The following is a 56,103-nucleotide window of genomic DNA, read 5'->3' on the forward strand; positions in this document are numbered from 1 at the left end:
CGCCCATGGGAATGTTCCGCTTTGGCGAGGCCTATCGCACCGGCGGCACCTGGCAGGACGAAACGCTGACCACTCCGGCCTGGATCGACACCTGCTGGCAACCGCGCACCATGGCTGATGTGCCCAACCATCAATACGGGCTTACCTGGTTTCTATGGGATGCCGATGGGGTGCGCGTGAACTATGCCCGCGGCTATGGCGGGCAGATGATCTATGTTGTGCCCGAACGCAGGCTGACGGTCTGCATCACCTCGAACCCCGGCAAACCGGCTACTGTCAATGGCCACCTGAAAACCCTTCACGCGCTTCTGTCGGGCGTCATCCTGCCGGTCACGCGCACCGCCTTATAGAAAAAGGGCCGGGGAAGACCTCCCCGGCTCTTTCTTGCCCAAAATATTCATTCCACGCCCGCATCGGGCGGAAACGGCAATGGTTCTTACGAAATTCCGACAATCGACACGGCGAAGGTCAGGTCCTTGCCGGCCAGCGGGTGGTTGGCGTCGATCGTCACGGCCTCTTCGCTCACATCGGCGATGACCACCGGCAGGGTCTGGCCTTCGGGGGTCTGGACCTGAAGCTGGGTGCCCACCTCGGCGGGAATGTGATCGGGGAACTGCTCGCGCGGCACGGCCTGCACCCGCTCGGGGTGGTGGGCGCCATAGGCGTCGTCGGCGGCGATCGTCACCGTCTTTTCCTCGCCCTCGGCCATGCCGGTCACGGCGGCGTCAAGGCCGGGGATGATCTGGCCCGAGCCCAGCTCGAACTGAAGCGGGTCGCGCCCTTCGGAACTGTCGAACACGGTACCGTCTTCCAGGGTACCGGTATAATGCATCTGGATCGTGTTTCCTGCCGTTGCAGTGGCCATCGGATTTCCTCTCCTATATAAAACAGAAGGCGCGCCGAGGGTCGGCGCGCCAATTTCCCGCACAACCTGCCAAACCATGCCCCGGGTGTAAACCCCGCCGTCCCGCTCTTTTCCTTGACACGCAGCTGTGCCACTTTCACGCCAACCGAAACGAAAGGCGAAGGCATGGCCATCACCACTGCGATCTTCGATGCTTATGGCACGCTGTTCGATGTCTCGGCCGCGGCCCGTGCGGCGGCCGGCGAGCCGGGCAGCGGCGCCCTGCGCGACCATTGGCAGGGGCTGGCATCTGACTGGCGCATGAAACAGTTGCAATATACCTGGCTGCGCGCCGTCACCGGTGATCACTGCGATTTCTGGCAGGTCACCGAAGATGCGCTCGACTGGGCGCTGGAGGCCGCGAAGATCGACGATCCGGCCCTGCGCGAACGCCTGCTGGCCCTCTACTGGGAACTTGAGAGCTTTCCCGAGGTCGCACCGATGCTGGGCGATCTGAAGGCGGCGGGGCTGACCACCGCGATCCTGTCCAACGGCTCGCCGGACATGCTGGCCGGGGCCGTGCGCTCGGCCGATATCGGGGCCCTGCTGGACGATGTGCTTTCGGTGGAAAGCGTTGGCGTCTTCAAACCGGATTCGCGGGTGTACGACCTTGTGGGCCAACGCTTTGGCTGTGCCCGCGACGAGGTGCTGTTCGTCTCCTCCAACGGCTGGGATGTTGCCGCGGCCGCCGCCTATGGGTTTCGCACCGTCTGGGTCAACCGCGCGGGCGATCCGGTCGACCGCCTGCCCGCCACGCCGCATCACGTTCTGGGCGATCTGACCGGCATCGCGGGGGTGCTCTGATGGGCCGTTTCACCACATCCGACGGCGTCGCGCTGCATTATGACGATCACGGCAGCGGCACGCCGATCCTCTGCCTTGCCGGGCTGACCCGCAATGCCACCGATTTCGATTACGTGCTGCCGCATCTTCCCGACAACCGCCTGATCCGGCTGGATTATCGCGGGCGGGGGCGGTCGGCCCGCGCCCCCTGGGAAAGCTATACCATCCCGGTCGAGGCGCGCGATGCCCTCGAACTGCTCGATCACCTGGAGCTGGAGAAAGCCGCCATCCTTGGCACCTCGCGCGGCGGGCTGATTGCCATGTTCCTGGCCGCGACGGCCCGTCACCGGCTGATCGGTGCAGCCCTGAACGACATCGGCCCCGAAATCGCGCCCGAGGGGCTTGAGGCGATCAAGGGTTACATCGGCCGCAATCCGGCGGCGCAGACCCACGCCGAGGCTGCCGCCCTGATGGAAAGCCGGATGGCGGGGTTTGCCAATGTTCCCCCCACCCGCTGGGCCGAGGAGGCGGCGAAACACTATATCGCCACTGCCGAAGGGCTGACCATCAACTACGATCCCGCCCTGGCCCGCGCGGTCGAGGCGGCAGGCGCCCAGCCCGCCCCCGACCTCTGGCCGCTGTTCGATGCCATGGCGGGCCTGCCCCTGGCCCTGATCCGCGGCGCCAATTCCGATCTTCTGACGCCGCAAACCGCGGCCGAAATGCGCCGCCGCCGCCCCGACATGATCTTTGCCGAGGTGCCCGACCGCGGCCATATCCCCTTTCTCGACGAAGCGCCGGCCCTGGCCGCCCTGCACGAATGGACCACCCGCCTATGAACATCGACATGATCACCGCCGCTGCCGAACGCGCCCGGGGCCACATCCGGCGCACGCCGCTGCTGTCCTCGCCCTTTCTCGACGATATCGCCGGGCGGCGGGTGCTGGTGAAACCCGAATGTCTGCAACACACCGGCAGCTTCAAGGCGCGCGGTGCCTGGTCGGCGGTGTCGGCGCTTGAACCAACCCAGCTTCAGGCCGGAGTCATCGCCTTTTCGTCGGGCAACCATGCCCAGGGCGTGGCCCATGCGGCGCGCGAACATGGCGCCTCGGCCGTGATCATCATGCCTTCAGACGCCCCCCGCGCCAAGATCGACAACACCCGTGGCCTCGGCGCCGAGGTGGTGCTCTACGATCGCGCGACCGAAGACCGCGACGAGATCGGCGAGCGGATGGCCGCCGAACGCGGGCTGACCCTGATCAAGCCCTTCGACGATCCGCAGGTGATCGCCGGACAGGGCACGACCGGCCTCGAAATCGCCGAACAGGCCGACGAGGCGGGTGTCGATACCGCCGATGTCCTGGTCTGCTGCGGCGGTGGCGGGCTGACCTCGGGCATTGCCCTTGCGCTTGAGGCGAAGGCGCCCGGCCTGCGCCCCCGCCCGGCCGAGCCCGAAGGTTTCGACGACGTGGCACGCTCGCTTGCTGTCGGGTCGATCCAGCGCAACCCCCGGCTGACCGGTTCGATCTGCGATGCGATCATCACGCCCCAGCCGGGCAACCTGACCTTCCCGATCATGGCGCGGCTCTGCGGCCCCGGCGTGACCGTGACCGAGGATCAGGCCCTGCACGCCATGGCTCTGGCCTTCCACCGCCTGAAACTGGTGCTGGAACCGGGCGGCGCCGTGGCCCTTGCCGCGGCCCTCTTCCGCCCCGAGGCGGTTCAGGGCGACGCGGTGATCGCCGTCGCCTCGGGCGGCAATGTCGATGCCGATCTCTTCGCCTCGGCCCTTGCCCGTTTCGCCCCCTGAAGGCCCCACATGCCCATCGCCCCCCTGCCCGACCTGAACCTGCACTATCGGCTCGACGGCCCGGCCGATGGGCCGGTGGTGGTCTTCGCCCATGCGCTCGGCACCGATCTGCGGATCTGGGATCAGGTCTTGCCGCACCTGCCGTCCTCCCTGCGGCTCTTGCGGTACGACATGCGCGGGCACGGGCTCAGCGATGCGCCCGCCGCGCCCTATGCCATGGGGGCGCTGGTCACGGATGCGGAACGCCTGCTCGATCACCTGAAGATCCGCGATTGCGTCTTCGTGGGCCTGTCGATCGGCGGGATGATCGCACAGGGGCTGGCGGTGAAACGGCTGGATCTGGTGCGCGGCATGGTCCTGTCGAATACCGCCGCGCGGATCGGCAACGCCGCCCTCTGGGATGACAGGATCGCGACCGTGCAACGCGACGGGATCGAGGCGCTGGCCGATGCCACCATGGAGCGGTGGTTCTCGCCCGCCTTCCGCGCCACGCCCGAGCTGCACCAGTGGCGCACCATGCTCACCCGCACGCCGGTGCAGGGCTATGCCGGTTGCGCCGCCGCCATTTCGGGCACCGATTTCCTGTCCACCACCGCCACGCTCACCCTGCCCACCCTCGCCATCGCGGGCAGCGAGGATGGATCGACGCCCCCCGACATGGTGCGCGAAACCGCCGATCTGATCCGCGGCAGCCGGTTTCACCTGATGCGCGGCGCGGGCCACCTGCCCTGCGTGGAGAACCCCGCAGCCTTCGCCGCCACGCTGCGTGATTTCCTCACCTCCATCGGCCATGCCTGAGGGGTCGGGCACACCGGTCTCTTTCTTGCTGAAAATACTCGCCCGCCGCAGGCGTCCCGTGGCCGCAACCCGCGCTGCGGCTCAGAGGAAGAGGTAGGAGACCACCAGCACCAGCCCCAGTCCGGCCACCGCAATGCGCATCGGCGTGTCGGGCAGGTATTTCACGATATAGCCCCCCGCATAGCCACCGATGAGCCCGCCCACCAGAACCGTGCCCGCCGCGCCCCAATCCACAAGGCCCGACACCGACAGCGGCACCACGGCAACGGAATAGATGAAGAAGGCCGTCAGGTTCTTCAGGGTATTGGCTTTCTGCATGCTGAGGCCCCCTGCCACCGACAGCACCGCGATCAGCATGAAGCCCAGACCGGCGCCGAAATAGCCCCCATAGAACCCCACGGCGAACATCAGGACATGCGACACCTTCTGCAACCGCCCCCCCGGAAAGGCGCGCTGCATCAGAACGGTCAGCCGCTTGCCCAGCAGGATCGCCCCCACCGCCAGCAAAAGAAGCGCCGGGATCACGGCTAGAAAGGCCTTTTCCGATGAGAAGATCAGCGCGACCGCGCCGCAGAACCCGCCCACAAGGGCCGGCAGCATCTGGGCAAACATCTTGCCCGGCGTATCGAACAGCCCCTTGCGGTTCACCCAGACGGCGGCAATCTGTGCCGGCCACATGCCGACCGCACCCGTGGCATTGGCCATCAGAGGCGGCATGCCGCTGGCCAGAAGCATCGGAAAGACGAACAGCTTCGCCCCCCCGGCCGCGGCATTCACGATGCCGCCGACGATGCCGGCGACGAAAAACAGAACCAGTTCGGACATGGGCACTCCTGCGCGGTGGTCTGACCTGCTTAGCCCGCAATCCGGGGCAAAGGAAGGCCCGCTAGGCCATGGGTTCGCCGCGGCGCACCGCTTCGGCCACCTCGGCGATGGCCTCGGCGCTCAGCCCGTAAACCTCTTGCGCCACCTGCGCCGAGATATAGCCGCGCGCCAGGTCACGCTTTACCGCCGCCACGTCGCGCGCTTTGGGATCGCCGTACCCGGCCCCCCCCGGCAAGGCCAGCATCACCCGCCGCCCATGGGGGACGAACTGCTTGCCCTTGCCGCGCATCTTCGCGCCGTCGTCGCGGGCGATGGTGGTTGCGCCGCCGGGGTGCCCGCCCTGGCGGCCCCGCGCCGGGTGATCCACCCGGTCGAACATCGCCTGGAAGTCGAACTCGTGCCCCTCGCGGGCGCCGACCTCCATGTATTGCCCAAGGCCCCCGCGCCGCTGGCCGGCGCCGCCGCTGTCGGGGCGCAGCTCCTTGCGCCAGATGATGACGGGACCGGCGTGTTCCGTCGCCTCGATGGGCATGGTCATGACGCCCGAGGGAAAGGCGGTGGCGTTCAGCCCGTCGAATTCCGGCCGCGCCCCCGCCCCGCCTGAGTTGAAGGCCAGAACCTCGGAGCGGATGGCATCGCGCGGTGCGGGCTCATCGGTGCGCGGGCGCAGCGAGACCTGGAAGTTGCACAGGCACCCCGCCCCTTCGGCGGGAACGACTCCCGGCAATATCTGGTCCAGCGCGGCATAGACCGTGTCGGGCACGAAATGGCCGATGATATGGCGCAGGGCCACGGGTGCGGGATGCACAGCGTTCACGATGGTACCTTCGGGCGCAACCATTTCAAAGGGCGCCAGGGATGCGGCATTGTTGGGAATTTCCGGCGCGATGGCACATTTCAGCGCATAGCAGGCATAGGCCTTGGCATAGACCTTGGGGCAGTTGATGCCCTTGCGGTCCACCGGCGAGGTACCCTCGAAATCCGAAACGATGCGGTCTTCCCCGATGGTCAGGGTGACGCGCAGGGTGATCGGGGTGTCAAAGCCGTCGATCACCATCTCGCCCGTGGCAGTTTCACGGGGCAGCGCCGCGATCCGTTCCAACGTGGCGCGGCGGGAGTTGTCGAAGATGAAATCGGCCAGGCCCGCAAGATCGTCCAGCGCGAATTCGCCCATCATGTCGATCAGGCGGCGATGGCCGATCTCGTTGCAACTGGCCAGGGCGTAGAGATCGCCGATCAGCTGATCGGGTTCGCGCACGTTGCCCCGCACGATGCGCAGCAGGGTGGCATCGACCTTCCCACGCTCGGCGAACTTCATGATCGGAACATACAGCCCCTCTTCATAGACGCTGGCCCCGTCGGCACCGAAACCCCGGCCGCCCACATCCACCACATGGGCCGTACAGGCGAAAAAGCCCACCAGCGCGCCCTTGTGAAACGACGGGCTGACCACGGTGAAATCGTGCAGGTGGCCGGTGCCCTCCCAGGGGTCGTTGGTCAGATAGACATCGCCCTCGTGGATATTGTCGCGCCCGATGCGGCGGATGAAATGGGCCACGGCATCGGCCATGGCGTTGACGTGGCCGGGCGTGCCGGTCACCGCCTGGGCCAGCATCCGGCCCTCCACGTCATAGACGCCGGCGGAAAGATCGCCCGCTTCGCGCACGCTGGTGGAAAAGGCGGTGCGCACCAGCGCCTGCGCCTGTTCCTCGACGACCGAGATCAGGCGGTTCCACATGACCTGGTAGGCAACGGTTGAATGGCTCATGCCCGGGCTCCTTTCGGTGCGATCTCCAGCGTTCCGTCACCCAGGGCCAGCGCGCGGCGGCTGGCGGGAACGACGACGGTTGTTTCATCCTCGACGATCAGGGCCGGGCCGTCGACCGTGCTGCCGGGGGCCATTGCGCTGCGGGCGACGACGCGGGCGTCGTTGCGGCGCGCCTCGGCCGGGTCGAACAGGGCGCGGCGGCCCTGTTCGGGGGCCGCCTGCCCCGGCGCGGTATCGGCCAGCCGTTCGACCGGCGCGGGCGGCGTCGTGGCGTTCACCGACCAGACGGTGATTTCAACATCCATGCCCGCCACGGTGCGCCCGAACAGCTTTTCATAGTCCGCCTCAAACAGCCGCAGGAAGGTGTCGGGGTCGGGGGTTTCGGCCTCGGCCGCGCTCAGGATCACCGGAATCTCCCAGCCCTGCCCGGAATAGCGCATGTAGACCTTGTATTCGCAAAGGATGTCGCTCTGCGCATCGCAGCCGCGCACGAAACCCGTCGCCTCGTCCCGCAGTTCGGCCAGAAGCGCGGCAATGCGGGAAGGGTCGAATTCGGACAGGCGCATATAGACCGAGCGGTTGGATTCGAAACTGAAGGGCGCCCGCAGGAACCCGATGGCCGAGCCCACGCCGGCCCCCTGGGGCACAAGAAGGCGCGCGACCCCCAGCTTTTCGCACAACCGCCCGGCATGCAGGGGCGCGGCACCGCCAAAGGCGATCATCGTGTAATGCGACAGGTCTTCGCCGTTCTCCACCGCGTGGACGCGGGCGGCGTTGGCCATGTTCTCGTCCACCACCTCGGCCAGGCCGAAGGCGGCCTCGTCCTCGTCCATGCCCAGCGGTTCGCCCAGGTGTTCGGCCAGCGCCCCGAGCGACAGGTCTGGGTGCAGGCGGATCGACCCGGCGGCGAAATTCTCGGGGTCCAGCTTGCCCAGCACCAGGTCGGCATCCGTTACCGCCGGACGGGCTCCGCCGCGGCCATAGCAGGCGGGCCCGGGTTCGGACCCGGCGCTTTCCGGGCCGACGCGGATCTGGCGCATGGCGTCCACATGGGCCAGCGATCCGCCCCCGGCACCGATTTCCACCATGTCGATCACGGGAATCGAGATCGGCATCCCCGACCCCTTCTTGAAGCGATAGGTGCGCGCCACCTCGAACACCCGGCTGGTTTTGGGCGTCTGGTTCTTGATCAGACAGATCTTGGCCGTGGTGCCGCCCATGTCAAACGACAGCACCTTGTCGATCCCGTGCCGCGCGGCGATGTCGGCGGCAAAGACGGCGCCCCCCGCCGGCCCCGATTCCACCAGCCGCACCGGGAATTCGGCCGCGTTCTCGATGGAAATGATCCCGCCGCCCGAGTGCATCAGGAAGATGTCGCAGCCCACACCTTCCTCCTTCAGCCGCCCCTTCAGCCGGCCGAGATAGGATTTCATCAGCGGCTTGATATAGGCATTGGCCACCACGGTGTTGAACCGTTCGTATTCGCGCATCTGCGGGCTGACCTCGCAGGACAGCGACACCATGACATTCGGCAGACGCTGGGCCAGGATGTCGCCCACCATGCGTTCGTGGGCATCGTTCAGGTAGGAATGGATCAGCCCCACCGCGACACTTTCATAACCGCCCTCGGCAATCCGGTCGGCCAGGCCCTCGATGGCCGCGCGGTCAGGCGCAATCAGGACGTCACCGCGAGCATCCACCCGCTCGGACAGGGTGAAACGCATGTGGCGCGGCAACAGGGGCTGGGGCAGCTCAAGGTTCAGGTCGTATTGTTCGAACCGCGATTCCGTTCGCATTTCAATGACATCGCGGAAACCCTCGGTCGTGATTAGCGCGGTCTTCGCGCCGCGCCGTTCGATCAGGGCATTGGTGGCCAGGGTGGTGCCATGGATGATCTGCCCGATGTCCCCGGGCGCGATTCCCGCCTTGGCACAGACCTGCCCCATGCCATCGACGATCGCATCCTCGGGCGCGCCATAGGTGGTCAGAACCTTGGTCGAAAAGCTGCCCCTGTCCGTTTCAAGCACCACGTCGGTAAAGGTACCGCCGATGTCCACGCCCAACCGGTTGATCGTCTGCGCCATGTCGCCCCCATTTCGTTGCACCGCAAGTTGTACGCCGCGACATGAGGGTTTCCAATGGCCTGTTCGCATGGCCCGAAAGGCAATTGCCCAACGAACGACAGCCTGCTAGATCGTGCGACGGCAGGCTCCCTTAGCTCAACTGGATAGAGCAGTCGACTTCTAATCGACAGGTTGAGGGTTCGAGTCCTTCAGGGAGCGCCACTTTCCACGACCGACCGCTGCCCGGATGGTCCGGGGTATCTGGGCCCGAGACCAGGCATCGCCAAAGGGAAACTGCCGCGCCGATGGTGCCATCGCGCGGGGGATGCGTTTGCAAAACGGCTGGCCTCGGGGGCCTGCCGACAGGTTGTCAGTGGGTCCAGGCGCCGCGGCGGGCGGTGGCGAAGTTCTCGCCGTAGCCGCCGGCGCGGATGTTGGCGCCGCGTTCGCGCGGTTCGGCCACCACGGCGTCGATGCCGTTGTCGCGGGCATATTCAAGCGCGGCCTCGCGGGATTCGAAGCGCAGCCGCACCTGGGCCTGGGTATCGTCGCTGCTGGTCCAGCCCATCAGCGGATCGACCTCGCGCGCGGTGCTTGGCACAAACTCCAGCACCCAGGCATGGGTGCGTGCCATGCCCGAGGACATGGCCGTCTTTGCTGGTTTGAAAATGCGCGCGTTCATATCCCGGCTCCCAGTGTTGTGCGCCTTGGATTATTGGACAAGGATCGGTGAAAAGCAAGGCCCCTGAGGGGAGGAAAGCGCTGACTGCCGAAGATCTCACAGGGTGAGCGAGGGGGTGGGAAAAGCGAAGACTTCGGCAGTCAGGCCTTGCTGCTTGCCCCATCAGTTAGACATGTCATGCGGCAGGGTGCAAGCATAAATACAACCTAAAGTTGTATTGAGGCCGGGATCGCCCGCAATGGCGCAAAATCGGCGGCATCATGCAAAGGCCATCGACAGTTTCGGCAAATTTCCGCGCCGCGCCCGGTTTCATCCGCCCCCGACGCCGGACACCGGGCCTTCGGGGAAAGGTTGAAGTCGGCGGCAAACACATCACTTATGGGGCATTGCCAAAGGAATCGCCCATGTCCGAGAAGATGCCGCTTTTGCAGGACGTCACGCCGCACCGCCGCCCGAAGCTGGAGGGCGGGCGTCGCCTGCGCATGAACACCGAATTCAAGCCCGCCGGCGACCAGCCCACGGCGATCAGGGAACTTTCCGCCGGCGTGCTGGGGGGCGAGCGTGACCAGGTGCTTCTGGGCGCCACCGGCACCGGCAAGACCTATACCATGGCCAAGGTGATCGAAGAGACCCAGCGCCCCGCCATCATCCTGGCCCCCAACAAGACGCTGGCGGCCCAGCTTTACGGCGAATTCAAGGGCTTCTTCCCCGACAACGCGGTGGAATATTTCGTCAGCTTCTACGACTATTACCAGCCCGAAGCCTATGTCGCGCGGTCGGACACCTATATCGAGAAGGAATCGCAGATCAACGAACAGATCGACCGGATGCGCCACTCGGCCACCCGCGCGCTTCTGGAACGCGACGACGTGATCATCGTCGCCTCGGTGTCCTGCATCTATGGTATCGGTTCGGTCGAAACCTACAGCGCGATGACGCTCGACCTGGTGTCGGGCAACGAATACGACCAGCGGCAGGTGATGGCCGACCTCGTGGCGCTTCAGTTCAAGCGCAACGATCAGGCGTTTTCGCGCGGATCGTTCCGGGTGCGGGGCGACAGCCTGGAGATTTTCCCCGCTCACCTTGACGATCGTGCCTGGCGGCTGTCGTTCTTCGGCAACGAGCTTGAGGCGATCACCGAATTCGACCCCCTGACCGGACAGAAGACCGACACCTTCGAGAAAATCCGCGTCTACGCCAATTCGCATTACGTCACGCCGAAACCGACGATGAAGCAGGCCATCGTTTCGATCCGGCAGGAATTGCGCCAGCGGCTTGACCAACTGGTGAACGAGGGCAAGCTTCTCGAGGCGCAGCGGCTGGAACAGCGCACCAACTTCGATCTGGAGATGCTGGAGGCAACCGGTGTCTGCAACGGGATCGAGAACTATTCCCGCTATCTGACCGGTCGCGCGCCGGGCGAACCGCCCCCCACCCTATTCGAATTCATTCCCGACAACGCCATTGTCTTTGCCGATGAATCCCACGTCTCGGTGCCCCAGATCGGCGGCATGTACAAAGGCGACTACCGGCGCAAGTTCACCCTGGCCGAACACGGGTTCCGCCTGCCCAGTTGCATGGACAACCGCCCCCTGAAGTTCGAGGAATGGGATGCCATGCGTCCGCAGTCCGTCTTTGTCAGCGCCACCCCCGCCGCGTGGGAGATGGAGCAGACCGGCGGCATCTTCACCGAACAGGTGATCCGCCCCACCGGCCTGCTTGATCCGATGGTCGAAATCCGCCCGGTCGAAATGCAGGTCGATGATCTGCTGGATGAGATCCGAAAGGTCACCGCCGACGGCTTCCGCACGCTGGTGACGACCCTGACCAAGCGCATGGCCGAGGATCTGACCGAATACCTGCACGAACAGGGCATCAAGGTGCGCTATATGCACAGCGACATCGACACGCTGGAACGGATCGAGATCCTGCGCGATCTGCGCCTTGGCGCCTTCGACGTGCTGATCGGCATCAACCTGCTGCGCGAGGGGCTGGATATTCCCGAATGCGGGCTGGTGGCGATTCTCGACGCCGACAAGGAGGGTTTCCTGCGCTCGGAAACCAGCCTTGTGCAGACCATCGGGCGGGCCGCGCGCAACGCCGAAGGCCGGGTCATCATGTACGCCGACCGCATCACCGGCAGCATGGAGCGCGCCCTGGCCGAAACCGACCGGCGCCGGGAAAAGCAGATCGCCTACAACGAAGCCCATGGTATCACGCCGACGACAGTAAAGAAGAACGTCGAGGATGTTCTGGCCGGTCTCTACCAGGGCGACGTGGACATGAACCGCGTGACCGCCAAGGTCGACCGGGGGGGCGGCTCGAACCTCAAGGCGGTGCTCGAAGGGCTGCGCACCGACATGCGCAAGGCTGCCGAGAACCTGGAATTCGAGGAAGCCGCCCGCCTGCGCGACGAGGTGAAGCGGCTGGAGGCGGTCGATCTTGCGGTTTCGGACGATCCGCTGGCCCGCCAGTCGGCCATCGAGGCGGCCAGCGCCGAGGCGACGAAGAAAAGCGGCCGGTCGACGGCGGGCCGCCCCGGTCAGCGCGGCGGCAACGTGCAGCGGCGCAAGAAGCGTTAACCGTCGCCGGTGGACTGCGCCAGCCGCAGCGCCGGGGTGATGCTGATGGTTTGCGGGCCGTCTGGCGCGGTGCCGGCCCTCAGCGCCAGCAGCAGTTCGGCGGTGCGCGCCCCGATCCGCCCGGGCAGCGGGTCGATGGTGGTCAGGGTCGGCACGCAGATCGCGGCAACCTCGAAAGCACCGAAACCGGCGATAGCCAGATCCTCGGGCACGCGGATGCCGCGCCGCATGCATTCGGTCAGCGCCCCGAAGGCCGATTGGTCGGCCACGCAGACCACCGCCTGGGTGTCGGGATGTTCCGCCATGATCCGCGTCAGCGCCCTGGCCCCGCTTTGCATCGAGGCGGGCGACCGCCCCACCCCGGCGGCGCGCCCGGCGTCAAGTCCGTGGCGCCGCATCGCCCGCAGGAAGCCGCGCTTGCGGTCGGCGCCGCGGGTGTCCTGCTCGGGGTCGCCGCCGATGAAGGCGATCCGCCGATACCCCTTTGCCACAAGGTGATCGACCATGTCCTCGATGCAACCCGCGTTGGAAAACCCCACGACATGGCCGATGGGATCGGCCGGCAGGTCCCAGATCTCGACCACCGGGATTCCGGCGTTGCCCAGAAGGCGGCGGGTGCGCGGCGTATGGGTGCCGCCGGTCACCACGATGGCTTCGGGGCGGCGGCGCAGAAGCTGCTCGATCAGGCGCTCTTCCTCGTCCACGTCGTAATTGTCATAGCCCAGAAGCACCTGCAGCCCCTCACCCGCCAGACCGCGCGACAGGGCATCGACCGTATCGGCAAAGTTGGCATTGCTGAGGGTCGGGATCGTCACCGCGACGAAATCGGATTTCTGCGCCCGCAGGTTCGCCGCCATGACATCGAAGACATATCCCATCTCCTCGGCCACCGCGTGAATCCGGGCGCGGGTTTCGCTGTTCACCGATGTATCGGCCTTGAAGGCGCGGCTGACCGTCATCACCGACACGCCCGCGGCGCGGGCCACGTCCTTCATGGTGACGGGTTTCGGGTTCGGGGGGCGGGCCATGCTGTTGCCTGCGCCTCAGGCGCGCCGCGCGGCCAGTTGCGCCGCCAGATCGGCGACGATCCGTTCCGCCGAAGGTCCGATGTCGACATGGATGAACGCCTCGTCAGGCTGGGGCGGTTCCAGCGCCGCGAACTGGCTGTCCAGCAGCGAGGGCGGCATGAAGTGATCCTTGCGCGCCGCCATGCGTTCGGCAATCAGGGCGCGGCTCCCGGCGAGATGCAGAAACATGACGGGCCGCCCGGTGGCAGCGCGAATGCGGTCGCGGTAGATGCGTTTGAGGGCCGAACAGCCGATGATCGTGGTGCCCGCCCCGGCCCCCAGCGCCACGCCCACCCGGTCAAGCCAGGGCCAGCGGTCTTCGTCCTCAAGCGGGGTGCCCGATGCCATCTTCGCCACGTTTTCGGCCGGGTGCAGATCATCGCCGTCGATGAAGGTGGCCCCCATCGCCGCGCCCAGCCCCTGCCCGATCGAGGTCTTGCCGCAGCCCGACACCCCCATGACGACAAATCTGTCCATCGCTGATCCTCCTGCACCCGAGGTTTATGTTATCGGTAACAAGCGGCTGTCAAGGCCGGCTTAACCGTCCTCGCGCCGGCGCAGCCCGCCCAGCCCGGCGCTGAGCGCGAAACAGAAGGCCGCCGCGCAGACGATGGTCGGCCCCGTGGGTGTGTCAAAGGCAAAGGCCGCCCACAACCCGCCGATGGCCGAAATCGCACCGATCAGCGCCGCCATGGCGGCCATGCCCTCGGGGGTGCGGGCCAGCGGGCGGGCGGCAGCGGCGGGCACCACCAGCAAGGCCCCGATCAGCAGGGCGCCCACCACCTTGATCGCCACGGCAACGACAACGGCAAGGGCCAGGGTCAGGATCACCTGTTCGCGCCGCGGGTCGATCCCGGCAGCATGGGCCAGGTCGCCGTTCAGCGTTGCCGTCAAAAGCGCCGACCACCGCCAGCCCAGCAGCGCCAGCACCAGCCCCGCGCCACCCCAGATCACCGCCACGTCGCCCCAGGACACCGCAAGGATATCACCGAAAAGATAGGCCATGAGATCCAGCCGCACGCCCGTCAGGAACGACGCCGCCACCAGCCCGACCGCCAGCGCGGAATGGGCCAGCACGCCCAGTAGGGTATCCATGGCCAGCCCCCGGTCGGCCAGCACCGAAACAAGCCCCGCCATCAAAAGCGCCACGACCAGCGCCCCGACAAAGACCGAAAGCGAAAACGCCAGGCTGAGCGCGACGCCCAGGATCGCGGCATGGGCCGTGGCGTCGCCGAAATAGGCCATCCGCCGCCAGACCACGAAACACCCGAGGGGGGCCGCCGCAAGGGCCACGCCAACCCCGGCCAGCGCGGCGCGGATCAGGAAGGGATCGAAGATCATTCTGCGGCCTCGTGGGTGTGATCGTGACCACAGTCGTGATCGTGGGAATGGTTGTGATCGTGGCGGTACAGCGCCAGTGCGCCGCCCGTGCCGGTGCCGAACAGGGCGCGATATTCCGGCGCATCGGCCACCACCTCGGGCTTGCCCTCGCAGCAGATATGGCCGTTCAGGCAGATCACCCTGTCCGAGGCGCTCATCACCACGTGCAACTCGTGGCTGACCATGACGACGCCGCAGCCCAGGCGCTGGCGCACCTCTTCCACCTGGCGATAGAATGCGGCCGAGCCGGGCTGATCCAGCCCGCGCGTCGCTTCGTCCAGCAACAGAAGGTCGGGCGTTTCCAGAAGGGCGCGCGCCAGCAGAACGCGCTGGAACTGCCCGCCCGAAAGCCGCGCCATCTGCCGCGCGCCAAGGTCGGGCACGCCCGCCTGATCCAGCGCCTCGGCAATCTCGCCCCGGTTGCGGCGCACCGGCAACGACAGGAACCGCGCGACGGTGATTGGCAGGGTCGCGTCGATATGCAGGGTCTGGGGCACATAGCCGATGCGCAGCCCCGAAGCCCGCACCACCTGCCCCGACGATGGCCGGACCGCGCCGATCATCGCCCGCAAGAGCGTGGACTTGCCCGACCCGTTCGGCCCGACGATGGTTACGATTTCCCCCCGCGCGAAGGACAGGTCCACATCGCGCAGCACCTCGGCCCCGCCAAGGCGCACCCCCACCCCTTGCAGCGAAAGAAGGCTCATGCGTCGTCCCTTTCGGCGGTGTCGGCGCAGTTCGGACACAGCCCTTCGGCCTCGACCACGGTCTGTTCGATGGTGAACCCCTGGGCCGCCGCCGCCTGCCCCAGCGCCCGGCCCGGGCCCGCCTCGGCCTCGGCCACGGAACTGCAGGCCCGGCAGATCAGGAAGGCGGGCGAATGGTCCTGCCCCGGCTGCACGCAGGCGGTGAAGGCGTTCAACCGCTCGATCCGGTGGGCAAAGCCGTGTTTGACAAGAAAATCAAGGGCCCGGTAGGCGACGGGCGGCTGTGCACCCCGCCCCTCGGCCCGCAGCTTGTCAAGGATGTCATAGGCGCCCATGGCGCGATGCTCGGCCAGCAAAAGCTCCAGCACCCGGCGCCGCACCTCGGTGAACTGCAACCCCTGCTGGGCGCATCGCGCAGCGGCGGCGGCAACGGCGCTGTCGATGCAGGCGGCGTGATCGTGCGACTGAAAGGCGGGCGCGGACATGGCTGTTCTTCCCGATGGGGGCTTGATATGTTATCTTGTATCACCTAAGAGGCGATATGTTATAAGATCACACAGGTTGCAAGAATGTTCAAGCCCCTCACCCTCGCGCTTTGCGCCATCGCCTCTCCGTCTCTGGCCGAAGCCCCCCGCGTCGTGACCGACATCGCCCCCGTTCACGCCCTGGCCGCCCGGGTCATGCAAGGCGTCGGCACGCCGGGGATGATCGTCGCGCCCGGCGCGTCGCCCCATGACTATGCCCTGCGCCCTTCGGATGCCCGGGCGCTGTCGGGCGCTGACCTGGTGTTCTGGATCGGGGCCGAACTGACCCCCGGCCTGGAAAAGCCCCTTGCCACGCTGGCGGGCGATGCCGAAAGCATCGCGCTGTTGCACGCCGATGCCACCCTGGCCCGCACCTGGCGCGAGACGTTCCACAGCGATGAGGAAGACGGGCACGAAGGGCACGCGACCGAAGAGCGCCACGATGACCATGACCATGATCATGAGGGCCATGACGATCACGACCACGAGGAACACGCGCTGGATGACCACGGCCACGGCGATCACGACCATGACGACGAGGGCCACGCGCATGACGACCACAAGGACCACGCGCACGAGGGCCACGCCCATGACCACGACGGCGAAGACCCCCACGCCTGGCTCGACCCCGAGAACGGCAAGGCCTGGCTGGGCCTGATGGCCGAAACACTGGCCTCCCGCGATCCGGCGAATGCCGCGCTTTACCGCGCCAATGCCGCCGCCGGCCAGGACGAGATCGACGCCGCCGTGGCACAGATCGAAACGCTGCTCCAACCGGTCGCCGATCACCCCTATATCGTCTTCCATGACGCCTATCAGTATTTCGAACATCGTTTCGGGCTGCGGCCGGTCGGGGCGATCTCGCTGGCCGATGCGTCAGACCCCAGCCCGGCGCGGATCGCGGCGCTGCGCGATACCCTGCGCGACACCGGGGCGACCTGCGTCTTTTCCGAACCGCAATTCACCTCGGGCCTCACCGACGCGGTGTTCGACGGCACCACCGCGCGCACCGCGCTGATCGACCCGCTGGGCAGCGATCTGGAACCCGGCCCCGATTTCTACCCGGCGCTTCTGCTGTCGCTGGCACGGGCCATCGCCGGTTGCCTGTGAACCGCCATCCCGCCTCAGCCCGATGGATGATCGGCGCGCTGACCCTGGCACTGCTGGCGCTGCTGGCGCTTGGCTGGGCCACGGGCGCGCCCGACACCCTCGCCCGTTGGGCGGCCGAGGGGCAACGGAGCTTCCAGAACGCCATGGCCGCCTCGCTGCGGGCGCTGCGCGCCGGATCGCCCGGCGCCTTTGCCGGGCTGATGGGGGTCTGCTTTGCCTATGGGTTCTTCCATGCCGCAGGGCCGGGCCATGGCAAGGTTCTGATCGGGGGCTACGGCGTGGGGCGCCGGGTGGCCATGGGTCGCCTGACGCTGATCGCGCTGCTGTCGTCGCTGGCACAGGCGGGCACGGCGATTGTCGTGGTCTATGCCGGGATCTTCACCCTTGGCCTTGGCCACACGGCGCTGCGGGGTCTGGCGGAAGATGTCATGGCCCCGGTCAGCCAGGCCGCAATCGGGTTGATCGGGCTATGGCTGTTGATCCGGGGCGCGCGGCGGCTGTGGAAGGCACGCCCCGGGGCCCGCCATCGGCATGACCACGGCCATGACCACGGGCACGGCGATGCTCCCTGCCCCGACTGCGGCCATCGCCACGGCCCCACCCTTGACGAGGTGCACGCCATCGGATCGGTCCGGGATGCCGCGTTGCTGATCGGGGCCATCGCCATCCGGCCCTGCACCGGGGCGTTGTTCCTGCTGATCCTGACATGGCAGATGGACATTGCGGCGGCGGGTCTGGCCGGGGCCTTTGCCATGGGGCTTGGCACCGCCAGCATCACCATCGCCGTCGCCATCGCCGCCACCGGGCTGCGCCGGGGGGCGGTTGTCTCGCTCGCGACCGGAAACCTGGCCCGCATCGCGATACCGGCCATCGAAATCGCGGCGGGCCTGCTGATCGTCGTCGTGGTCGCGCGGATGTTCTGATGCATCCGCGCGGCGGGCGCTCAGCCGAGGCTGCCGCCCAATTCGTCGTCGATATGCACCTGGATGATCTCGTCGAAGCTGCTTTCCGCTTTGAACCCCAGATCGATGGCGCGCTGGGGGTCGAAATCCTCGGCCCAGCCGGAAACGATTTTCGCAATGGTTTCATCGTGTTCGCGCCGGATCAGCGCCACGGCGTCATTGCCCGCCACGCGGCGCAGCGCCTCGATCTGCTCGGCCACGGTGGCGCTCAGCCCCGGCATCGACAGGTTGCGCCGCTGATTCAGCGGTGCGGTATCGAGCGTGGCGGCGTGCAACAGGAACCCGACGGCGGCACGCGGGCTGGCGTGCCAGTGGCGCACGGTGTCAGCCACCGGCAGAACAGCCGGCTGCCCCACCAGTGGTTCGCGCAGGATGTTGGAAAAGAACCCCGACGCCGCCTTGTTCGGCGCCCCGGGGCGCACGCAGATGGTGGGCAGGCGGATGCCGATGCCATCGAAGATGCCCCGGCGCGAATAATCGGCCAGCAGCAGTTCGCAGATGGCCTTCTGGGTGCCATAGCTGGTTTGCGGCGTATGATGAAAGGTATCGCCGATCCTGTCGGGAAAGGGCGCGCCGAAAACCGCAATCGACGAGGTGAAGACCAGCCGCGGCACATAGCTTTCCCGCTGCCCCTCGGCGCGGATCGCTTCGAACAGGAGGCGCGTGCCGTCCAGGTTGATGCGATAGCCCTTGTCGAAATCGGCCTCGGCCTCGCCCGAAACAATGGCGGCGAGGTGGAAGATCACATCGGGCCGCGTCGTCACCAGCGACCCGGCCACGCCGGGCGCCGACAGATCGGCGGCGGTGCGGGTGACGGTGCCATCAAAGCCCTCGGGCGCCGAGGGTTCGACCACATCCACCAGCGACAGCCGGTCGATCCCGTCCGCCCCGGGCAGGCCATCACTGGCCAGCCGCGCCGTCAGCTTGCGCCCGACCATCCCCGCCGCGCCGATTATCATCACATGCATGTCACGCTCCATCCCTTCAGGCCATGCCGCAGCATGGCGGCCGAGCGATCTCTAGCACCCCGCCCCCAGCTTCGAAAGCCTCGCCTCTGACGCCAGGGCAATCCAAAGGCGCGGGCCCTGCCCGCACGACATTTTTTGCGGGCGCCCGCCGCAGCCTCTTGTCCGGCTTGTGGCGGGCGGACCAGGCCGCGCCGACAGGGTGCCTCCGGCGGGATATTTGCGGACCAAAGATGGAAGGGCGGTTCTAGAGATCGCTGCGGACGTGCCAGAGTTCGGGGAAGAGTTCGACCTCGAGCATCCGGCGCAGGTAGGCCACGCCGGAGGTGCCCCCGGTCCCGCGCTTGAAGCCGATGATCCGTTCGACTGTCGTGACGTGGTTGAAGCGCCAGCGGCGGAAATAGTCTTCGAGATCCACCAGCTTTTCCGCCAGTTCGTAAAGCTGCCAGTGTGCCGTCGTGTCGCCATAGACCTCGGCCCAGAGGGCGCGCACCCGGTCATCGGCACTGTGCGGTCTGTCCTGTTGCAGAAGGCCCTCGGGCACCGAAGCGCCGCGCAGTCGATCGAAAAGCATGGTCAGCGCCACGTGGTAGAGGCTGGGGCGGTTCAGCTCTTCGGTCAGGACGCCGTGCCATTCGGGGCGATGTTCATGCACCTTCAGCATTGCGGGTTGCCGGTTGCCGAGGATGAATTCGATCTGCCGGTACTGGTGGCTTTGGAAACCGCTGGAGGCGGCAAGATCACCGCGAAAGGCGGTGTATTCACTGGGCGTCATGGTGCGCAGCACGTCCCAGGCGCTGTTGAGTTGTTCGAATATCCGCGCGACGCGGGTCAGAACCTTGAAGGCCTGGCCCATCCGCCCCGCCTGAAGCGCGCTGCGGGCGGCCTCGAGTTCGAAGACCGCGAGGCGCATCCAAAGTTCGCTGGTCTGGTGCTGGATGATGAACAGCATCTCGTCGTGGGCCTGAGACACCGGGTGCTGGGCGGTCAGGACCTGGGAAAGGGACAGGTAATCGCCATAGGACATCTCACCGTCGAACGACATGCGCGCGCCTTCGGCCGCTGGATCGTGGGGGCAATCGCTCATCTTCGTCTCGCTGTTGTTGGCTGCGAAAGGGTTCGCCAAGTGATCGCACGGCGAAGGGCGGCAAAGCCAGCCCCAAGGCGCGATGCCGGGGCGGCATTAACCAGCCGTTAACCGAAATCACGGAAGGCTGGTGCGATGGAGGTGCCCCTTGCGCAAAGCCCTGTTCCTGGCCTTCGTCCTGCTGCTGCCCGGCGGTATCGCCTGGGGCGGCGCTTGGCCGAGGGAGAAAGGGGGCGTCTTCCTGTCGCTGAGCCAGAACGTCAGCCATGAGGGCAACGGGCGGCCGGACGGGTATCGCGCAATCTATCTTGAATATGGCGTCACGCCCAGACTGACCTTCGGCGCGAAGCTGTGGCAGAGGGCGGATCGGGCCTTTGGCGATGCCCTGGTCTTTGCGCGCTATCCTGTAGGCGACCCCGATGGCGCCCACAGGTTCGCCCTGGGGCTGGCGCTGGGGGTGCGCCACTATGACGGTGGGGAAACACGGCCTGCCGTCCAGTCGGAGGCGTCTTGGGGAAAAGGGTTCCAGTCGCGGTTCGGCGATGGCTGGATGGCGCTGGACGGCGCCTTTGGCCAGACCATCGGTGGGGGCGACAGGTGGCTGAAGCTGGATTTCACCCTTGGGCTGAAGCCGGACGAGAAGACCCACCTGATCCTGCAACTGCGCGGCCACGATGAAACCCGGTCCGGGCGTGTCGCCGTGCTGGCGCCCAGCTATGTGCGCGCAATCAGTGAACGGCTGAAGGTCGAGGTGGGGATGACCTATCGGTTGCGGGGCGCCAACCGCGTCGGCGCCACGCTGGGAACATGGATCGAATTCTGAGGGGGCAGGCAACCGGGGCAGGCCACAGCCCGCCCCGCAGCACAACTCAGAACGGTTTGTCGCAGCGGGCGGTCACCTGAACCCGGCCACGGGTGGGCACCGCCCAGCCCAGACGCACCCGGTTCTGGTTCGGCCCGTCCAGCGGCGTGACCGACGGCATGTCGTGGACGGTGGCCGCGCCCTGGGTCTTCAACTCGCCCTCGGGCACCACGGCGCTGACCGTGCGGGTGACTCCTTCGAAGGGCATGAAGCCGCCGACCGACAGGGTCCAGGTGCTGGCGTTGTCGTTCTGGTTGAACTCCAGCGTGACGGGATTGATGGTGGCCTGGTTAACCCCGTTGAAGGTATTGCCGGCAAAGTTGATCATCCGCGCCAGCCCGTGGTCCAGCCCGGCAATGGAATCGTCCACGCGATCCACCCTTTCGACCTGGCCGTTGATGGATTTGAAGGTGTTGCCCACCACGTTCAGCCCCTGCATGAAATGCCCGGCGCCGAAGGGTTTCACCACGATCCAGCTGAACCAGGGCGCCACGTCGTTGGCGGTGAAGATGCAGCCGGTGATCGACAGCCCCCCGAAGGAGAATTCGTTCGAGAAGGACGGTTCGGCGTCGTGTTCGTTCGTCCACTCGATGAAGGAATTGTCGAGGTAACACCCCGTGATGACCGTTTTCACGTTGGTTTCGGTGAAGACCACGCCCGCCGTGCGCGGCCCGTTGTTGACGTTGTCACCCTGGAACCAATGGTTGCCCACCAGAAGATGGCCATTGCCGAACAAAACCATGGTCGTGCCCAGCCTCTGGAACCGGCTGTCGCGGATCTTGCCGTCGTTGGCGTTGATGTTGAAGCCCACCGACTGGCGCTGCGTGGCGGGCAGCGATTGTTCATCCGAGATGAAGCTGCACCGGTCGATCTGAAGATCCTGGCAACCCTTGCCGATACTGGTGATGCCGCGGTGTTTGGGCTTGGTGATGAAGCAGTCCTTCAGGTGAAAGGTCTCGCCCTCGGGGGCCAGCATGATGCCGCTGGCCAGACCGTCAAGCTGGAACTCGATATCCGTCAGGTTGAACTTGCTCAGCTTGGTGAAGCCGCTGAAATCCAGCGCATAGCGGAAGCGCCGGAAGGTGTAGGTCTGGCTGCCCACGGCATCGTAAAGCGGCTGGCTGAGCGTGACGGTGCGTTGCCCGACATTCTTGTCGCGCACGTAAACCTCGCGCCCCACGCCGTTGCCCGTCACCAGCGACCCGATCTCGATGTTGGCCACGTTCACCACGTCGGTCAGGGTCTTGGGGTTGTTGGTGTTGTAGCGGGCGGTAGAGTTGACGTTGGGCGTGTTCCAGGCCGGGCCCGGCACGCAGTTGAACTGCCCGTTGCGGATGACGCGGCGGATTTCATAGGTGGTCAGGTTGTCCACGGCCTCGGCCATGTCGATCGGGCCGTTCAGTTCGATCCGCCGACCGCCCATGTCCAGGCTTTCGTGATCGGTGTTGTTCAGCAGCGCCTGGAACGCCTTTCGGAAACCCAGCACCTCGTCTCCGAAGGCGTCGATATAGGTAGGCAGGTCATAGTTCTTGCGCAGGATCAGGCGGCGGTTGGCAGGCATCGACAGCGTGCCGACAAAGCGCGTGGTATTGGCCATGGTCACATCGCCGTTCAGCCGGTAGACCCCTTCGGGCACCAGAACGCTGCGCCCGGCCGCGGCGGCATCGGCGGCGGCGAAGGCAGCGGTGTCATCGGTGGTGCCATCGCCCAAGGCGCCGTAATCGCGCACATCGACCCAATCCATCAGGGTGCGGATGAAGGCGCCGGTGATGTCCTCGATCTCGATATCGTCGATCCGCACCACGCCGCCGTTCGGCCCGGTCAGGTCAAGCCCGAAATGACCGTAGAGCGCATCGCGTCCCCAGGCCATGTCGACCCCGTTGCGCGCGCCGATCCCGACGATCGCGCTTACCTCGACCACCGCGCCATAGGCGATCAGCGGCACGGTGGGCCCGAAGGTGGTGACACCGCCCACCGGGTTGCCCCCCGCCCCGCCCGGATAGCCGGCGATGCGCACACCGGGCAGATTGCCCGACACCGCCTTCACCCGCGCGGTGATGCGCAGATAGCATCCCGGCAAAAGCGGTGTCTCGCCGCTATAGCGCAGCCGTTGCGTGCCCTGCACCTTGATCAGTTCCAGCGCCGTGCCGAAATCCTGATCGGCGGGCACCACCGCCGCATTGGGCGCGCCGGCATAGGTGGCCGATCCCGGCGTGCCGTCCTCGCTTGACCAGACGTTCAGGCCGTTCCCGAAGGACGGCGGCATCAATACCAATCCGTCTGTGATCGCTTTGTTCATCGCTGTCCCTTTCGCTGCGCCAGAACCGCCACCTTCCCGAAAACGAAAACCCCGCACGCCGTGGCGGCATCCGGGGTCTCATCATGGGAAGTCGTGGTTTCTGGGCGAAAGGGGTACCAACGGGCCGTTAACCCGGCGCTAACCCACCGTGCGCGCCCCTGTCCTCAGGCGCCCAGCTGCGGCGCCTTGAGAAGTTGCACGCCGTTGATCTGCCAGCCCGATTCCGTCGGGATCATCTGGTAATCCAGCGCGTGAAAGGCCCCCGAGGCATCGCGCACCAGCACCTTCTGCCAGACCTGGCCATTGATGCTGCGCAGCTCGAGAAACTTCAGGTCGCGGGGCCGGTGCACCATGGGATACCCCTGCTGCACCATCGCGCCAAACCTGTCGGCACTGCCGAAGATGCCCCGGATCATGGGCGAGGCATAGGTGAAGGCCGTTTCGAAATCATCGGCCTGAAAGGCCTCGATCTGGTTCCGGATCACGCCTTCGATGGCGGGGTCGGGCATCACTTCGCTGGTCTGGGCGCGAACCATTCCGGCAAGGCCCAGCACAATGGCCAAGGTCAAGATCAGTCGTTTCATCGCATCGCCTTTCCTTTTGCCTCTTTGCAAAATATACGGCGCGAAAGCACGATCAGTTTCACGATTTCGACAGCGAAACCGCGATCACCGCGCAAGGCACGGAAAAGCAATGAAAAGCCAAAGGCACTTTTTCAGGCGCCACCGCATCTGCGATAGCCCATCGAAGGGGAAAGGCCCCCGGCCCCATCGGGGGCCAGGGGCATCGTGCAGCCCCTATTTCGCCAGATCGCCGCGCAGGCCGGATTCGATCAGGGCGATGGATTCGTCGATGCCGTAAAGGGCGATGAACCCGCCAAAGCGCGGCCCCTGCGATGCCCCCAGAAGAACCTCGTAGAGCGCCTTGAACCAGTCGCGCAGCGGTTCAAAACCATGGTCCTTGCCCACCGCGAAGACCATGCTTTGCAGCGCATCCCCATCAAGCCCGCCATCCCAGACCCGCAGCCGCGCCGCCAGATCCTCAAGCGCCGCGCGCTCGCGGTCGTCAGGCAGGCGGAACACCTTCTCGGGCTTCACGAAGTCGTTGTAATACCGCACCGCAAAACCGGCAGCGGCGTCAAGGTCGGTGTGGGTTTCCGGCGTCGCCTCGGGGGCATAGCGCCGGATGAAGCCCCAAAGCGCGTCCTTGTCCTCGGCCGCCGAAACACTGGCCAGGTTCAGCAGCATGGCGAAGGGCACCACCATGTTCGACTCGGGCACATCCGCGCCGTGGATGTGGAACACCGGATTGTTCGCCCGCCCCGCCGCGTCCTGATCGGCATAGGCGCGCAACTGCTGGTGGTATTCATCCACCGCCTTGGGGATCACATCGAAATACATGCGCTTGGCCGTCTTCGGCTTCTGGTACATGAAATACGACAGGGATTCCGTGCTGGCATAGGTCAGCCATTCATCGATGCTCAGTCCGTTGCCCGACGACTTGGAAATCTTGCCGCCCTTGTCGTCGAGGAACAGCTCATAGGTGAAATGGTTTGGCTTGCGCCCGCCCAAAATCTCGCAAATGCGGTCATAGATCGGGGTGTTGGTGCTGTGATCCTTGCCGTACATCTCGAAATCGACGTCCAGAGCGGCCCAGCGGGCGCCGAAATCGGGCTTCCACTGAAGTTTCACGTTGCCACCCGTCACCGGCAACGTCCATTCGCGCCCGTCCTCGTCGTCGAAGGTGATCTCGCCCTTCGCGCCGTCCACATGCTTCATCGGGACGTAAAGAACCCGGCCCGTTTCGGGATGGATCGGCAGGAAGCAGGAATAGCTTTGCTGGCGCTCTTCGCGCAGGGATTTCAGCATCACCGCCATGATGTCATCATAGCGTTGCGCGGCGCGCAGAAGCACATCGTCAAACTGCCCCGAGCGATAGAACTCGGTGGCGGAATAGAACTCGTACTCGAACCCGAAGGTGTCGAGGAACCGGCGCAGCATCGCGTTGTTGTGATCGCCGAAACTGTCGTGGGTGCCGAAGGGATCGGGCACCGAGGTCAGCGGCTTTTGCAGATGCTCCTTCAACGCTTCCGGGTTGGGCACATTGCCCGGCACCTTCCGCATCCCGTCCAGATCGTCGGAAAAACAGATCAGGCGCGTTGGAATGTCCGAAATCACCTCGAAGGCGCGGCGGATCATCGTCGTGCGCGCCACTTCGCCGAAGGTACCGATATGGGGCAACCCCGAAGGCCCATAGCCGGTTTCGAACAGGACATATCCCTTTTCCGGCGGCGCCTTCTCATAGCGTTTGAGCAGTGCGCGTGCCTCTTCGAAAGGCCAGGCCTTTGATTTCATCGCCGCATCGCGCAGATTGGACATCTCGAACACTCCTTGCACCGCCCCCGTGGCAGGCCATCCCGCCGTCCGGCCAGTGTTGGCCGACAACCGCCACTCCCTATTGCCCCAGAGCGGTGGCGTCAATATTCTGCACCGCAACATGAAGGACAGGACACCCCGTGACAGACATCCCCCACTCCCTCACGCCGCCCGATTGCCTTGTGGCGGTCATGATCGCGGTCAGCGCCTCGGACGAGACGATTCACACCGCCGAACTTCTCACGATCGAGAGGATCGTGAACCACCTCCCCGTCTTTGCCGATTATGACCAGGACAGGATCGCCAAGGTGTCGGAAGTGGTCTTCGACCTCTTCAGCGAGGAAGACGGGCTGGACGCCCTGTTCGGCCTCGTGCGCGACAACCTGCCCGAAAAACTCTACGAAACGGCCTATGCCATGGCCTGCGACGTGGCCGCCGCCGAGGGCCATATCGCCGATGGCGAACTGCGCCTGCTTGAGGAAATCCGGTATGAGCTGGACCTTGACCGCCTGCATGCCGCCGCCATCGAACGCGGGGCGCGGGCGCGTCACCTGACGCTCTGACGCCGCTGCCGGGCCTGCGCCCTCAGGCCGCGTAGACCGTCGACCAGCGGTCGATCAGCGCCCATTGCAACCGGCGTGCGCGGACCGTCCAAGCGGCGCCGCCGTCCGGGCGTTCCATCTGCGCCTCGCTCAGGGCTTCGCGGCGCGGCGCATCGGCGCAGAAGATCGCGAAGGCCAGATCGGGATGCCCGGGTGCCGCGATATAGCCGGTCAGCGCCGAGACGAAGTTCAGCGTTCCGGTCTTGGCCTGCACCTGCACCTCGGGGCGCTCTTCCATCGGATAGGTCTTCATCAGCCCGCGCAGGGCCGGCTCCGCGCCTTGCGAAATCAGCGCCCGCACCATGGCGCTGGCGCTGATCCGCGATCCGCCGCCAAGGCCCGAATGGTCAAGCATCTGCGCGCCCCCCGCCTGCACCGCCAGCCATTCGTCCATGCGCGCAGCGCTTTCCGCCAGGGTCTTCACCGGCGCGCCCTTCCGCGCGCTGGCGCTCAGCCCCACGACCTCGGCCGTCAGGTTGGTGGAATATTTCAGCATGTCGCGCAGGATATCCGCAAGCGGCGCGCTGTCGTGGGATACAAGCGTGGTGCCGCCATCCCCTTCGGCACGGGCAATCGTGCGCCCCAGCTGGATGCCATGGGCGCGCGCCAGCGTCTGGAACACCTCGCCCGCATAAAGCGCGGGCCGACGCACCGGAAGCCACCGCGCCCCGCCCGTTCCCAGGGCACCGCGCGCCACGGTCCAGTCGTCACGTTCCTCTGCATCGGCATAGGTATAGACAGGGACCGAGCGGTCGATCACCTTCATTCGCGCGATGGCCACGTCCGGGCGATACCTGGCAGACCGGGCATCCATGCTGACACGGTAATCGCCCCCCTCGCGCCGCCATTCGAAATGAACGCGGTTGAAGTTCAGGTTCAGCCCACCCAGCGCCGGGTTGTACCCCACATGATCGGGCTGTTCGGCATCGATGTGGCGCAGCCGCGGCAAGGCGCCATCCCAGACGCGGAAGGCCCCGGAAATCTCGCGCACGCCCAGTTGCTTCAACTCGGCCGCCATGTCGGCCAGGGCATCGGTGTCCAGCGTCGGATCGCCGCCGCCCACCAGCACCAGGTCGCCCTCGATCCGCCCGTCGCTGACCGGGCCGGTCGCCACGAGGCGGGTCGTGAACCGGTGATCCGCCCCCAGCGCATCCAGGGCATAAAGCGTGGTCAGGGCCTTGGCGGTGCTGGCGGGGGGCTGGGGCAGAACCGGAGAACGGGATTCCAGGATGCGCCCGGTGCGCGCGTCGCTGACCACAAAGCTGACCTTGCCGCCAAGGCGCGCTTCCCGCACCAGTTCCGCGGCATCCTTGACCGCGACCTTGAAGAAATCCGGGGACCGTGGCGCCGGGCGGATCGACGTGGCCGGGGCCTCGGCCAGAAGGGGGCTGGCCGCGCCCGCAAGCAGGCCGCCAAGTAGCGTTCTTCGTGTCAGGCGCACTTTGCTTCCCCCCGCGCGGCTTTCGTCCAGCGGCCCTGGCAGGGGCCACCGTAAAGGCGATTTAACGGGTTTGGCGCGCCACCTGCAACCCCCGCCGCTAGGCCTGCCAGCGCCCGCTGGCCCGGATCGCGCTTGAGGACGCCGGATTCATCGGGATGTTCACGAAACACCAGACCGGCGTGGGGTGGCGCGCCAGAAGTGGCGCCTCGCGCCCGCGCAGGCGATACCTCTCGAACCGCGCGGCGGCCACCGACATGCGCGCCGAAATCCGCTGACCGGGGCGGGCCAGAACCCCCACCGGCACGTTCGACAGTATCCATTGCCAGCGGTCCCAACGGTGGAAATCCGCCAGGCTGTCGGCCCCCATCAGCCAGACAAACCTCACCCCCGGATACATCGCCATCAGCCGTTCCAGCGTCTGCGCCGTATAGCGCGTGCCGATCCGCTGTTCGAGGTCGGTGGTCTGCACGCGCGGATGGCGCATCACCTGCCGCGCCACCGCCAACCGGCGCTCCATGGTGGCCGGCCCGCGCGATTTCAGCGGGTTGCCGGGGCTGACGAGCCACCACACCTGGTCAAGGCCGAACCGCTTCAGCGCCTCGCGGGTGATGTGGGCGTGGCCTTCATGGGCCGGATCGAAAGACCCGCCCAGAAGGCCCACCACCTGCCCTGCTTCGGCCCGGGGAAACCCGGGGCCCGCGATCATGCCAAGGCGCCCGGGGTGCCGAAAGGCGCACGTCGGAAGCCCCCGGCCAAACCCTGGCAAGACCGAACAATCGGCCGGTCGCAGTTATTCCCCATTGCTGGACCTTGCCCAGAGGTTGATGTCCTCTTCCTGCGACACGGCGTCGATCTGCGCCAGTTCCTCGGCGCTGAACTCCAGGTTGCCCACGGCACCCGCGCAATCGACAACCTGCGAAGGTTTGCTGGCCCCGATCAGCGCGGTGGTGATCCCGCCGCCGCGCAGCACCCAGGCAATCGCCATCTGCGCCAGGGTCTGGCCCCGCGCCTCGGCGATGTCGTTCAGCTTGCGGATGCTCTTGATCGCGCTGTCGGTGATCTTTTCGCGGGCCAGGGATTTGCCCTGGGTGGCGCGGCTGCCCTCGGGGATGCCGCCAAGGTACTTCTTCGTCAGCATGCCCTGCGCCAGCGGGGTAAAAGCAATCGACCCGATCCCCAGGTCCTGCAGCGTGTCCTTCAACCCGTCGTGTTCGACCCAGCGGTTCAGGATGTTGTAGCTGGGCTGGTGGATCACGCAGGGCGTGCCAAGCTCTTTCAGGATCGCCGCCGCCTTGCGGGTAGACTCCGAATTATACGAGGAAATCCCGACGTAAAGCGCCTTGCCGCTGCGCACGATGCTGTCAAGCGCGCCCATGGTTTCCTCAAGCGGCGTATCTGGATCGAAGCGGTGGGAATAGAAGATATCGACGTAATCCAGCCCCATGCGCCTGAGCGACTGGTCACACGAGGCGATCAGGTTCTTGCGCGATCCCCATTCGCCATAGGGGCCAGACCACATGTGATAGCCCGCCTTCGACGAAATGACGAGTTCATCGCGGTAGCCGGCGAAATCGGTGCGCAGGATCTCTCCGAACGCGGTTTCGGCGCTGCCCGGGGGCGGGCCATAGTTGTTGGCCAGGTCGAAGTGGGTGATGCCATGGTCAAAGGCCGTCTGGCAGATGGCGCGCTTGGTTTCGTGGGGCGTATCCTCACCGAAATTGTGCCACAACCCAAGGGACACGGCAGGCAGTTTCAGGCCGGACACGCCGCAGCGACGATAGGTCATGCGATCGTAACGGTCGGGATCGGGGCGATAGGTCATCTGGTTGCCTCTTTCAGGTTCAAGCACCCTTTTCAGGCCAAGTCGGCGGCGTGTCAAACGGCGGGCAGCGCAGAAAAGGGCTTGGCAAATCCCCCGCCAACGCTTCAAGGTGGGCGTCCCTGTGGCCCTCTTGCGGCCATGCGGGGTGGTAAACAGTTCTGATGAGATTGGAGAGACCCATGAAAATTGCCATGATGGCCCAGAATGCAAACCTCTATTCTCATCAACGGCTGAAAGATGTGGCCGAGGCCCGGGGGCACGAGTTCGACATCATCAAGACGCTGGGATGCTACATGAACATCGCCGCGCGCCGCCCCGATGTCTATTACAACGGCAAGCAGCTGCCGAAATACGACGCGGTGATCCCGCGCATCGGTGCCTCGGTCACCTTCTATGGCCTTGCGGTGCTGCGCCAGTTCGAGATGCAGGGCGTCTTTCCGCTGAACGAATCCGTGGCGATCGGGCGGTCGCGCGACAAGCTGCGCAGCATGCAGCTCATGGCGCGCGACGGGATCGGGATGCCGGTAACCACCTTTGCCCACGACCCCAAGCAGACCGAAGAGGTGCTGAAACTGGCCGGCGGCGCGCCGCTGGTGATCAAGCTGCTGGAAGGCACGCAGGGCCTTGGCGTGGTGCTGGCCGATACCGACCGCAGCGCGAAATCGGTGATCGAGGCTTTCCGCGCCACCAACACCAACATCCTGATCCAGGAGTTCATCAAGGAGGCCGGCGGAACCGACATCCGCGCCCTCGTGATCGGCGGCAAGGTTGTCGCGGCCATGAAGCGGACGGGCGCCGAGGGCGAATTCCGCTCGAACCTGCACCGGGGCGGCTCGGCGCAGGTGATCAAGCTGTCGCCCGAGGAACGCGCCACCGCCGTGCGGGCCGCCAAATCCATGGGGCTGAACGTCTGCGGCGTCGACATGCTGCGCGCCAACCACGGCCCGGTGGTGATGGAGGTCAACTCCTCCCCCGGCCTGGAAGGCGTTGAAAAGGCAACCGGAATCGACATCGCGGGCAAGATCATCGATTTCATCGAAAAGAACGCCAAGCCCGGCAAGACAAAGACGGTCGGGAAGGGCTGATGCCACGACCGGGGTTTGAGATCGGCGGCACAGTGGTTGCCGCCGGCGAACGGCGGACGGTCGAACTGCCCGTTTCGGTGCTGTCGGATCATACGCCCGTCACCATGTCGGTGCAGGTGATCCACGGCAAAAGGCCCGGCCCGGTGCTGTTCGTGTCGGCAGCCGTGCACGGGGACGAGGTGATCGGCGTTGAGATCGCCCGCCGCCTTCTGCGCGCGCCCCAGCTTGACCGGATGGCGGGCACGCTGCTGGTGGTGCCCATCGTCAACACCTTCGGATTCCTCAACAACTCCCGCTACATGCCTGACCGGCGCGATCTGAACCGGGTTTTTCCCGGCTCGCCCACGGGATCGCTGGCCGGGCGGCTGGCCCATCTCTTCATGACCGAGATCGTGGCCCGCGCCGATTTCGGGATCGACCTGCATTCGGCCGCGATTCACCGCACCAACATGCCGCAGATCCGCGTTTCGGCCAGCAACGACGAAACCCTGGAACGCGCCGAGGCCTTCGGCGCCCCGGTCATCGTGCGCGCCAAGCTGCGCGAGGGCAGCCTGCGCGCCGCCGCCCGCGCCCACGGCTGCGATATCCTGCTATACGAGGCGGGCGAGGCGCTGCGGTTCGATGAAATGTCGGCCCGGGTCGGCAGTTCGGGCATACTGCGGGTGATGCATCACATGGGGATGATCGGCGCCAAGGGGCTGCCCAAGCGCCGCGCCGCCCCGATTCAGGCGGCCTCCTCAAGCTGGACGCGCGCGCCCGCCGGCGGGCTGTTGCGCTGTTTCAAGGAGGTGGGCGAAGGCGTCGATCCCGGCACCCTTCTGGCCATCGTCAGCGACCCCTTCGGCGAAACCGAGCATGAAATTGCGGCAACCGCCTCGGGGATCATCCTGGGCCGGGCCATGATGCCCGTCATCAACGAAGGCGACGCCTGTTATCACATCGCGGCCACCCCCATCGACCCGCTCAAGCGGATGGAGCGCCTGGCCGCCGACCTGGAGGCCGACCCGATGTTCGACGAGGACGAGATCCTATAGGGCAACAACCCTCAGGTCAGCGTGGTCATCGCCACCCATACGAAACGCAGCGCAAAGACCTTGCTCTCTTCCGTCATCTCGTCCAGCGACATGTCCCCGTTGTCGGCGCGCCTCAGCGATTGGGTACTGGTGCGCCGGACCAGCGCAACCGTACCGCCGCGAATTTCGTAGTACATGGAAAAAGACAGGTTCTCGATGGTCTGCTCAAAGCCGTTCAGCTTCTGGATCGGAAAGGTGACGTGAAAATCCTTCCAGACGGTGTGCGACGGGGAAAGATCGATGCTGACATGGGGGAAAAGAACATCGTCCTCGGTATTGAACCAGCAATTCAGGTACGGGGCCCTCATCTGCCGCTTCTCGTAGACACCTGTGAACGGGGCGCTCTTCACGTTCAGGCGGTCGGAAATTTCATTCGGGTTCATGTTGATGCCCTGTGCGCTCGGCTCCAAAATCGGAGCGATGCATGACGCTAGGTCAATACGCCGAACCGGGCAAGCGTCGCGATGCCGGCCGAGGGGGTATGAACCGCCACCGCCTGGGGCCCGGGCCTGCACCGCCCCCTCTCAGGGTGCGCCCACCACGTCGCCCACTTCAACCCAGCCCGGCGTGACCACGCTGGCGTAGTAGCCGCCATGGCCCCGGACGGCGGAATAGCCGCCGAAGCCCAGGATCTCCTCCATGCGCGAACAGGGCGGGCATGGCCCCTCGACCAGGACCACCGCCGATCCGATGCGCATTTCCCCCTTGCGAAAGGCGGCCAGGTTCACCCCCGACACCACGATGTTGCGGCGCAGCTCCTCGGGCGTGACCGAGCGGCCCAAAAGGTCGGCGATCACCGGCAGGTGTTCGGCCTGGATCAGCGTGACCGCCCGTTTGCCCGGACGCCCGTGATCGCCCACCAAGCCATCCTCGCGCAACTCGGCCCGATCCGTCACCTGCACCGGGGCGCGGCGTTCGGCGCGCAGCCCGATCCATTCCACCCGCCCTGCCCGCGCATGGCGCGCCATCATCTCACCCAAACCAACCATCTGATTGCCCCTGCTCTCCGGACCAAGTAAACCACGCCGAAACCCCATCAGCGGAGCACCCCCATGGCAGCCTACCAATACGTCTATCACATGGACGGCGTGAGCAAATCCTATCCCGGCGGAAAGAAGCTTTTCGAGAACATCCGCCTGTCCTTCCTGCCCGGCGTCAAGATCGGCGTCGTCGGCCCGAACGGCGCGGGTAAATCCACCCTGATGAAGATCATGGCCGGAATGGACAAGGAATTCACCGGCGAGGCCTGGGCCGCCGAGGGCGCCAAGGTCGGCTATCTTCCGCAGGAACCCAAGCTGGACGAGTCGCTGACCGTGCGCGAGAACGTCATGCTGGGCGTTGCCGAGAAGAAGGCGATCCTCGAACGCTACAACGAACTGGCGATGAACTACTCGGACGAGACGGCCGACGAGATGGCCAAGCTGCAGGACGAGATCGACGCCCAGAACCTCTGGGATCTCGACGCCCAGATCGACGTCAGCATGGAGGCCCTGCGCTGCCCGCCCGATGACGCCTCGGTCGCCAGCCTTTCGGGCGGTGAGGCGCGGCGCGTGGCGCTGTGCAAGCTGCTGCTGGAAGCGCCAGACATGCTGCTTCTCGACGAACCGACCAACCACCTTGACGCCGAAACCATCGCCTGGCTTCAGAACCACCTGATCGACTACAAGGGCACGATCCTGATCGTGACCCACGACCGGTATTTCCTCGACGACATCACCGGCTGGATCCTCGAACTCGACCGGGGCCGCGGCATCCCCTACGAGGGCAACTATTCCTCGTGGCTGGAGCAAAAGGCCAAGCGGCTGGAGCAGGAGGCGAAAGAGGACAAATCGCGCCAGAAGACCCTGGAGCGCGAGTTGGAATGGATGCGCCAGGGCGCCAAGGCGCGTCAGGCGAAATCCAAGGCCCGTATCAGCGCCTACAACGAACTCGCCTCCCAGTCCGAGCGTGACAAGCTGAGCCGCGCCCAGATCATCATTCCCAACGGCCAGCGCCTGGGCAACAAGGTGATCGAGGTCGAGGGCCTGAGCAAGGCCATGGGCGACAAGCTCTTGGTCGAGGATCTGTCCTTCGCGCTGCCCCCGGGTGGCATCGTGGGCGTGATCGGGCCGAACGGAGCCGGTAAGTCGACCCTGTTCAAGGTGCTGACAGGGCAGGAAAAACCCGACGCCGGCACAGTTGAATACGGCGATACCGTCGATCTGTCCTATGTCGACCAGTCGCGCGATGCGCTGGACCCGAACGTGACAGTCTGGGAGGAAATCACCGGCGGCGCCGAGATCATCCAACTGGGCGATGCGCAGATGAACAGCCGCGCCTATTGCAGTGCCTTCAACTTCAAGGGCGGCGATCAACAAAAGAAGGTCGGGATGCTGTCGGGCGGTGAACGCAACCGGGTGCACATGGCCAAGCTGCTGAAATCGGGCGGCAACGTCCTGCTGCTTGACGAACCGACCAACGATCTTGACGTGGAAACCCTGCGCGCGCTGGAAGACGCCCTTGTCGATTTCGCCGGTTGCGCCGTGGTCATCTCGCACGACCGCTTCTTCCTTGACCGGATCTGCACCCACATCCTGGCCTTCGAGGGCGACGCCCACGTCGAGTGGTTCGAAGGCAACTTCGAAGATTACGAGGAAGACAAGAAGCGCCGCCTGGGCGCCGACGCCCTGGAGCCCAAGCGCGTGAAGTTCAAGAAGTTCGTCCGCTGAGGCATCGCCTTTCCCGGGTCGGGTCACAATCCCGTTCCCGACTCGGGAAAAATGTGCTATGGATAGATCAAGGCCAGTCCGCAGCACCTCAACACCAGGTATATCCTCAACACTTGTGCATGTGAGAGAGCCTTCCAAACCGCCGCAATTTCGCGGCGGTTTTGGCTTGTTGCCCCCTCTCCACGCCGGCAGACAGGAAAACGGGAACCTTTTTCGTTCTCGCCGCGTTGCAGCACCGCCCACAAAAGGAGTTCTTCATGCGCTTTGCCCTTCTGCCTGCCCTGTTTTTCGCCCTGCCCCTTCACGCCGAGGTTGTCGGCAATGTCGATGTCGACTGGCTGGGCAATGACATTACAATCGAAGCCTTCGCCGACCCCAAGGTGAAGGGTGTCACCTGCCACGTCGCCTATTTCGACCGTGGGCTGATCGACCGGCTGCAAAAGGGCAACTGGTTCGAGGATCCCTCGAACTCCTCCATCTCGTGCCGCCAGACCGGCCCGATCGAGATTGGCGACATCAACCGCGACGACGAAGGCGAATCGGTTTTCTCCGAGCGTCGTTCGGTCGTGTGGAAGTCGCTTCAGGTGAAACGCATCTTCGACGAAGAGAATCAGACGCTGATCTACATCTCACACGCCCGCGAAGTGCAGGACGGTTCGGCCAAGATGGCCATTTCCACCGTTCCGCTGTACCAGTCGGGGCAATAACCCAGCAAAAACGGGCCTTGTGGGCGGCATTTGCGGATAAGGATTGCAATTGAGTCCGCAAGGCCCCATATGCGAGGTGCGAACGTTCTTTCTCTTTCGGCCACTGTTCTCCGCACTAACGGCTACAGTCTTCGATTTTGCACTGACTAAGCCGGGCCACCGCATGTTGCGGGTGGCAAAGACAGGAGTACACACGATGGCCAATGGCACCGTGAAATGGTTCAACGCAACCAAGGGTTTCGGCTTTATCGAGCCCGAAGGCGGCAGCAAGGACGTTTTCGTCCATATTTCGGCAGTTGAGCGCTCGGGCCTGACCGGCCTGGCCGACAACCAGAAGGTCACCTTCGACATCGAAGCCGGCCGTGACGGACGCGAAAGCGCCGTGAACCTGGCGCTGGCCTGATCGCCCGCCCGGCAGGGCCCGCCCCTGCCACCAAAGATACATCAAACCGGCCCCAGGGCCGGTTTTTTGCTGTCCGGGGCGCCCCGATCTGGCCAGGGACGATAGGCCGCATCCGGTCGCCTGCGAAAACATCTTTACCCCAAGACCGAAAAATGCCATAAAATGGGGTTGCGACGTCACCTATATCGACCCCTGCCTGCTTTCCACCACGGCTACAGCGCATTCGATCCAGCACTGACTTAGCCAGGCTGTTGCACTTACGCGAACAGCACCTGAAAGCTAAAGGAGAACACGGTATGGCAAGTGGCACCGTGAAATGGTTCAACACCACCAAGGGCTATGGCTTCATCGCCCCCGATACCGGCGGCAAGGACATCTTCGTCCACATTTCCGCTGTCGAGCGTTCGGGCCTGACCGGGCTGCGTGACGACCAGAAAGTCACCTTCGACATCGAAGCCGGCCGCGATGGTCGTGAAAGCGCCGTGAACCTGGCACTGGCCTGAGTTCGACCGGAGATAGAGATTTCGAAGGGCGCGCAACATCCTGCGCGCCCTTTTTCGTTGCCGCCGCTCAGCCCAGCTTGCGGCGGATCTCGGCCACGAGACGATCGACCTCGTCCTGGGCGGCGCCGCGCCCGCGCTCCTGCACGCCGCGCCCAAGGCCCAGCGTTTCGGCATAGACCACCCGGTTGCCCAGCGTCGTTTCGGCCAGCGTGACGTCCAGCGCCGCGATGGCCGCTGCCACGTCCTGACCCACGCGGGTGCCCGCCTTGAACCGGTTCAAAACCACCAGCGCGTCGCGGTTCTCGCGCTCGACCAGGTCCAGCACCGATTCCACCGCCCAGACATCCACCTGGCTTGTCGCCACCGGCACGATCACCAGATCACTGATCCGCAGGGCGGGGCGCAGATCGGCATCCACCTTCGGCGGGGTGTCGAGGATGACGAAGTCATTGGCCTTCTTCAGCTTGTCGCATTCGTACCCCACGCCCCAGGCGCTGGCCGTGGAAAACTCCATGTCTTCGATGCCGTCATCACGCCGCGCCATGAACCACCGCCCCAGCGATCCCTGCGGGTCGGTGTCCAGCAGCGCGACCGAGGCCCCCGCCCGCGTCAGCCCGACAGCAAGGTTCGCCGCGATGGTCGTCTTGCCCGCGCCGCCCTTTTGCTGGGCGACTGTAATGACTTTTCCGGCCATGCTCTGGCACTCCTTGCGTTGCTGCGTCGCAGCGTAGCCTGCAAGGCGCCTTGCGGCAAGCGTTCCGAATCGGGGCTAGTTCACCACCTGGCTGACAAGGAAGGCCGGGATGCTGGCCGCGACCGCCCCCACCCCCACGGCCACGATCAGGTAGACACCATCGCGCACCAGCAGCCCGACCGCCACCAGCGCCACCAGCAGCCCCAGGATCGACGATGAAAAGGGCACCAGTTCGAGGAAGGGAATGACCAGCCCCGCCACCGCACACATGAAATAGGCCAGCAGGCTGAGCGGCGGCGTCACCAGAACCCGCAGCCGGGGGCGCGAGTTGCGGTCAAGCCAATCGGCCACCCAGCGCAACCGCCCCGCCGCCCTGTGCAATGCCGCCCCGCTGACCTCGCGCCGGGTGATCAGGCCCGGCAACCACAGCCGTTCCCGCCGCGCCAGGCGTTGCAGCGCCACGGCAACGATCCAGAGTCCGCAGAAGGTGGAGAACAGGGGAATCCCGCTAAGCGGCGACACCAGCATCAGTGCAGGCACCAGCAACATGGGGAGAAACGACGTGCGGCCGAAGTTCTGGATGATCTCGCGCACCGAGATCTTTTCACTGTCGCTGAGCGCGTCAAGCTGCTCGACGATGTGGCGCACGGGCCGCAGCGGGGCCGCACCCTCCGATGCCGCAGGGCCGCCTTCTTTCTTGCTTTCGGCCGCATCGTCGCCCGCGGCTGATGCGGGTATCGTCATGGAATCATCCCTTCATCATGGTAGTCGAATACCCGACATTGCGGGAAGTTCCCGTTCAAGGTGTATTTGGAGGGGATCGGCGGTCACTGCAACCGGCTGTGGCTGTCCTTTTCTGCCGCTTCAGTTCGGCCTGACAGGGCGACGGCGATCTGGGCGCGCGCGGGTCGCAGGGTCGCGGCCTTCTGCCCCGTCCGGCGCCTAGCCGCCCGAAACGATCTGCCCGGTGGCGCATTCGTCACAGCCGATCAGCGTGATGGCCGACAGCCCCACGGCCAACCGAAGATCGCCGCCCACGCGGCGCGGATCGGGGTGGGCGGGCCAGCCGATCAGTTCGATCCGGTCCTGCGGGCCGAAATCGTGGATGCGCACCACGCCGCCGTAGGCCACGCGATAGGTGGTGGCGCCCGGCCCGCCGGTCAGGTCGTTTTCACCGCTGCCCACGTGGATCGTGTCGTTCCCCCCGCGCGAGGTGACGCGGTTGCGCCCCGGCCCGGTGTGGATCTGGCAATCGCCCTCGCCCGCCGTGATGTCGTCATTGCCATGCCCGCCGATCAGCGTGGCCTTGCCATCGCCGCCGACGATGGTGTCGTCGCCCGAGCCGCCATCCAGAACGTCCTTGCCCTGCCCGCCCTGAAGGTAATCGTCGCCCGCGCCACCATGGAACAGATGCACCGACTTGCCCCGCCCCGACCGCGCGATCAGCCGGTCGTTGCCCGCGCCGCCATGGAAGGTCGCGCCATCGTATTTCGGGCCGATCATCACGTCGTCGCCGTCGCTGCCCACCAGTTCCACCGTCACCCGTTCGGAGGTTTCAAAATGGATCGGGCTTTCGGGGTGGGCGACGATGCGCACGGTCTTTTGCGTGGTGGTGTCGGATTCCAGCCGCGATTGCACGGTGGCGATGCGCACCGCCTCGACATGGGGCGGCAGGCGCAGCACATAATCGTCCGGCCCGCCCATGTACCACAGGGTATCGTGGCCGCCGTCGGCCGCCTCAGAGATCTTCTCGGCATCCGCCCCGTAAGCCCAGTAATCGTTGTCGCGCACCCCGCCCTGCATCACGACGGTGCCATCCACCGCCATCATGGCGTTGACGCCCTGCGCCGGGTCGGCAAGCCCGCGCAGGTCCAGCCCAAGGTCCAGCGCGCCGCGGATCAGTTCGTCTCGCAGGCGATCCAAGGGGGAGCTTTGCGCGATGTTCGCCGTTTCACCGGGGTCGTTCACCACGTCGTAAACGTGTTCCTCGCCGTTGGGATAGCGGAAGTACCGCAAATGGCTGAGATCCGGCACCGAGGGACGCACCGACAGCGTGCCGAAGACGCAGGTGATCGGCGACTTGCTCTCGTCGAAACTGCCGAAGCTGACGTCGATCAGCGGCAACAGGCTCTGCCCCGAGGTCCAGTGCCCGCGCGCAGGCAGGCCCGCCAGATCAAGGATGGTTTTCGGCAGGTTGTGCAGCGACACCGGCAGGTCGATCACCCGGCCCCCCGCCATGCGCGGCGACCAGAGGCCGAGGGGGACGTGCGCGGCGCTGTCCCACTGGCTCATCTTGTGGAAACTGTCGTGGGTGCCGAGGTTGAAACCGTTGTCGGACAGAAGAACAACCGTGGTGTTGTCGGCAATGGACGAGGTGCGCAGCGCGTCGAGGAACCGGCCCAATTCATGGTCCATATGCGAACAGGCCGCGAAATAGCCGCGCACCACCTCTTTCCACGCCTCCGGCCCGGCCTTTTCCGGGGTGAATTGACCGGTGACGATATAGGCGTTCTCATAGGTGGCCATGCCCTCCTGCGGACCGGTGAAATCCTCGGGGGCGGCGATGCGGGGCCAGTGGATCTTGTCGACATCGTACATCTGGTAAAACCGGTCGGGGCAGACCAGATCGTAATGGGGATGCTTGAACCCAAGCTGGATCAGGTGCCGCTGGTCCGGGTCCAGCGTGCCTAGATGGTCGATGGCGTTCTGCGCCACCCAGTAATCGTAAAGCTTGTGATCGAGGCTGCCGTCGTCGTCGGGCGCGTTGAAGCTGCGCACGCCCGGCCCCTTTTCCAGATACACCCGATGCCCCGTCCGCTTCCCATAGGCCTGCGCCTTGGCGTCGTGGTGGAACAGCACCCGGCGGTAGTCTTCGGGCATCGGGTTGTAATTGCCGTCGGTCTTGCCGGTGGTGAACGTGCGCCATCCGGCGCGGCGGAGATCATATTGCCAGGCCTCGGTCGGGGGCAGCACGTCGCGCCACAGCCGGTTCAGATCGACCAGCCCGGTGCGGAAGGGCGACAGCCCGGTGGTCAGCTCGGCCCGGCAGGGGGCGCAAAGCGGCACGGTGGCATAGGCGTTGGAAAACCGCACCCCCTGCCCCAGCAGCGCGTCAAGGTTGGGTGTCTTGATTTCCACCCCATAGGCCGTGCGCCAGGTAAAGACGTCGATCAGATCGTCGATCCAGATCACGACGATGTTGTCGTTTGCCACCGAAGCGCGGTCAAACCCCATGAAACACCTCATCGACATAGGCGCGCAGCCGGTCGCGCAGCCCCCGCGCGTCGGGCGCACAGATATCGCGGTCGGGGAACAGCAGCACATCCGCCAGGCGCAGATCGCCCAGAGTGTTCAGCAGGCCCTGCCGGCCGCGCCGACAAGCCAGGTAAACGTCACAGGGGCCGGGCGCAAAGCTGCCCTCGAAGCGGCCTGTGGCGGGCGGCTGTTCCTCGACCATCAGCGACAGGGTATCCGGCGTGACGGTGGCAAAGGCCAGTTGCATCCCGCCGCCCGGGCGCAGGGGGCGGGTCAGCACATCTTCGCCCCGCCGGTCGCCCAAGCGCAACGCGCCGCCCTCTTCCGTCAGAACCACACCGCTGTCGCCCTTGCGGGCATCGACGCACCACAGGGTTTCACCCTTGCCGCCGGGGGCGTCGAACACGCAGGCCACCCCGATCGTCGCGCATTCCACCCTCTCGCTCAGCACGAAACCGCAATTGACACGCGGCTGGGTCGACAGCACCTCGGCCCCGCGATGGCGCAGCAGGCGGCCGTTGCCGGTGTTGGCCTCGGTCGGGCGGGCATGGGCCGTGCCGGTACGGCTGTGCAGCCCGGTGATCACATCGCCCTCAAGATCCGCCAGCGCGGAATCGAAACTGAACCAGAGCGCGCCCATATCCGCCATGGCCGCCGTCAGGGGCCGGGCTTGCGCATCAAGAAGGGCGCCCGGCGGCAGATGGCCCTCGACGCTCAGCATTGGCCCACCGGCAGGATCGCGGGCAAGGCCCAGCGGCCCGGCATGTCGCACAGCCCCCCGGCCCGCCCCACGGCATAGTGCAACTTCTGCACCCGCGCAGCGCCATCGTGGGCAAGGATCAGCGCGCGGTCGTCATCGTCTGCCAGGGAAACGCCGGTGATTTTGGCCCGGCCTTCGCCGGTTTCCAGCGAAAAACCATGGTCCCCGCCCGCGCCCAGGGTCAGCGGATCAAGCACCAGGGGATTGAGCGCATCACTCACGACGCGCACCCGCCCCGGCGCCTCGGTTTCGGCCAGCAACAGGCGCGGGCAATGCCAGGCCTCGCGCGACAGCGCCGCGTCGATGGCCTGGGCCTCGGCGCGGGCCATGGCCTGCATCGCCTCGGCCGTGGGGCGATGGGTGTCGTCGAAGGCAAAGGCATAGCCCGGCGCCGAGAAGATCAGCCGGTGATCGCCGGGAAAGACCGAAAGTTCCCAGTGTTCGCGCACCCTTGTGCCGGTTTCATCGGCCCGCATGACAAAGACCGGTTCGTGCAGGCCCAGCGAAGCAACCTTGGCCGATATCCGCGCCATGACCGCGCGGATGCCCGCGATATGGGAGGCAACATCGCTGATCACGTCCTCGGCCCCGTAATCGATGGCCACGGTGGCGATGCGCGGCGCCACGCCCAGGGCCGCAGCGGCGGCCACGGTGTTGTCGATGGTCTGTTCCAGGTTCGCCATGGCCGCGCCTTCGGCAAGGGCGGCCGCGCTGGTGCTGGCATCGGTCTCCGCACGGGCCAGGATCAGCGGCAGCGCGCGCCCCTGCGCCCGGCGCACCGCCAGAAGGGCATCGGCAACCAGGGTATCCAGCGTGACCTCGCGCGCCTGTTCCAGCCCCGCCGTGGGCTGCGCCAGTTCCACCCCGGCCAGGCCCACCGCCCCCAGATCATCGGCCGGGCAGAGAACATGGGCCGCCATGGCCGCACGCCCCGGCAGCGCCCGCGCCCGCCGCGCGCCGCCGATCGACAGCACCGCCAGAAGCGGCCCCGCCACATCGGCCACCACATGCCCCCCTGCCACGGGGCGGCGAAAGCGGCGCGGATGGGGGTATCCGGGCAATTGCGCATCGAAATGATACCAAGATCCGTTTCGGGTGACGTTCCAGGCGTCGATATCGCCCACCACCGCCGGGTCGATCCAGCCCGCACCGGCACCATTTCCGGGGGCCAGCGACAGGCGGTCGCGCAGGTCATCCACCACCTTGTCCGAAAGGCGCAGGATCAGGCCGGTGTCATCGTAACCGATGGCCGTGCCATTGCCGACCCGCAGCAAAACGCCGCTGTCGCCCCGCAATACCCTGTGATCCCGATCGCTCATGTCTCTGTGTCGCGCAGGGCCGCGGCAAATTCAATGGCGTTGCCGCTCACAGGGCCCCATCCGGACTGGCCGCAACATTTCTGCGATGGCCACCTTCAGCAGATCCATACCTGTCCGCCTCGCCCGTGGCTTTCCTTTCGCCGGCAAGGCGTGCGCCTTTCACCGCGCTGCGCCCCGAAACTATGGTACCGGGGCCGTCCCCCCCGGCACCGAAGGCTGCTCTGTTGCCACGAAGCGGCCAGAGATCCGCAAGGCAAATACTTTGCTGTTTGGATAAATATAGTTGTCGATCAGGATCGCGCCGCCCATCTCCTCACCGCCGGGGCCGTATTGCATCATGGACATCTTGACATCCGCATAGGGGCTCAACTCTCCCGCAGTGAAGATCACGTCACTGTCCATCCGCGCCTTCAGATCCCCGGGTTCGTGTGACCCGTGATAGTACCCGTCGATCGAGAGTGTTCCGACATCGGTGACGTATTCTTCCGTGCCGTCCGATTTGAAATGTTGTCCCTCAAGGTTGATGAGATCGGTATCAAATGTCAGGGAATCCAGATCGGCTATTACCCGCACATCACCCTTCAGATCGAAGATGACCTCTTTTTCGGCATGCACCCTGACCTCCGAGCTGCCTGTCCACGTCGAAAGATGTCGGGGCGGACTGCCACTCGGGGTCGGGAAGCCGATGACCCCGCGGACCAACTCTCCATCGACGCTTTCGGCATCAAAGAAGCGGACGTAGTCGGTCGATCCCTCGTGGATCGACACCCTCAGACCGTCCGGGCCAGAGACGGTCGTAAGTGGCGCATCAATTGACCCCTTGAGAACGCCAGCCGCAATCCTATTGCCATCTCCATCGAGCGTGCCGTTCGTGGTGGTGACGGTGCCGTCCGTGGCGTTCAGCTCCAATATCGAAACACTCGACGGGCCCGAGGTTACCGAAGGATCGGAAAAGCCGCCATGGGAAGCCGTGTCGCCACAGCCCGCAATGAACCCCATGGCGCCGGTCAGCAGGATGCACCGGCCATGTTTGCAAAAGGTCACGTTCTTTCTCCTGATCAATGAAAATCTGTGGCCGCGAAAAGCGGCAATGGCAGGGCATCATGAAAACTGCGGCCCGATGGACGGCACGCCGCACCAGAACGTCACTTTACATTGTCTATTGAATGACTTGCCGGATGAATGCCAAGGGGATTTGCGATCTGGCATCATTGGATGCCACGATGAATTGCGCAAAGACCGGTTTCTAGAATCCTCACCCCTTGGGCTGCCGAATTGTTTTGCTCGGCGTCTGCATTGTGTCGCATGACAAGGGAAATCAGGGCAAAGTGCAATCCAAAGTTTATCTTTGAATGCCAATTTCTACCTTTGGGCGATAAGCCCGACAACCTCCTCCATTCAATGACGCGATTTCGCGGAGATGCCCCGACCACGCGGCCCGGTGAAGCGGGTCATTTGATACGCAATCCACGCAGCTTTCCCCAAATGCGGCAATGCCGGCGCACGACCTAGCAACCCGCAAAAACGCGATCCAAGGCAAAACCGGCAGCTGGCTGAACTGGTGAGAAAAGTGGTGGAGTCGATCGGGATCGAACCGACGACCTCGTCATTGCGAACGACGCGCTCTCCCAACTGAGCTACGACCCCACTGATCTGCATGTGGACGATCCCGTCGAAACTGTCAAGATGGACGGCGCGCAAAGGGCGGGTCCGAGTCGCCCTCGCAAGGACCGGGAATGGAGTTTTCATGGCGTTCACACCAAAGATCATTTCGCAAACCTTCTGGCGATTGCGCCGCTGGTCCCGCAAGGTCTGGGTCAGGTCGGCGCTGATCGGCAGCCTCAGCCTTGTCGCGGTGGCCAGTTCATCGTTCCTGTCGGCGCTGGTGCCCGACGCGCTGGAAGACAGCGTGACCGTCGAAGCCTTGGGCGACATCCTGAAGATCGTCGCGACGGGCATGCTTTCGGTGGTCATCTTCTCGCTCTCGGTCATGGTTTCGGCGCGTCAGTCGGCCTCGTCCCAGGTGACGCCCCGATCCCACCAGATCCTGCTTGAGGACACGACGACGCAGAACGTCCTGGCCACCTTCCTTGGCGCCTTCCTGTTCTCGCTCGTGGGGCTGATCACCCTGGGCACCCATGTCTATTCCGGCAAGTCGGTGACGGTGATGCTGATCTTCACCATCATCGTGATCGCGCTTGTCGTGGTGTCGATCCTGCGCTGGATCGCGCATCTGACCAACCTGGGCAGCATGATCGAAACCACCCGCAAGGTGGAACATGCCGCCGAAGCCGCCCTGGAAACCTGGATGGAGATGCCCAGCCTGGGCGCGACGGGCCTGGTGGGCGATCCGGTGGGCCGCGAAGTGAAAAGCAAGCGGGCGGGCTATGTGCAGCATATCGCGATGCAGAAGCTTTCAGACCTGGCCGAAGAGGCCGACGGCAAGATCGCCATCATCGTGCGCCCCGGTGGCCTGGTGTCCGAAGGCGATACGGTGATGCATGTCACCGGCGACATCGACGACGACGCCCTGTGCGATGCCCTGTCCCTGGGCGACAGCCGCGTCTTCGACCAGGACCCGCGCTTTGGCATCATCGTGCTGAGCGAGATCGGGCAACGCGCCCTGTCGCCGGGAATCAACGATCCGGGCACCGCCATCGACGTTCTGACCCGCCAGCAGCGCATCCTGACCCGCTGGGGCAACTCGCCCATGGCGCTGGACAAGGACCGCGAGCCTGCATACCCGCGCCTCTACATGGAGCCGCTTTCGGCCGAGGGCCTGATGCGCGATGCCTTCGACCCCATCGCGCGCGACGGTGCCGCGCAGCTTGAGGTGCACATCCGCCTGCAAAAGGTGTTGGCGGCCCTGGCAAAAACCCACAACTCCGATCTGACACGGGCCGCGCGGGACGCGTCCCGGCGTTCGATGGAACGGGCGTTCGAGGCGCTCACGCTTGAAGCTGACCGAGAGCGCCTGCGCCGGGTGATGGCGCGGCTACCCGCGCTTCACTCGGCCGCGTCCTGATAGGCTTCGAGCGGGGGGCAGGTGCAGACCAGGTGCCTGTCCCCATAGACGTTGTCGACCCGGTTCACCGGCGGCCAGTACTTGTCGACGCGGAAGGCGCCCTTGGGATAGCACCCCTGTTCGCGGCTGTAGGGACGATCCCAGTCGCCCACCAGATCCTCGACCGTGTGGGGGGCGTTCTTGAGGGGGTTGTTCTCGGCCTCGCCGCCCTCTTCGATCCTTCGGATCTCATCGCGGATGTCCAGCATGGCATCGCAAAAGCGGTCAAGCTCGGCCTTGGTTTCGCTTTCGGTGGGTTCCACCATCAGCGTGCCGGCCACCGGCCATGACATGGTGGGCGCGTGGAAACCGTTGTCGATCAGGCGCTTGGCAATATCATCCACGGTGACCTGGGCCGATTTCTCGAAGGGGCGCGTGTCAAGGATGCACTCGTGCGCGACGCGCCCCTCGCTGCCCTTGTAAAGCACGTCATAGGCCCCTTCGAGCCGCTTGGCGATGTAGTTGGCGTTCAGGATCGCCACCTTCGTCGCCTGGGTCAGACCCGCCCCACCCATGAGCAGGCAATAGGCCCATGAGATCGGCAGGATCGAAGCCGAGCCATAGGGCGCGCCGCTGACCGGTGCCTCGGTGCCCAGTTCGGGGTGGCCCGGCAGGTGCGGCGCCAGGTGCGCCTTGACGCCGATGGGGCCCATCCCGGGGCCACCGCCGCCGTGGGGGATGCAGAAGGTCTTGTGCAGGTTCAGGTGCGACACGTCGCTGCCGATCTCCCCGGGCTTGGCCAGCCCGACCATGGCGTTCAGGTTCGCCCCGTCAAGATAGACCTGGCCGCCGTGCTTGTGGGTGATCTCGCAGACCTCCTTCACCGTCTCCTCGAACACGCCGTGGGTGGAGGGATAGGTGATCATGCAGGCCGCCAGGGCATCGCCCGCCGCCTCGGCCTTGGCGCGGAAATCCTCGACGTCGATATCGCCGCGCGCGGTGCATTTCACCACCACCACCTTCATGCCGCACATCTGGGCGCTGGCCGGGTTGGTGCCATGGGCGTTGACCGGAATCAGGCAGACGCGCCGCCCCTCGTCCCCATTGGCCCTGTGATAGGCCATGATCGTCAGAAGGCCCGCATATTCGCCCTGCGCGCCGCTGTTGGGCTGCATCGACATGGCGTCATAGCCGGTGATCTGGCACAGCTTGGCGCTCAGATCCTCCAGCATCTCGGCATAGCCCTGCACCTGGTCGGTGGGCGCGAAGGGGTGGATCAGGCTGAATTCGGGCCAGGTGATCGGCATCATCTCGACCGCCGCGTTCAGCTTCATGGTGCAGGAGCCGAGAGGGATCATGGCACGATCCAGCGCCAGGTCACGGTCGGACAGGCGGCGCATGTAGCGCATCATCTCGGTTTCCGCGCGGTTCATGTGGAAGACCGGATGGGTCAGGTATTCACTGCTGCGCAGCAGGGCGTCGGGGATGCGGTAATCCTGGCTCAGGTCGTCGCGCTTGCCGTGAATGCCGAAGGCATCCCAGAGGCGTTCCACCGTTTCGGGGCGGGTGGTTTCGTCAAGCGTGATGCCCAGTTTCGTATCACCCACGACGCGCAGGTTGATCTTCTGGCGCCGCGCCTCGTCGAGGATGGCACCGCGCAGGGCGCCGCATTCGACGGTGATGGTGTCGAAGAAATCGCCCGGCTCAACGGAATATCCCTGCGCCTCGAGCGTCTTTGCCACGCGCACCGCCTTGCGGTGAATCCGCTGGGCGATGGCCTTCAGCCCCTCGGGGCCGTGGAACACCGCGTAAAACGACGCCATGACCGCCAGCAGGGCCTGGGCCGTGCACACGTTCGATGTCGCCTTTTCACGGCGGATGTGCTGTTCGCGGGTTTGCAGCGACAGGCGATAGGCCTTGTTGCCGCGGGCATCCACCGACACGCCGACGATGCGCCCGGGCATGGAACGTTTCAGCGCGTCCTTGCAGGCCATATAGGCGGCATGCGGCCCACCATAGCCCAGCGGCACGCCAAAGCGCTGGGTGCTGCCCACGGCGATATCGGCCCCCATGGCGCCCGGTTCCTTCAGAAGGGTCAGGGCCAGCGGATCGGCAATGACGATCCCGATGGCCTTGGCCGCGTGCAGGGCCGAAATCTCGTCGGTGAAATCGCGCAGGTGGCCATGGGTGCCCGGATACTGGAACACCGCGCCGAACACCTTGTCGGCCTCAAGCGCATCGGGCGCGCCGACGATCACCTCAATCCCCAGAGGCTCGGCCCGGGTGCGGATCACGGCGATGTTCTGGGGGTGGCAGTTTTCATCGACGAAGAAGGCATTGGCCTTCGACTTTGCGGTGCGCTGCGCCATGGTCATCGCCTCGGCCGCCGCCGTCGCCTCGTCCAGCAGCGAGGCATTGGCCACGTCGAGCCCGGTCAGGTCGCAGACCATGGTCTGATAGTTCAAAAGCGCCTCGAGCCGCCCCTGGCTGATCTCGGGCTGATAGGGGGTATAGGCCGTGTACCAGGCGGGGTTTTCCAGGATGTTGCGCTGGATTGCCGGGGGCGTGACGGTGCCGTGATACCCCTGCCCGATCATGGACGAGAAGACCTGGTTCTTCTTGGCCACCTGGTTCATGAACCAAAGCAGCTCACGCTCGGATTTCGGCTTGCCGAACTCCAGCGGCTCGGCCTGGCGGATCGCCTTGGGGACGGTCTGATCGATCAGCTCGTCCAGCGAGTTGACCCCCAGCACCGCCAGCATCTCGTCCATTTCGGCGGGCGACGGGCCGATGTGGCGGCGATTGGCGAAATCATAGGGGCGATAGTCGGTGGGGGTGAAGGTCATGGCACTCTCCGGGCAACAAGGGAAGGCTCCGCTGCGCGGACCCTGGCCTTCGGCGAGGATATTTTCAGACCAAAGATGGGGCCTGGCCGGTTCCATCTTCGGTCGCCGCTTGCCCCGCCAAAGGCATTCGATCGTTCGGGGCTTCGGTCAGCCGATGAACTTGATGTAGGCGTCCTCGTCCATCATGTCGTCCAGCACCGACAGATCCTCAAGCTTCATCTTGAAGAACCAGCCATTGCCGGTCGCGTCCTCGTTGACCAGGGCGGGATTGTCGACCAGGGCCTCGTTGACCTCGACGATCTCGCCGTCGACGGGGGCCATGATGTCGGAGGCAGCCTTGACCGATTCGATCACCACGACCTCTTCATCCTTCACCACCATGCGCCCTTCCTCGGGCAGTTCGACGAAAACCAGATCGCCCAGCTGTTCGGCTGCGTGATCGGTGATGCCGACGACGACGACATCATCCTCGACGCGCAGCCATTCGTGTTCTTCGGTGTATTTCATGGGCAGGTTCCTTGTTGGATCAGCGTTTGAACGTGGCGGGGCGGAAGGGCATCTCGACCACGGTGACCGGATGCCGCCGCCCGCGCAATTCGGCATAAAGCGTCGTGCCCGGGCTGGCGAGGGGGGTCGGGACATAGCCCATGGACATCGGCGCCTCGATGCTGGGGCCATAGGCCCCCGAGGTGACGGTGCCCACCTCCTGGCCGCCGCTTTCACTGTCGAACAGGACCACCCCCGCCCGCACCGGGGCACGGCCTTCAGGGCGCAGGCCCACGCGGCGGCGCGCCGCGCCGTCGGCCATCTGCGCCAGCACGATGTCGGCGCCGGGAAAGCCCCCCTCGCGTGCGCCGCCCGCCCGGCGGGCCTTCTGGATCGCCCAGGTCAGCGCCGCCTCGACCGGGGTGGTGGTGGCGTCGATGTCATTGCCGTAAAGGCACAGCCCGGCCTCAAGGCGCAGGGAATCGCGCGCGCCAAGCCCGATCCACGCGACCGCATCATGGGCCAGCAGCGCGCGCGCCAGATCGGGGGCGGCGGCGTTGGGCACCGACACCTCGAATCCGTCCTCGCCGGTATAGCCCGAGCGGGAAATCGTCAGCGGCCCGAAAAGGGTATCGACGGCGATCACGTCCATGAAGCGCATCGCCCTGACATCCGGCACGAGGGACGACAGCACATCTTCCGCCGCCGGGCCCTGAAGGGCCAGCAGCGCGCGGTCGTCCAGTTCCTCGATCTCACAATCGTCCGAGAGATGGCTGCGCATATGGGCGATGTCGTCGGCCTTGCAGGCGGCATTGACCACCACAAACAGGTGATCGCCCATGTTGGCGATCATCAGGTCGTCACGCAGCCCCCCTTCGTCGTTGGTGAACATGCCATAGCGCTGGCGCCCCTCGGCAAGGCCCAGCAGATCGACCGGCACCAGCCTTTCCAAGGCCAGCGCCCCATCCCCGGCCTGCCCCGAACGGGCGCGCAGCCTGACCTGCCCCATGTGCGACACGTCGAACAGCCCCGCTTCGGCGCGGCAGTGCAGGTGTTCCTTCATGACGCCAAGGGGATATTGCACCGGCATGGAATAGCCCGCGAAGGGCACCATCTTCGCCCCTGCCTCGACATGCAGATCGTGCAGTGCCGTCTGTTGCAAGTCGCCCATCGCCATCCGTCCCCTCTCCGGCGCATGGCCGGGCAAATTCTGCGGCGCTCTCTGCGCCGTCTGACCTGCCCCCTCTGTCCCTTTGCCTGAGATCGCTATCCCTTCGGCGGACGCCATGGCGCCTCTCTCCAGAGTCTGTTGGTCGGCGGCGGTCCTTTGGCCTGAGAGTTTACCGGGGCGGTTGCTCCTTCGGCACCGGGGGCGCGGGCCCCGCGGATTCTCCCGTCGCTGACGGGCCGACTATTCCGTCCGGCGGACGATTTTGCAAGGGCAAGAATTGCCACTTGTGCTCGCCATGTCTCCGGGGGCAGATTGCGGCCATGATTGACCCGATGTTCTTTGGCTATGGCTCGCTCGTCAATCGCGCGACCCATGCCTATCCCGATCTGCGCCCGGCGCGGCTTGCCGGTTGGCGGCGTGTCTGGCGCCACACCGACATCAGCGAAACCGCCTTCCTGACGGCGGTGCCCCATGCCGATACCACCATCGACGGGGTGCTGGCCCGGGTGCCCGGCGGCGACTGGGCCGCGCTGGACCTGCGCGAAACCGGCTATGAGAGGGTGGCGGTGCGGATCGACGCGGCAGATGCCGCCGTCTACTCCATCGCCGAGGGTCGGCACGGGGCGCCCGAAACGCCACGCCACATCCTGCTCAGCTATCTCGATGCCGTGATACAGGGGTTCCTGCGCGAATTCGGCGCCGAGGGCGTGGCACGGTTCTTCGCCACCACCGATGGCTGGGACGCCCCGGTCCTGGATGACCGCGGCGCACCCCGCTATCCGCGCCACCAGACGTTGAACGACGATGAACGCGCCCTTGTCGACCGGGGCCTTGCCGGGGTCGGCGTGCGCCCGGTCCCCGCCTGAACGGACCGGGCGCGGCGCCCTCTCAGAGCTTTGGAGCCTTTTCGAGCAGCGGCATGAGATCGGCCATCTCGGGGCCGCGGGCCTGGCCGGTCACCGCCTTGCGCAGCGGCATGAACAGCCCCTTGCCCTTGCGACCGGTCGCCTCTTTCACCGCGCCGGTCCAATTGGCCCAGGTCTCGGGGCCATAGGGGGGCGGCGGCAGCATCTCCAGCGCCTGCGCCACGAATTCGCGGTCTTCCTCGGCGACGTCGGGGGTGGCGCCATCGCGCATCATCGCCCACCAATCAGCCATCCCGGCGCGGGTGGCGACATTGTCCTTCACCACCTCCCAGAATTGCGCCGCCTTGTCGTCGGGCACGCCCAGTCCGGCGATCTCGTCCTTGACCCGGGCGAAGGGCATGGCGGCCACGGCGCGGGCGGTCAGCGGCTTCAGATCCTCGGCGTCGAACTTGGTGGGCGCGACACCGAAATGCGAGATGTCGAAGCCCTCCACCAGCTCATCCAGGCTACTGCGCAATTCGACCGGCTGCGACGATCCCAGCCGCGCCATCAGCGAAAGCAGCGCCATCGGCTCGACCCCGCCGGCCCGCAGATCGCGCAGCGACAGGGTGCCCAGGCGTTTTGACAGCGCCTCGCCCTGCGGCCCGGTCAAAAGCGAATGGTGGGCGAACTCGGGGTGGCCATGGCCCAGTGCCGCCATGATCTGGATCTGGGTGGCGGTGTTGGTCACATGGTCGCTGCCGCGCACCACATGGGTCACGCCCATCTCGGTGTCGTCCACGACCGAGGCCAGGGTATAGAGAACCTGCCCGTCGCCCCGGATCAGCACCGGATCGCTGACGCTGGCGGCATCGATGGATATGTCGCCCAGGATGCCATCGGTCCAGGTGATCCGCTCCTGGTCCAGAAGGAACCGCCAGTGCGGGTCGCGCTCGGCGCGCAGGCGGGCCTTCTCATCCTCGGACAGCGCCAGCGCGGCACGGTCATAGACCGGTGGCTTGCCCATGTTCAGCTGCTTCTTGCGCTTCAGGTCCAGTTCGACCGGGGTTTCGAAACCCTCATAGAAGCGCCCCTTGTCGCGCAGGGTGTCGGCCGCCGCATGATAGCGGTCCAGCCGCGCGCTCTGACGCTCGATCCGGTCCCAGGTCAGGCCCAGCCATTCCAGGTCTTCCTGGATGGCGTCGGCGTATTCCTGTTTGCTGCGTTCCGGGTCTGTGTCGTCCAGCCGCAAAATGAAGGTGCCCCCCGCCTTGCGCGCGATCATCCAGTTCATCAGCGCGGTGCGCAGGTTGCCGATATGGATGTATCCGGTGGGCGACGGGGCGAAACGGGTGGTGGTCATGGGCAAACTCCTGTTGCGCTGTCCATTCCACAACCCGGCCATCTTGTCCAGAATGGCGCAGCGATCCGCATCTTTGGTCCTGCAAATATCCCCGCCGGAGGCCCGCCGCGCCGGCGGCGGCTACTGCCCGACGCCTCTTGCAACCCCGCCCCCCGCAGGCATAGTGCCGCCATGGACGATACGCCCGACACCGCCCCCGATCTTGCCCTGATCGAATCCCTCGCCGAAGCGGCGCGCGCCGCCCTGCCCGCCCCCTTCCGCGACGGGGCGATGCAGGTGCTTCTGCGAGTCGAGGATTTCGCCCCCGACCACATCCTGCGCGACATGCAGATCGACGATCCCTTCGAACTCACCGGGCTTTACGACGGAATCCCCCTGACGCAGAAATCCGTGCTCGACCAACCGACCGGCCCCGATACCATCTGGCTGTTCCGCCGCCCGATCCTCGATGAATGGGCCGCCCGCGGCGATATCGGCCTGGCCGACCTGGTGACCCACGTGCTGGTGCATGAAATGGCGCATCATTTCGGGTGGGACGACGACGATATCGCCAGCGTCGATCGCTGGTGGGAATGACCTGCGCGGCGACGCACAGACCCTGCGCATCGCTGGCCGGGCCGCACATTCGCCCTATCTCTCCCCCATCTGTTCATTCATTTACGGGAGATCGCCAATGTCCTCACCCTTTCTGACCCGCCGCGCCGCCCTTGCCGGCGCCGCAACCCTGCCCGGCGCCGCCGCCCTTGCAGGTCTGGCCAGCCCGGCCCTTGCCGAGGCCCACAGCGGTGCCGCCCCTGCCCCGCGCCACCACGCCTTCGCCATCGGTGATTTCAAGGTCAGCACCCTCCTGGCCGGCACCCGGACGGTGCCCGATCCCCAGAGCATTTTCGGCATGAATGTCCCGTCCGAGGATTTCGCCGAGGTCAGCAGCCAGAACTTCCTGCCCACCGACGCGGCGCAGTTCTTCTTTACCCCAACCGTCGTCGCAACGGGTGACGAAGTGGTCCTGTTCGACACCGGAACCGACCCTGACGGCATCAGGACGGCCCTCGCCGCCGCCGGCCATGCGCCCGAAGACATCACCACCGTCGTCATCACCCACATGCACGGCGATCATATCGGCGGCCTCATGGCGGGCGATGCCCCCACCTTCCCCAACGCGAAATACGTCACGGGCCAGGTGGAATACGACGCCTGGTCGAAGATGGACAACGACGGCTTCAAGGCCAAGGTCGCACCGCTCGCCGACAGGATGAGCTTCCTCAAGGATGGCGACAGCCCCCTGCCCGGCATCACCGCGGTCTCGGCCTTCGGTCACACACCGGGGCACATGGCCTATCACCTTGAATCCGGAAGCGACCGCCTCCTGCTCATGGCGGATACGGCCAACCATTATGTCTGGTCCCTCGCCTATCCCGAATGGGAGGTGAAATTCGACGCCGACAAGGCCGCCGCCGCCGAAAGCCGCAAGAAGATCCTGGGCATGGTGGCCGCCGACCGCATCCCCCTGGTGGGCTACCACATGCCCTTCCCCGGCCTCGGCTACGTCGAGACGCGCGGCGAAGGCGGCTTCCACTATGTTCCGGTCAGCTACCAGATGATGCTGAAAGGCTGACAGGTCCGAAAGGGAGGGCTGTCTGCCCCCCGCGGCTGCGCCGCTCCCCCCGAGGATATTTCAGGACCAAAGATGGAGAAAAGACCTTCACATCTTTGGTCCTTCAAATATCCCCGCCGGAGGCGCCTGCCCGCGCGGCGCAGCCATCCGGCTGCAAGCCTTGCAAGACAGCCAGACCGGGCGCCAACCGCCCAAAGGGCGCATGTCGAATGCGCCGCAGGCGCGCCTCTGGATTACGCTCCGCCGGGATCGCGCCAGCGGTTGACGATGGGATAGCGGCGGTCCAGCCAGAACGAGCGCTTGGTCAGTCGCGCGCCGGGCGCGGCCTGGAAGCGCTTGTACTCCGAGATGTAGATCAGGTGTTCGACCCGTTTCACCGTCTCGCGGTCATAGCCAAGGGCGACGACATCGGCGACCGAGGCATCGAGGTCAATCAGCTGTTCCAGGATCGCGTCCAGCACGTCGTAGGGGGGCAGCGAATCCTCGTCCTTCTGATCGGCGCGCAGCTCGGCGCTCGGGGGTTTGTCGATGATGCGGGGCGGGATCACCTCGCCCGCCGCGCCCATCATCCAGTCGCGGTGGTTGGCGTTGCGCCAGCGGCAGGTCTCGAACACCCGGGTCTTGTAGAGTTCCTTGATCGGATTGTAGCCGCCCGCCATGTCGCCATAGATCGTGGCATAGCCCACCGCGACCTCGGACTTGTTGCCGGTGGTCAGGAGCATCCCGCCGAACTTGTTGCTGATCGCCATGAGCAGAAGGCCACGCAGCCGGCTCTGGATGTTCTCTTCGGTCAGGTCGGGTTCCGTGCCCTCGAACAGCGGAGCGAGGGTGTTGGTGATCGCCGCGCGCCCCTCGGTGATCGGCACGAAATCGTAACGCGCGCCCAGCCGTTCTGCGCAGTCCTTGGCATCCTCCAGCGAGCTTTCCGAGGTATATTCCGAGGGCAGCATGACGCAGCGCACGTTGTCCGGGCCAAGCGCGTCGCAGGCGATGGTGGCCACCAGCGCCGAGTCGATGCCCCCCGACATGCCCAGCAGCACCTTCCTGAACCCCGTCTTGCCCATGTAGTCGCGCAGCGCCGTGACCATGACGCGATAATCCTGTTCCCAGGCGTCGGGCACATGGGCCTTGGGGCCCTTGGCGATGCGCCAGCCTTCGGGCGTGTTTTCGAGATCCACATGGGCGATTTCCTGGTCGAACAGCGGCATCTGGAAGGCCAGTTCGCCGCCGGGGTTCAACCCGAACGATCCGCCGTCGAAGACCTGGTCATCCTGTCCGCCCACCATGTTGAGATAGATCAGCGGCAGGCCGGTTTCGACCACCCGCGCCACCATCTGGTTGAACCGGGTATCCAGCTTGCCGCGGTAATATGGCGAACCGTTGGGCACCAGCAGGAACTCGGCCCCCGTTTCCTGCAATGTCTCGGCCACCTCGGGGTGCCAGGCATCCTCGCAGACGGGCGAACCGACACGGACATCCCCGACCGAATAGGGGCCGCCCAGGGGGCCGCTGTCGAACACCCGCACCTCGTCGAAGACGGTTTCGTTGGGCAGGTTGTGCTTGAGCACCCGGTGCACCACCGTGCCGCCCCGGCAGATGTGATAGGCGTTGTAAAGCTGCGCACCCTCGACCCAGGGCCCGCCGATGGCCAGCGCCGGACCGTCGGCGCAGTCGGCGGCCAGCGCCTCGATCGTGGCGATGGCGGTCTGGTGGAAGATCGGTTTGCGCACCAGGTCCTGGGCGTTGTAGCCGGTGATGAACATCTCGGGCAGCGCGACAAGATCGGCCCCGGCGTCGCGCCCGGCCTCCCATGCGCGGCGGGCCTGTTCGGCGTTGCCCTTCAGATCGCCCACCACGGGGTTCAGCTGCGCAAGGGTCAGGCGGAATTTCTGCGACATGGGGCGGCCTTTCTGCTTGTCCCGGCTCAATTAGCAGATGCCGCGCGAATGAAAAGGCGCAGCCGGTCGAAACCGCACCGCGGCACAGGCCTGCCGGTCGGGGCAAAAACCGTTGCGGGGGCGCGGGGCGGGCGGTAGGCTGAGGCAAGTCTGACATAACGAATACCGCCGTTCCGGCGGAAATGGGGGCACCGGTGAAGCACGACAGATCAGCCATGGCGACAGTGAAACGGGCGCTTTTGGGCGGGGTTGCGGCCATCGCCCTGCTGGGCGCGGCCCATGCCCAGAGCGACGATGTCATCACCAAGCAATACGACGACGGCGGGGTCTATGAAGGCACCTTCAAGAACGGCCGCCAGGACGGCACCGGCACCTATCGCCTGCCCAACGGCTATGAGTACACCGGCGAATGGGTCGAGGGCGAAATCTCGGGTCAGGGCACCGCGCGCTTTCCCAACGGGTCGGTCTATGTCGGCCAGTTTGCCAAGGGCAAGCCCGAGGGGATCGGCAAGATCACCTTTGCCGACGGCGGCACCTACGAAGGCGAATGGGTCGACGGCAAGATCGAGGGCGCCGGCAATGCCACCTATGCCAACGGCGTGACCTACGAGGGCGGTTTCCTGAACGCCCAGCATCACGGCCTGGGCCGGATGGAGACGCCCAACGGCTATATCTATGACGGCAACTGGGAAAACGGGGTGAAACAGGGGCGCGGCACCATCACCTATCCCGATGGCGCCGTTTACGAAGGCGACATGGCGGATGGCAAGCGGTCGGGCAAGGGCACGCTGACCATGCCCGACGGGCTGACCTATGTGGGCGACTGGGCCGATGGCGAGATCACCGGCCAGGGCGTTCTGACCCAACCCAACGGCGACACCTACGAGGGCGCCCTTGTCAACGGCGAGCGTGTGGGCCAGGGCAAGGTGGCCTATGCCGACGGCGCCACC

52 protein-coding genes, 2 tRNA genes and 1 riboswitch (2 of these 55 running past the window's edge) are annotated in these 56,103 nt (G+C 65.6%); of the genes, 22 read left to right on the plus strand and 32 right to left on the minus strand.

Annotation, left to right across the window (positions count from 1 at the left end; all coding sequences use genetic code 11):
• Positions 1-350, plus strand: partial view of a serine hydrolase domain-containing protein gene (locus H7828_RS01030; protein ID WP_226779080.1) — the final stretch only. 661 nt of this gene lie to the left of the window's left edge; only the last 350 of its 1,011 coding nucleotides appear in the window; the start codon falls outside the window, past its left edge; it ends in the stop codon at positions 348-350.
• Positions 351-436: 86 nt separating this feature from the next.
• Here H7828_RS01030 and H7828_RS01035 read toward each other — a convergent pair whose 3' ends face one another.
• Positions 437-865 carry an FKBP-type peptidyl-prolyl cis-trans isomerase gene (locus H7828_RS01035; protein WP_226779081.1) on the minus strand — a complete coding sequence of 143 codons (429 nt, stop codon included), beginning with the start codon at positions 863-865 and terminating at the stop codon, positions 437-439.
• A gap of 165 nt (positions 866-1,030) precedes the next feature.
• Here H7828_RS01035 and H7828_RS01040 point away from each other — a divergent pair, with 165 nt between their 5' ends.
• From H7828_RS01040 to pcaD, 4 genes are read left to right on the plus strand one after another with little or no spacing between them, the layout of a single operon-like run.
• On the plus strand, positions 1,031-1,708 hold the full coding sequence (locus tag H7828_RS01040) for a haloacid dehalogenase type II (RefSeq protein WP_226779082.1): 678 nt from the start codon (positions 1,031-1,033) through the stop codon (positions 1,706-1,708).
• Entirely contained in the window at positions 1,708-2,526 is an 819-nt protein-coding gene (locus H7828_RS01045; RefSeq protein WP_226779083.1) for an alpha/beta fold hydrolase, read from the plus strand. The genes H7828_RS01040 and H7828_RS01045 overlap by 1 nt, the downstream gene beginning before the upstream one ends.
• Positions 2,523-3,497: a threonine ammonia-lyase gene (locus tag H7828_RS01050; RefSeq protein WP_226779084.1), complete on the plus strand. Its 975-nt coding sequence runs from the start codon at positions 2,523-2,525 to the stop codon at positions 3,495-3,497. Before H7828_RS01045 ends, H7828_RS01050 begins: the two co-directional genes overlap by 4 nt.
• A 9-nt stretch (positions 3,498-3,506) precedes the next feature.
• The gene (gene pcaD, locus H7828_RS01055; RefSeq protein WP_226779085.1) at positions 3,507-4,295 is read left to right on the plus strand and encodes a 3-oxoadipate enol-lactonase; all 789 of its coding nucleotides are present in this window, start codon (positions 3,507-3,509) and stop codon (positions 4,293-4,295) included.
• Between the two features lie 81 nt (positions 4,296-4,376).
• Here pcaD and H7828_RS01060 read toward each other — a convergent pair whose 3' ends face one another.
• The 3 genes from H7828_RS01060 to H7828_RS01070 all read right to left on the minus strand — a co-directional run bounded on the left by H7828_RS01060 (position 4,377) and on the right by H7828_RS01070 (position 8,972).
• Positions 4,377-5,120 carry a sulfite exporter TauE/SafE family protein gene (locus H7828_RS01060; RefSeq protein WP_226779086.1) on the minus strand — a complete coding sequence of 248 codons (744 nt, stop codon included), beginning with the start codon at positions 5,118-5,120 and terminating at the stop codon, positions 4,377-4,379.
• Between the two features lie 61 nt (positions 5,121-5,181).
• Entirely contained in the window at positions 5,182-6,888 is a 1,707-nt protein-coding gene (locus H7828_RS01065; protein WP_226779087.1) for a hydantoinase B/oxoprolinase family protein, read from the minus strand.
• On the minus strand, positions 6,885-8,972 hold the full coding sequence (locus H7828_RS01070; RefSeq protein ID WP_226779088.1) for a hydantoinase/oxoprolinase family protein: 2,088 nt from the start codon (positions 8,970-8,972) through the stop codon (positions 6,885-6,887). Before H7828_RS01070 ends, H7828_RS01065 begins: the two co-directional genes overlap by 4 nt.
• A gap of 124 nt (positions 8,973-9,096) precedes the next feature.
• Here H7828_RS01070 and H7828_RS01075 point away from each other — a divergent pair.
• A tRNA-Arg gene (locus tag H7828_RS01075) sits at positions 9,097-9,173 on the plus strand.
• A 148-nt stretch (positions 9,174-9,321) separates the two neighbouring features.
• Here the strand turns inward: H7828_RS01075 and H7828_RS01080 are convergent.
• Entirely contained in the window at positions 9,322-9,633 is a 312-nt protein-coding gene (locus H7828_RS01080; protein WP_226779089.1) for an ETC complex I subunit, read from the minus strand.
• A 404-nt stretch (positions 9,634-10,037) separates the two neighbouring features.
• On the opposite strand from H7828_RS01080, the gene uvrB reads away from it, so the two are divergent.
• Positions 10,038-12,215 carry an excinuclease ABC subunit UvrB gene (gene uvrB / locus H7828_RS01085; RefSeq protein WP_281070672.1) on the plus strand — a complete coding sequence of 726 codons (2,178 nt, stop codon included), beginning with the start codon at positions 10,038-10,040 and terminating at the stop codon, positions 12,213-12,215.
• On the opposite strand, the gene H7828_RS01090 is transcribed toward uvrB, so the two are convergent.
• From H7828_RS01090 to H7828_RS01110, 5 genes are read right to left on the minus strand one after another with little or no spacing between them, the layout of a single operon-like run.
• Complete coding sequence (locus H7828_RS01090; RefSeq protein ID WP_226779090.1) at positions 12,212-13,243, minus strand: LacI family DNA-binding transcriptional regulator; 1,032 nt, start codon at positions 13,241-13,243, stop codon at positions 12,212-12,214. The genes uvrB and H7828_RS01090 overlap by 4 nt on opposite strands.
• A gap of 15 nt (positions 13,244-13,258) precedes the next feature.
• Positions 13,259-13,759 carry a gluconokinase gene (locus H7828_RS01095; RefSeq protein WP_226779091.1) on the minus strand — a complete coding sequence of 167 codons (501 nt, stop codon included), beginning with the start codon at positions 13,757-13,759 and terminating at the stop codon, positions 13,259-13,261.
• Between the two features lie 60 nt (positions 13,760-13,819).
• The gene (locus H7828_RS01100) at positions 13,820-14,623 is read right to left on the minus strand and encodes an iron chelate uptake ABC transporter family permease subunit (protein WP_226779092.1); all 804 of its coding nucleotides are present in this window, start codon (positions 14,621-14,623) and stop codon (positions 13,820-13,822) included.
• Positions 14,620-15,369 (minus strand): ATP-binding cassette domain-containing protein, encoded by a 750-nt coding sequence (locus H7828_RS01105; protein ID WP_226779093.1) that lies wholly within the window; start codon positions 15,367-15,369, stop codon positions 14,620-14,622. The genes H7828_RS01100 and H7828_RS01105 overlap by 4 nt, the downstream gene beginning before the upstream one ends.
• On the minus strand, positions 15,366-15,854 hold the full coding sequence (locus tag H7828_RS01110; RefSeq protein ID WP_226779094.1) for a Fur family transcriptional regulator: 489 nt from the start codon (positions 15,852-15,854) through the stop codon (positions 15,366-15,368). Before H7828_RS01110 ends, H7828_RS01105 begins: the two co-directional genes overlap by 4 nt.
• Before the next feature lie 84 nt (positions 15,855-15,938).
• Here H7828_RS01110 and H7828_RS01115 point away from each other — a divergent pair, with 84 nt between their 5' ends.
• Both H7828_RS01115 and H7828_RS01120 read left to right on the plus strand, forming a co-directional pair.
• Positions 15,939-17,003, plus strand: coding sequence for a zinc ABC transporter substrate-binding protein (locus tag H7828_RS01115; protein WP_226779095.1), 1,065 nt, complete (start codon positions 15,939-15,941; stop codon positions 17,001-17,003).
• Positions 17,004-17,029: 26 nt separating this feature from the next.
• The gene (locus H7828_RS01120) at positions 17,030-17,926 is read left to right on the plus strand and encodes a nickel/cobalt transporter (protein ID WP_226779096.1); all 897 of its coding nucleotides are present in this window, start codon (positions 17,030-17,032) and stop codon (positions 17,924-17,926) included.
• Between the two features lie 20 nt (positions 17,927-17,946).
• Here H7828_RS01120 and denD read toward each other — a convergent pair whose 3' ends face one another.
• The gene (denD, locus tag H7828_RS01125) at positions 17,947-18,933 is read right to left on the minus strand and encodes a D-erythronate dehydrogenase (protein WP_226779097.1); all 987 of its coding nucleotides are present in this window, start codon (positions 18,931-18,933) and stop codon (positions 17,947-17,949) included.
• Positions 18,934-19,177: 244 nt separating this feature from the next.
• Complete coding sequence (locus H7828_RS01130) at positions 19,178-20,017, minus strand: tryptophan 2,3-dioxygenase (RefSeq protein ID WP_226779098.1); 840 nt, start codon at positions 20,015-20,017, stop codon at positions 19,178-19,180.
• Positions 20,018-20,165: 148 nt separating this feature from the next.
• Here H7828_RS01130 and H7828_RS01135 point away from each other — a divergent pair, with 148 nt between their 5' ends.
• Positions 20,166-20,840: a hypothetical protein gene (locus H7828_RS01135; RefSeq protein WP_226779099.1), complete on the plus strand. Its 675-nt coding sequence runs from the start codon at positions 20,166-20,168 to the stop codon at positions 20,838-20,840.
• A 46-nt stretch (positions 20,841-20,886) separates the two neighbouring features.
• Here the strand turns inward: H7828_RS01135 and H7828_RS01140 are convergent, their stop codons facing one another.
• From H7828_RS01140 to H7828_RS01150, 3 genes are all read right to left on the minus strand, one after another.
• Positions 20,887-23,178, minus strand: a complete 2,292-nt coding sequence (locus tag H7828_RS01140) for a glycosyl hydrolase family 28-related protein (protein ID WP_226779100.1) — start codon at positions 23,176-23,178, stop codon at positions 20,887-20,889.
• Between the two features lie 164 nt (positions 23,179-23,342).
• The gene (locus H7828_RS01145; protein WP_226779101.1) at positions 23,343-23,762 is read right to left on the minus strand and encodes a DUF4864 domain-containing protein; all 420 of its coding nucleotides are present in this window, start codon (positions 23,760-23,762) and stop codon (positions 23,343-23,345) included.
• Positions 23,763-23,975: 213 nt separating this feature from the next.
• Positions 23,976-25,556, minus strand: coding sequence for a lysine--tRNA ligase (locus H7828_RS01150; RefSeq protein WP_226779102.1), 1,581 nt, complete (start codon positions 25,554-25,556; stop codon positions 23,976-23,978).
• A 137-nt stretch (positions 25,557-25,693) separates the two neighbouring features.
• Between H7828_RS01150 and H7828_RS01155 the strand changes: the two genes are divergently transcribed.
• Complete coding sequence (locus H7828_RS01155; RefSeq protein WP_226779103.1) at positions 25,694-26,116, plus strand: tellurite resistance TerB family protein; 423 nt, start codon at positions 25,694-25,696, stop codon at positions 26,114-26,116.
• A gap of 22 nt (positions 26,117-26,138) precedes the next feature.
• Here H7828_RS01155 and dacB read toward each other — a convergent pair whose 3' ends face one another.
• From dacB to mgrA, 3 genes are all read right to left on the minus strand, one after another.
• Positions 26,139-27,596, minus strand: a complete 1,458-nt coding sequence (gene dacB / locus H7828_RS01160) for a D-alanyl-D-alanine carboxypeptidase/D-alanyl-D-alanine endopeptidase (RefSeq protein ID WP_226779104.1) — start codon at positions 27,594-27,596, stop codon at positions 26,139-26,141.
• Between the two features lie 97 nt (positions 27,597-27,693).
• Positions 27,694-28,302 (minus strand): nicotinate-nucleotide adenylyltransferase, encoded by a 609-nt coding sequence (locus tag H7828_RS01165; RefSeq protein ID WP_226779105.1) that lies wholly within the window; start codon positions 28,300-28,302, stop codon positions 27,694-27,696.
• A gap of 84 nt (positions 28,303-28,386) precedes the next feature.
• Entirely contained in the window at positions 28,387-29,418 is a 1,032-nt protein-coding gene (gene mgrA / locus H7828_RS01170; RefSeq protein ID WP_226779106.1) for an L-glyceraldehyde 3-phosphate reductase, read from the minus strand.
• Between the two features lie 179 nt (positions 29,419-29,597).
• Here mgrA and rimK point away from each other — a divergent pair, with 179 nt between their 5' ends.
• Both rimK and H7828_RS01180 read left to right on the plus strand, forming a co-directional pair.
• Positions 29,598-30,503: a 30S ribosomal protein S6--L-glutamate ligase gene (gene rimK / locus H7828_RS01175; RefSeq protein WP_226779107.1), complete on the plus strand. Its 906-nt coding sequence runs from the start codon at positions 29,598-29,600 to the stop codon at positions 30,501-30,503.
• Entirely contained in the window at positions 30,503-31,537 is a 1,035-nt protein-coding gene (locus H7828_RS01180) for a succinylglutamate desuccinylase/aspartoacylase family protein (RefSeq protein ID WP_226779108.1), read from the plus strand. Before rimK ends, H7828_RS01180 begins: the two co-directional genes overlap by 1 nt.
• Before the next feature lie 11 nt (positions 31,538-31,548).
• Here H7828_RS01180 and H7828_RS01185 read toward each other — a convergent pair whose 3' ends face one another.
• Positions 31,549-31,959, minus strand: a complete 411-nt coding sequence (locus tag H7828_RS01185) for a hypothetical protein (protein WP_226779109.1) — start codon at positions 31,957-31,959, stop codon at positions 31,549-31,551.
• Positions 31,960-32,100: 141 nt separating this feature from the next.
• The gene (locus tag H7828_RS01190) at positions 32,101-32,565 is read right to left on the minus strand and encodes an MOSC domain-containing protein (protein ID WP_226779110.1); all 465 of its coding nucleotides are present in this window, start codon (positions 32,563-32,565) and stop codon (positions 32,101-32,103) included.
• A gap of 63 nt (positions 32,566-32,628) precedes the next feature.
• Between H7828_RS01190 and ettA the strand changes: the two genes are divergently transcribed.
• From ettA to H7828_RS01210, 4 genes are all read left to right on the plus strand, one after another.
• A complete protein-coding gene (gene ettA / locus H7828_RS01195; protein WP_226779111.1) occupies positions 32,629-34,284 on the plus strand; it encodes an energy-dependent translational throttle protein EttA in 1,656 nt (551 codons plus the stop codon).
• A 257-nt stretch (positions 34,285-34,541) separates the two neighbouring features.
• Positions 34,542-34,991: a CreA family protein gene (locus tag H7828_RS01200; RefSeq protein WP_226779112.1), complete on the plus strand. Its 450-nt coding sequence runs from the start codon at positions 34,542-34,544 to the stop codon at positions 34,989-34,991.
• Positions 34,992-35,187: 196 nt separating this feature from the next.
• On the plus strand, positions 35,188-35,394 hold the full coding sequence (locus H7828_RS01205) for a cold-shock protein (RefSeq protein ID WP_226779113.1): 207 nt from the start codon (positions 35,188-35,190) through the stop codon (positions 35,392-35,394).
• 296 nt (positions 35,395-35,690) lie between these two features.
• Positions 35,691-35,897, plus strand: coding sequence for a cold-shock protein (locus H7828_RS01210; RefSeq protein WP_226779114.1), 207 nt, complete (start codon positions 35,691-35,693; stop codon positions 35,895-35,897).
• A 67-nt stretch (positions 35,898-35,964) separates the two neighbouring features.
• Here H7828_RS01210 and parA read toward each other — a convergent pair whose 3' ends face one another.
• The 7 genes from parA to H7828_RS01245 all read right to left on the minus strand — a co-directional run bounded on the left by parA (position 35,965) and on the right by H7828_RS01245 (position 43,572).
• Positions 35,965-36,591, minus strand: coding sequence for a ParA family partition ATPase (gene parA, locus H7828_RS01215; RefSeq protein WP_226779115.1), 627 nt, complete (start codon positions 36,589-36,591; stop codon positions 35,965-35,967).
• A gap of 75 nt (positions 36,592-36,666) precedes the next feature.
• On the minus strand, positions 36,667-37,335 hold the full coding sequence (locus H7828_RS01220; protein WP_226779116.1) for an exopolysaccharide biosynthesis protein: 669 nt from the start codon (positions 37,333-37,335) through the stop codon (positions 36,667-36,669).
• Between the two features lie 198 nt (positions 37,336-37,533).
• Positions 37,534-39,825, minus strand: a complete 2,292-nt coding sequence (locus tag H7828_RS01225; RefSeq protein WP_226779117.1) for a sulfatase-like hydrolase/transferase — start codon at positions 39,823-39,825, stop codon at positions 37,534-37,536.
• Positions 39,815-40,567, minus strand: a complete 753-nt coding sequence (locus tag H7828_RS01230; RefSeq protein ID WP_226779118.1) for a hypothetical protein — start codon at positions 40,565-40,567, stop codon at positions 39,815-39,817. Before H7828_RS01230 ends, H7828_RS01225 begins: the two co-directional genes overlap by 11 nt.
• Positions 40,561-41,925 carry a hypothetical protein gene (locus H7828_RS01235; protein WP_226779119.1) on the minus strand — a complete coding sequence of 455 codons (1,365 nt, stop codon included), beginning with the start codon at positions 41,923-41,925 and terminating at the stop codon, positions 40,561-40,563. Before H7828_RS01235 ends, H7828_RS01230 begins: the two co-directional genes overlap by 7 nt.
• Positions 41,926-42,105: 180 nt before the next feature.
• Positions 42,106-42,969: a hypothetical protein gene (locus tag H7828_RS01240; RefSeq protein WP_226779120.1), complete on the minus strand. Its 864-nt coding sequence runs from the start codon at positions 42,967-42,969 to the stop codon at positions 42,106-42,108.
• Positions 42,970-43,496: 527 nt separating this feature from the next.
• A tRNA-Ala gene (locus H7828_RS01245) sits at positions 43,497-43,572 on the minus strand.
• A gap of 100 nt (positions 43,573-43,672) precedes the next feature.
• On the opposite strand from H7828_RS01245, the gene H7828_RS01250 reads away from it, so the two are divergent.
• Positions 43,673-44,950 (plus strand): DUF2254 domain-containing protein, encoded by a 1,278-nt coding sequence (locus H7828_RS01250; protein WP_226779121.1) that lies wholly within the window; start codon positions 43,673-43,675, stop codon positions 44,948-44,950.
• Here the strand turns inward: H7828_RS01250 and gcvP are convergent.
• From gcvP to gcvT, 3 genes are all read right to left on the minus strand, one after another.
• Entirely contained in the window at positions 44,932-47,775 is a 2,844-nt protein-coding gene (gene gcvP / locus H7828_RS01255; RefSeq protein ID WP_226779122.1) for an aminomethyl-transferring glycine dehydrogenase, read from the minus strand. The genes H7828_RS01250 and gcvP overlap by 19 nt on opposite strands.
• A gap of 147 nt (positions 47,776-47,922) precedes the next feature.
• Positions 47,923-48,282: a glycine cleavage system protein GcvH gene (gene gcvH / locus H7828_RS01260; protein ID WP_226779123.1), complete on the minus strand. Its 360-nt coding sequence runs from the start codon at positions 48,280-48,282 to the stop codon at positions 47,923-47,925.
• A gap of 19 nt (positions 48,283-48,301) precedes the next feature.
• Positions 48,302-49,432 (minus strand): glycine cleavage system aminomethyltransferase GcvT, encoded by a 1,131-nt coding sequence (gene gcvT, locus H7828_RS01265; RefSeq protein ID WP_226779124.1) that lies wholly within the window; start codon positions 49,430-49,432, stop codon positions 48,302-48,304.
• 139 nt (positions 49,433-49,571) lie between these two features.
• Positions 49,572-49,667: riboswitch (glycine riboswitch) on the minus strand.
• An 85-nt stretch (positions 49,668-49,752) separates the two neighbouring features.
• Between gcvT and H7828_RS01270 the strand changes: the two genes are divergently transcribed.
• Positions 49,753-50,298, plus strand: coding sequence for a gamma-glutamylcyclotransferase family protein (locus H7828_RS01270; RefSeq protein ID WP_226779125.1), 546 nt, complete (start codon positions 49,753-49,755; stop codon positions 50,296-50,298).
• Between the two features lie 22 nt (positions 50,299-50,320).
• On the opposite strand, the gene gltX is transcribed toward H7828_RS01270, so the two are convergent.
• Positions 50,321-51,640 (minus strand): glutamate--tRNA ligase, encoded by a 1,320-nt coding sequence (gene gltX, locus H7828_RS01275; protein WP_226779126.1) that lies wholly within the window; start codon positions 51,638-51,640, stop codon positions 50,321-50,323.
• Positions 51,641-51,811: 171 nt separating this feature from the next.
• Here gltX and H7828_RS01280 point away from each other — a divergent pair, with 171 nt between their 5' ends.
• Entirely contained in the window at positions 51,812-52,216 is a 405-nt protein-coding gene (locus tag H7828_RS01280) for a metallopeptidase family protein (RefSeq protein ID WP_226779127.1), read from the plus strand.
• A 97-nt stretch (positions 52,217-52,313) separates the two neighbouring features.
• Positions 52,314-53,255, plus strand: a complete 942-nt coding sequence (locus tag H7828_RS01285; RefSeq protein WP_226779128.1) for an MBL fold metallo-hydrolase — start codon at positions 52,314-52,316, stop codon at positions 53,253-53,255.
• Between the two features lie 233 nt (positions 53,256-53,488).
• Here the strand turns inward: H7828_RS01285 and H7828_RS01290 are convergent, their stop codons facing one another.
• The gene (locus tag H7828_RS01290) at positions 53,489-55,153 is read right to left on the minus strand and encodes an NAD+ synthase (RefSeq protein ID WP_226779129.1); all 1,665 of its coding nucleotides are present in this window, start codon (positions 55,151-55,153) and stop codon (positions 53,489-53,491) included.
• Positions 55,154-55,368: 215 nt separating this feature from the next.
• Here H7828_RS01290 and H7828_RS01295 point away from each other — a divergent pair, with 215 nt between their 5' ends.
• On the plus strand, positions 55,369-56,103 hold the 5' portion of the coding sequence (locus H7828_RS01295) for an MORN repeat-containing protein (protein WP_226779130.1). 666 nt of this gene lie beyond the right edge of the window; only the first 735 of its 1,401 coding nucleotides appear in the window; the start codon lies at positions 55,369-55,371; the stop codon falls past the right edge of the window.

The sequence above is a fragment of the Oceaniglobus trochenteri genome (genome assembly GCF_020529025.1).
In the GTDB taxonomy this organism is placed as follows: domain Bacteria; phylum Pseudomonadota; class Alphaproteobacteria; order Rhodobacterales; family Rhodobacteraceae; genus Oceaniglobus; species Oceaniglobus trochenteri.

What these genes read in the sequence shown, in the direction of transcription:
- H7828_RS01035 (WP_226779081.1), bottom strand. Translation starts at nt 865, where the DNA reads ATGGCCACTGCAACGGCAGGAAACACGATCCAGATGCATTATACCGGT.
- H7828_RS01040 (WP_226779082.1), top strand. Translation starts at nt 1,031, where the DNA reads ATGGCCATCACCACTGCGATCTTCGATGCTTATGGCACGCTGTTCGAT.
- H7828_RS01045 (WP_226779083.1), top strand. Translation starts at nt 1,708, where the DNA reads ATGGGCCGTTTCACCACATCCGACGGCGTCGCGCTGCATTATGACGAT.
- H7828_RS01050 (WP_226779084.1), top strand. Translation starts at nt 2,523, where the DNA reads ATGAACATCGACATGATCACCGCCGCTGCCGAACGCGCCCGGGGCCAC.
- pcaD (WP_226779085.1), top strand. Translation starts at nt 3,507, where the DNA reads ATGCCCATCGCCCCCCTGCCCGACCTGAACCTGCACTATCGGCTCGAC.
- H7828_RS01060 (WP_226779086.1), bottom strand. Translation starts at nt 5,120, where the DNA reads ATGTCCGAACTGGTTCTGTTTTTCGTCGCCGGCATCGTCGGCGGCATC.
- H7828_RS01065 (WP_226779087.1), bottom strand. Translation starts at nt 6,888, where the DNA reads ATGAGCCATTCAACCGTTGCCTACCAGGTCATGTGGAACCGCCTGATC.
- H7828_RS01070 (WP_226779088.1), bottom strand. Translation starts at nt 8,972, where the DNA reads ATGGCGCAGACGATCAACCGGTTGGGCGTGGACATCGGCGGTACCTTT.
- H7828_RS01080 (WP_226779089.1), bottom strand. Translation starts at nt 9,633, where the DNA reads ATGAACGCGCGCATTTTCAAACCAGCAAAGACGGCCATGTCCTCGGGC.
- uvrB (WP_281070672.1), top strand. Translation starts at nt 10,038, where the DNA reads ATGTCCGAGAAGATGCCGCTTTTGCAGGACGTCACGCCGCACCGCCGC.
- H7828_RS01090 (WP_226779090.1), bottom strand. Translation starts at nt 13,243, where the DNA reads ATGGCCCGCCCCCCGAACCCGAAACCCGTCACCATGAAGGACGTGGCC.
- H7828_RS01095 (WP_226779091.1), bottom strand. Translation starts at nt 13,759, where the DNA reads ATGGACAGATTTGTCGTCATGGGGGTGTCGGGCTGCGGCAAGACCTCG.
- H7828_RS01100 (WP_226779092.1), bottom strand. Translation starts at nt 14,623, where the DNA reads ATGATCTTCGATCCCTTCCTGATCCGCGCCGCGCTGGCCGGGGTTGGC.
- H7828_RS01105 (WP_226779093.1), bottom strand. Translation starts at nt 15,369, where the DNA reads ATGAGCCTTCTTTCGCTGCAAGGGGTGGGGGTGCGCCTTGGCGGGGCC.
- H7828_RS01110 (WP_226779094.1), bottom strand. Translation starts at nt 15,854, where the DNA reads ATGTCCGCGCCCGCCTTTCAGTCGCACGATCACGCCGCCTGCATCGAC.
- H7828_RS01115 (WP_226779095.1), top strand. Translation starts at nt 15,939, where the DNA reads ATGTTCAAGCCCCTCACCCTCGCGCTTTGCGCCATCGCCTCTCCGTCT.
- H7828_RS01120 (WP_226779096.1), top strand. Translation starts at nt 17,030, where the DNA reads ATGATCGGCGCGCTGACCCTGGCACTGCTGGCGCTGCTGGCGCTTGGC.
- denD (WP_226779097.1), bottom strand. Translation starts at nt 18,933, where the DNA reads ATGCATGTGATGATAATCGGCGCGGCGGGGATGGTCGGGCGCAAGCTG.
- H7828_RS01130 (WP_226779098.1), bottom strand. Translation starts at nt 20,017, where the DNA reads ATGAGCGATTGCCCCCACGATCCAGCGGCCGAAGGCGCGCGCATGTCG.
- H7828_RS01140 (WP_226779100.1), bottom strand. Translation starts at nt 23,178, where the DNA reads ATGAACAAAGCGATCACAGACGGATTGGTATTGATGCCGCCGTCCTTC.
- H7828_RS01145 (WP_226779101.1), bottom strand. Translation starts at nt 23,762, where the DNA reads ATGAAACGACTGATCTTGACCTTGGCCATTGTGCTGGGCCTTGCCGGA.
- H7828_RS01150 (WP_226779102.1), bottom strand. Translation starts at nt 25,556, where the DNA reads ATGTCCAATCTGCGCGATGCGGCGATGAAATCAAAGGCCTGGCCTTTC.
- H7828_RS01165 (WP_226779105.1), bottom strand. Translation starts at nt 28,302, where the DNA reads ATGATCGCGGGCCCCGGGTTTCCCCGGGCCGAAGCAGGGCAGGTGGTG.
- mgrA (WP_226779106.1), bottom strand. Translation starts at nt 29,418, where the DNA reads ATGACCTATCGCCCCGATCCCGACCGTTACGATCGCATGACCTATCGT.
- rimK (WP_226779107.1), top strand. Translation starts at nt 29,598, where the DNA reads ATGAAAATTGCCATGATGGCCCAGAATGCAAACCTCTATTCTCATCAA.
- H7828_RS01180 (WP_226779108.1), top strand. Translation starts at nt 30,503, where the DNA reads ATGCCACGACCGGGGTTTGAGATCGGCGGCACAGTGGTTGCCGCCGGC.
- H7828_RS01185 (WP_226779109.1), bottom strand. Translation starts at nt 31,959, where the DNA reads ATGAACCCGAATGAAATTTCCGACCGCCTGAACGTGAAGAGCGCCCCG.
- H7828_RS01190 (WP_226779110.1), bottom strand. Translation starts at nt 32,565, where the DNA reads ATGGTTGGTTTGGGTGAGATGATGGCGCGCCATGCGCGGGCAGGGCGG.
- ettA (WP_226779111.1), top strand. Translation starts at nt 32,629, where the DNA reads ATGGCAGCCTACCAATACGTCTATCACATGGACGGCGTGAGCAAATCC.
- H7828_RS01200 (WP_226779112.1), top strand. Translation starts at nt 34,542, where the DNA reads ATGCGCTTTGCCCTTCTGCCTGCCCTGTTTTTCGCCCTGCCCCTTCAC.
- H7828_RS01205 (WP_226779113.1), top strand. Translation starts at nt 35,188, where the DNA reads ATGGCCAATGGCACCGTGAAATGGTTCAACGCAACCAAGGGTTTCGGC.
- H7828_RS01210 (WP_226779114.1), top strand. Translation starts at nt 35,691, where the DNA reads ATGGCAAGTGGCACCGTGAAATGGTTCAACACCACCAAGGGCTATGGC.
- parA (WP_226779115.1), bottom strand. Translation starts at nt 36,591, where the DNA reads ATGGCCGGAAAAGTCATTACAGTCGCCCAGCAAAAGGGCGGCGCGGGC.
- H7828_RS01220 (WP_226779116.1), bottom strand. Translation starts at nt 37,335, where the DNA reads ATGACGATACCCGCATCAGCCGCGGGCGACGATGCGGCCGAAAGCAAG.
- H7828_RS01225 (WP_226779117.1), bottom strand. Translation starts at nt 39,825, where the DNA reads ATGGGGTTTGACCGCGCTTCGGTGGCAAACGACAACATCGTCGTGATC.
- H7828_RS01230 (WP_226779118.1), bottom strand. Translation starts at nt 40,567, where the DNA reads ATGCTGAGCGTCGAGGGCCATCTGCCGCCGGGCGCCCTTCTTGATGCG.
- H7828_RS01235 (WP_226779119.1), bottom strand. Translation starts at nt 41,925, where the DNA reads ATGAGCGATCGGGATCACAGGGTATTGCGGGGCGACAGCGGCGTTTTG.
- H7828_RS01250 (WP_226779121.1), top strand. Translation starts at nt 43,673, where the DNA reads ATGGCGTTCACACCAAAGATCATTTCGCAAACCTTCTGGCGATTGCGC.
- gcvP (WP_226779122.1), bottom strand. Translation starts at nt 47,775, where the DNA reads ATGACCTTCACCCCCACCGACTATCGCCCCTATGATTTCGCCAATCGC.
- gcvH (WP_226779123.1), bottom strand. Translation starts at nt 48,282, where the DNA reads ATGAAATACACCGAAGAACACGAATGGCTGCGCGTCGAGGATGATGTC.
- gcvT (WP_226779124.1), bottom strand. Translation starts at nt 49,432, where the DNA reads ATGGGCGACTTGCAACAGACGGCACTGCACGATCTGCATGTCGAGGCA.
- H7828_RS01270 (WP_226779125.1), top strand. Translation starts at nt 49,753, where the DNA reads ATGATTGACCCGATGTTCTTTGGCTATGGCTCGCTCGTCAATCGCGCG.
- gltX (WP_226779126.1), bottom strand. Translation starts at nt 51,640, where the DNA reads ATGACCACCACCCGTTTCGCCCCGTCGCCCACCGGATACATCCATATC.
- H7828_RS01280 (WP_226779127.1), top strand. Translation starts at nt 51,812, where the DNA reads ATGGACGATACGCCCGACACCGCCCCCGATCTTGCCCTGATCGAATCC.
- H7828_RS01285 (WP_226779128.1), top strand. Translation starts at nt 52,314, where the DNA reads ATGTCCTCACCCTTTCTGACCCGCCGCGCCGCCCTTGCCGGCGCCGCA.
- H7828_RS01290 (WP_226779129.1), bottom strand. Translation starts at nt 55,153, where the DNA reads ATGTCGCAGAAATTCCGCCTGACCCTTGCGCAGCTGAACCCCGTGGTG.